This window comes from Arenibacter certesii DSM 19833, assembly GCF_000429545.1.
Lineage (GTDB): Bacteria > Bacteroidota > Bacteroidia > Flavobacteriales > Flavobacteriaceae > Arenibacter > Arenibacter certesii.
Window position 1 is genome coordinate 57672 of the sequence record NZ_AUCB01000017.1, and the last position, 49069, is coordinate 106740.

The following is a 49069-nucleotide window of genomic DNA, read 5'->3' on the forward strand; positions in this document are numbered from 1 at the left end:
CTCCTTTCATTCTACATTTACAGGCCTTTCACGTAATTAGTATTTTTATAATTATAATCTGGCAACACCTGGAACACAGCACTACCTTAAAGAGTGCAACATACTACTTTCCTACCACATATAGAAGCCGCTACTCTACTTAACCCCACGATTTTTAACCAAATTCATAGCTCCTCATTATACTTATATAACAATAATCGTATTTTCCTTCTTCTATTGCAAACTTTAAAATGAGGGCTTATGCAATGTTTGCACGCACTTCCAAACTGTGTCCCCTACCCTTATTTTCCCCATAGAGAAGTCTGATAGTCCTATTGGCTAGATTAATGTTGTAAAATATGGTAAAACACTTCTTATGTAGTATCTTTGTACTCTAATTTAGATTAAATCCAATTAACGATGATTAAAGTATCTGAAACAGCAAAAGAAAGGGTAATGGCCCTTATGAGCGAAGGAGGCTTTGATGCAGGCACCGACTATGTGAGGGTAGGTGTTAAAAGTGGCGGATGCAGCGGCTTATCTTACGAGCTTAATTTTGACAAAACAATTAAGGAGACTGATAAAATGTTTGAAGACAACTCTGTGCGGATAGTAGTAGACAAAAAAAGCTTTTTGTATCTCGTGGGCACCGTACTGGAATATTCTGGTGGACTTAACGGCAAGGGGTTTGTCTTTAATAATCCCAACGCGCAAAGGACTTGTGGCTGTGGCGAAAGTTTCTCGCTATAATGCAACAGGAGATAAAAAGTGATATTGTAACAATGAGCATTTGTTAAATTGCAAAATGCGTTAAAAAGAGAATTGGTTGAGATGAAACTGCTTCCCTTTTTAACTCTTTAACTTATATGAAATGGCATACACAGAAGAAGAACTAAAGAAAGAATTGGAAACCAAAGAGTACGAGTATGGCTTCTATACGGATATTGAGTCGGACACGTTTCCAGTCGGATTGAGCGAGGAGGTAGTGATTGCTATTTCCAAAAAGAAAGAAGAACCGGAATGGATGACTTTATGGAGATTAGAGTCATATAAAATCTGGAAGGAAATGATTGAGCCAGAATGGCCCAATGTAAAATATGAAAAGCCTGATTTTCAGGCCATTTCTTATTATTCTGCTCCCAACTCAAAACCAAAATACGACAGCTTAGATGAAGTAGATCCTGAGTTATTGGATACCTTTAAGAGGCTGGGAATTTCTTTGGATGAACAAAAGAAATTGGCAGGAGTTGCTGTAGATATTGTGATGGACTCTGTTTCTGTAGCCACCACCTTTAAAAAGACTTTAGCGGAAAAAGGAATTATATTTTGCTCTATTTCAGAAGCTATTAGAGAGCATCCAGAATTGGTGAAGAAATATATAGGTAGCGTTGTTCCACAAAAGGACAATTTTTATGCCGCCTTGAATTCGGCTGTATTTTCAGATGGATCCTTCTGTTATATTCCAAAAGGAGTACGCTGTCCTATGGAACTGTCTACCTACTTTAGAATTAACCAAGCAGGAACAGGGCAGTTCGAAAGAACGTTGGTAATTGCGGATGAAGATAGTTATGTTAGTTATTTGGAAGGTTGTACAGCACCCTCTAGAGATGAAAACCAATTACACGCGGCGGTAGTAGAGCTGATAGCTTTAGATGGTGCAGAGATAAAATACTCCACTGTACAAAACTGGTACCCAGGAAACAAAGAAGGAAAAGGTGGTGTTTATAACTTTGTAACCAAGCGAGGAATTTGCGAAAAGAACGCAAAAATTTCTTGGACCCAAGTAGAAACTGGATCGGCTGTTACTTGGAAATATCCCTCGTGTATTCTTAAAGGAGACAATTCCATTGGTGAATTCTATTCCGTTGCAGTGACCAACAATCACCAACAAGCAGATACCGGGACCAAAATGATCCATTTAGGAAAAAATACGAAAAGTACTATTATCTCCAAAGGTATTTCTGCAGGACACTCCCAAAACAGTTACCGAGGATTAGTACAGGTGAGTAGTAGAGCAGAAAATGCCAGAAACTTCTCCCAATGTGACTCATTGTTAATGGGGAACGATTGTGGCGCTCATGCATTCCCTTATATAGAAGTGAAGAATAAGTCCGCGATGATAGAACACGAGGCAACTACCAGTAAAATTGGGGAAGACCAGATTTTCTATTGCAACCAAAGAGGAATAGATACCGAAAAAGCAATTGCTCTTATTGTTAACGGGTTTAGCAAGGAAGTCTTAAACAAATTACCGATGGAATTTGCAGTGGAAGCTCAAAAGTTATTAGAAATAAGCTTGGAGGGCTCTGTAGGGTAAACCTCTTCCAAATAGAGAAAATAGTAATCTGGATTATAAAAATACACTATAACGAGAAAAATAGTTTTAAAATGCTGAAAATTAAAAACTTACACGCCAATATAGATGGCAAGGAAATATTAAACGGGATCAATTTAACCGTAAATGCAGGAGAAGTACATGCTATAATGGGACCAAACGGTTCTGGAAAAAGTACCTTGGCCTCTGTAATTGCAGGAAAAGAAGAGTTTGAAGTTACCGAAGGGGAAATATTAATGGAGAATGAAAGCATAATAGAATCTTCCCCAGAGGAAAGAGCCCATAAGGGTATATTTCTCTCGTTTCAATATCCCGTAGAAATTCCTGGAGTATCGGTAACTAACTTCGTCAAAACCGCTATAAACGAATCTAGGAAAGCCCAAGGCTTGGAAGAAATGGGAGCAAAGGAAATGCTAAAGTTGCTTCGTGAAAAATCGGAATTATTAGGTATCGACAGAAAATTTTTATCCCGTTCTCTAAATGAAGGTTTTTCTGGAGGAGAGAAGAAAAGGAACGAGATATTCCAAATGGCTATGTTAGAGCCTAAACTGGCCATATTGGATGAAACAGATTCTGGTTTGGATATTGATGCCCTAAGAGTAGTAGCGAATGGCGTAAACACCCTAAGGACTAAAGATAACGCTGTTATATTGATCACCCACTACCAGCGCCTATTGGAATATATAGTACCAGATTTTGTACACGTACTTCACAATGGAAAAATTGTAAAGTCGGGCACCAAAGAATTAGCACTAGAACTGGAAGAGAAAGGATACGATTGGCTAAAGCCAGAGTCAGTGGTTTAAATTTACCCCTGATTTCATCACAAGTCCGCATGTAAAAAGTCGATTTATCGTGCTACAAATAATAAGTTGGGTATGTCCAAAATAAATTCAATTGAAGAAATTAACTCTTGGAAAGAGGGTACAGATTTCAAAATTAGATTTACGCAGTATTCAACAACAGAAAGTGTGAGAAGGAATTCGATTTAAAAAAGCAAATGAGAAGAGCTTCCATTTCTATGAGCTCCAATATTGCAGAAGGATTTGAAAGAGAAACAGATAAAGAGCTTATACACCTCCATAAATTTATAGGTGATCTACCAATACGGTAAGGCCTCAGTTAAATCTAGAGATGGATTTTTGGATATTTGGTTAGTAAGGAGTTTATCATCATAAAGGAACAAATAGAAAATATAGCTAAAATGTTAAGTGGTTTAATAAAATATCTTGCAGTATAAATAAGAAACTTTATAACAATTGACATTTAGACATTACAACTTAGAAAAATGGATTTAAAAGAAAAATTAGTCTCCTCTTTTTTAGCGTTTGAAAATAATGTGGACGTGGAGCATTCTGTACACGATATACGCACCGAAGCAATAAAAAAGTTCGAGGAAAAAGGATTTCCATCCCGTAAAGAGGAGGAGTGGAAATATACCTCATTGAATACGTTACAAAAGGTAGATTTCAGCATATTCCCCAAAACTGAAAGCGACTTAGACTACAAGGATGTTAAGCGTTATTTTATGCATGAGATCGACACATACAAAATTGTATTTGTTGATGGCGTGTATAGCTCCTATTTATCGGAAACAACGCATGATGGCGTAGATGTTTGCCTAATGAGCTCTGCACTAAGCAAGCCCATGTACAAGGCGGTTATAGATGTATATTTTAATAAGATTGCTTCAAAGGAGGATTCTTTAACCAATCTAAACACTGCGTTTAGCAGGGAAGGGGCTTATATATATATCCCTAAAAACAAGACCCCTAAAAAACCTATAGAGATACTTCATTTTTCTACCGGTACTGAAGCGGCTTTAATGTCACAGCCACGTAACCTAATTATTGCTGAAGAGAATTCGGAACTACAGGTTATAGAACGACATCAAAGTCTTACCTCTAATGAAGTCTTTACCAATGCGGTAACCGAAATTTATGCTGGAAAAAATGCCATTATAGACTACTATAAAGTTCAGAATGATGGACTTACGGCATCTTTGGTAGACAACACCTATATTGATCAAAAAGATGGTAGCACTGTTGATGTCCATACCTTTTCATTTGGCGGAAAATTAACAAGGAACAATCTTAATTACTATCAAAATGGGGAGCGTGTTAACTCAACGCTAAGAGGCGTAACCATTATTGAAGGAAAGCAGCATGTAGATCATCACACATTGGTACATCATATTCAGCCCAACAATGAGAGCTATCAGGATTACAAAGGTATTTATGATGAGAATGCTACAGCTGTCTTTAATGGGAAAATTATTGTAGATCAAATTGCACAGAAAACCAACGCCTTTCAACAGAACAACAATATCTTGTTAAGCGATAAAGCTACAATAAATACTAAGCCTCAACTAGAGATATTCGCAGATGACGTTAAGTGCTCTCACGGATGTACTATTGGACAGTTGGATGAGGAGGCATTATTTTATCTACAATCTAGAGGTATCCCTAAAAAAGAGGCCAAGGCATTGTTAATGTACGCATTTGCCAACAACGTTTTGTCTACGGTACGTATTCCAGAGCTTAAGGCAAGAATCAATAAAATCATCGCCAAAAAACTGGGGGTTAATATTGGCTTTGACTTGTAATTAGGATAATAAAATCCCCAAAGTCAGTTATTTACCGTTATGATAAACACTGTTTTCGATATTCTTACCATTCGTAAAGATTTTCCAATTTTAAATCGGAAAGTCAACGGCGAAGCTTTAGTGTATTTGGACAATGCTGCCACCTCACAAACACCTAAGATGGTTATCGATGCTATTGTGGATTATTACAGTCGGTACAACTCCAACATACACAGAGGGGTTCATAGCCTTTCCCAAGAAGCGACCGAGATGTATGAGGAGGCAAGACTAAAGATTCAAAAGCATTTTAACGCAAGCAAAAGCCACGAAATTATATTTACACCAGGCACCACCTACGGTATTAATTTGGTGGCTAATGGCTTCAGCGCCTTACTAAATAAAGGGGACGAAATAATTGTATCTGCACTAGAGCACCACTCCAATATTGTACCATGGCAAATGTTGTGCGAACGTACCGGAGCGGTGTTAAAAGTAATTCCCATGGATCTGGATGGTAAGTTAGTAATGGATGAATACCACAACTTACTCAATCCAAAAACAAAATTGGTATTTTGCAATCACGTATCCAATGCCTTAGGCACAATAAATCCAATTAAGGAAATTATTACTGCGGCGCATAAAGTAGGAGCAGCAGTTCTAATAGATGGAGCGCAGGCCGCCCCTCATATCAAAGCAGATGTTCAGCAACTGGATGCCGATTTTTATGTGGTATCTGGTCATAAGATGTGCGGACCCACAGGAGTTGGAATCCTATACGGTAAAGAAGAGTGGTTAAATAAATTACCTCCCTACCAAGGCGGGGGCGAAATGATTGCGGAAGTAACCTTTGAAAAGACAACCTATGCAGACCTTCCACATAAATTTGAGGCCGGCACACCCAATATTTCTGGTGGGATTGCCTTTGGCGCTGCTCTGGATTACATGAATACTATTGGCTTTGATGCCATTGCGCAATACGAAGACGAATTATTAAAGTATGCCACTGATCAGCTTCTAACCATTGAAGGGCTAAAAATATACGGCACATCTAGTGAAAAAACAGCCGTTGTTTCTTTCAATATAGAAGGCATACACCCCTATGATATAGGGAGTATTCTAGATAAATTGGGAATAGCGGTTAGAACTGGACACCATTGCGCTCAACCTATTATGGATTTTTATAAAATTCCTGGAACGGTACGGGCCAGTTTTAGTTTTTACAACACCAAAGAGGAAATAGATGTTTTGGTCGCTGGAGTTAAGCGAGCCAAAGCGATGTTGACATAGTACGCAATCTCATATTTACATGTTTTTGAATGTAAATAGTACTTGTTGTACTTTTGTAAAGAATTTCCAGATTAATTTGGATAAACATACAATATGAGTATAAAAGATATACAGGAAGAGATTATTGACGAATTCTCCATGTTTGATGACTGGATGCAGCGATATGAATATATGATTGAGTTGGGTAAATCCCTTCCTTTAATAGAAGAGCAGTACAAAACCGACGAGAATATCATTAAAGGTTGCCAAAGTAAAGTATGGGTACATGCCGAACTAAATGATGGTAAATTGATCTTTACCGCAGATAGCGATGCCATAATCACTAAAGGCATCATCGCCATTCTAATCAGAACTTTTAGCAATCAAAAGCCAAGTGATATTATTGCTGCGGACACCGAATTTATAGATGAAATTGGTCTAAAAGAACATTTATCCCCAACAAGGGCCAATGGTCTAGTAAGTATGATTAAGCAGCTTAAACTGTATGCAATTGCCTACCAGACCCAATTAAACTAAAAGGCGAAGCGTTACGATGTAGACTAAATGGTTATTCACCATAAAATTTTAACACAATGAGCACAGAAACACCTACAATAGACACCCAAGAACTAGGAGAAAAAATAGTTCGTGTTATTAAAACTATATATGACCCAGAAATTCCTGTGGACATTTATGAGTTGGGATTAATTTATGACGTTCTTGTAAATGAGGATCATGAGGTTAAAATCTTGATGACCCTAACCTCCCCTAACTGCCCTGTTGCAGAGTCTATGCCTATGGAAGTGGAAGAAAAGGTAAAATCTATAGACGAGATAAAAGATGTGGAGGTAGAACTTACTTTTGATCCACCATGGACCCAAGAACTAATGAGCGACGAAGCAAAATTAGAATTAGGAATGCTATAAAGTAGTATTAAGTATTCATACTCACTCGGCCGGACTTGATAACACTAACTTTATTTAACCTAAGTTTGGGGTGGTTTTATAGTAAAGTCACTTAATGGGCGAGACAAAGCTCCTTATCCTCAGAATAATGGACGATTCCGATGATTCGGGACCGAGAACAGGAGCGAAGGAACGTAGCGACGCGAAGTTTCGGTAAATGAGTTTACCTACTTAAGGAGGTAGGCGAAGGCGAAGTCAAAAACTCAACCTAATAAAATCATTTATATGCGGGGCGTACCCCTATTGGGTCTCATTTTCCGCTATAATTTTTTTTTGTCACTCTACAACCATAAGTTTATTTCATTGACACCTTATAACACTACCTACAAGGTTTTCTAAACCATCCAGGATCTGAAATCAATTATTAAATGTTTGTTCAGCGAATTGAGTCTCTCACTAGGGCGCAGCCGAGAAGGCGAACTTCAATTCTAGAATTGATATTAGTATTGAAGTAACATCAAATACATTAGTAAAGGAGAACTTTCTTTTGAACGCAACTCCGACATCAACTCGATGTCGGTTCGTTGTCGAGAACTTTTTTTAAAGGTGCAACAGACTTCTCAGGAAAATGAAAATTCAGTTTAATCACAGCTATTTCGATGCCACTTAAGTTTGCTATTCATTTTTACGAGCTCATAACCAATTAATAGCCCTTTAGCTAATATCATTAGAAAGACGCACCAATCACACTTTAACAACAAGGTCTAATTGGGCCTTGGCAAGCCGTTAGAGGCCACTCATTAAAATGGTTGCGGATTATCAGCCTACAAGTAATATAATGCTTCAAACGGGTCTTAAGTAATAATTGGTTCCTTACTTTTATAAAAAGATACCGTAAACCAATTACACGGCAACAAAGATCTCTTGTAACTTTTTTAAAGCGTGTTCGTATCCTATAGTGTAGGCTTTCTCTATACCCTTCTTATCCAAAATGCCAATTAAGTCTAAATCGTTTGGCTCAAAAAGCAAATCGCATTTTTTAACTTTAATTCTATTATTAGCATACATCATTAAGGAAGTTGTTCTGTTGGCCAATTGGTATGAAGAATTAATCCCCTCTTTACTTAACACTCTAATACCCATGAGATTACTGCCAACTACATAATCTGCATTCTCAGCGACTTGGTAATACGGGAAGTTATTCATGATACCCCCATCGGCGAAAATAGTTCCCTCAATTTCTATAGGACTAAAAACTGGAGGCAAAGCTGCGGAAGCCAATAATGGCCTAATAAGTTCCCCCTCTGAGAAGATTCTTTCCTCCCCTCGTTGCATATCTGTAGCTATAACATATAGTTTTCGCTCTAAGGCTTCAAAAGTATTCTTTGGAAAATATTTTAATAATACATCAAAATATCGCTCCGTATCTAAAAGCCCAGGCTTAACAATGGTCATAAAATGATAACGGAACAATGGGGTCTCTTTAAAAAAGTTAAGCATTTCGGAAACCGTATTCCCGTTGGCATACATAGCCCCAACTAAAGCTCCTACACTGCTACCACTCACTACTTGGGCTTGAATACCAAACTCATTCAAGGCTTGAATCATGCCTATATGAGCCATTCCCTTAACCCCTCCCCCAGACAGCACCAAACCAATTGACTTAGATCTAACTTCTTCCAAATTCATGCTAGTAGTTTATTAAAAAAATCACTTTTTCTATTTTAAACAATGCGTTAAACCTTCTCAAGCTAATCAATTTTCATCAATTTATGAGGCATTTAATAACACAACCCACAGACTGATCGGTCTAAAATCTTCATTTCTTGTTTAGAATTAAAAAAATGACTAGCAATTATTGCTCGTATAGATGGACCTTTGCACACCTACCGCTTTATTACCTTAAGAAGACACTTCTTTAAAACAGACTATATAGTATTATAAAGTCATTCATCTAGTGTAACGTTCATATTGGATTCCACATAAGTATTTCTCCTAGGTGATACTATTATTGTAGTAAAAACACTAAGAATACCGTAGGGATAAAATATATAGCTATCGTCCTAGCTCCATCATAATCCTTAGCAATACGCTGCCCCAACAAAAGCATTAGCAATAGAATACAGGCAAGCACAGCACCTGCCATAGCTATAGTTTTCCCACCTTCAGCGATAAGCATAAACATACCTAAAAGACAAAGAACCCCTGCAGCCAATTCCGTTATAAGTACCGTTATCAACAATAACGGTACCTGGTTTTGAAATAGGGTGTTTTTAAAATGTCCTTTTAACCAGACAACGTTCCCCTTCCAATCCAGCATTTTATCCAATGCACTTTGAACAAAAGTGATTATAAGAAAAAGAAGCAACAATAGCTCCGTAGCATTAGTGATTAGATGATCCATATATAAAGTAAATATTAAGCCGCTTTGGCGTGTAATAAGCGCGTTAGTTTTATGGACAAGTCTATTAGGATCAACTTGGCATTCCCATTTCTTTCAATGTGATAGCTTGCATCTTCCAACTCCTTAACAATTAAAAGAATGTTACCCTCATGCACAAAAGGAGCAAATTTCTCCAATTTAAAACCCTCCACATGGAATCTCATAAAGGCAAGGTCTTTGGCATTATAATTTATTAAGAGCGCCTGCCTCATAACAGAAATACAATAGCTTAGGAATTTCTTCTGCGTCTCTCTTCCCGTCTTAGCTACCAACTCGCTCCATGCAATTAGGTCATGAATAGCCCCTTTATTACCTTTAGCTCTAAAAGCAGATCTAACCCATTGAACAAACCACTTTTCAAACACTAGATCTTCAGAATCGTTATTCATAAAATCCAAGGCCTTATTAAAATTGCCGTTGGCTTCATGAGAAATTCTAATAGCATCTTCCTTACCCATTCCTCTTTCCACCAAAGCCTCTACTATAGCTCCTTCCGCAACCGGCGGAAACCGCAATATTTGACATCGAGATAAAATAGTCTGAATAATCTGCTCTTCATCTTCAGCAATTAAAATCAATATGGTCTTATTGGGTGGTTCCTCTATTAACTTTAACAATTTATTTGCTGTAGCAGTATTCATTTTTTCGGCCATCCAAATAATCATGGCCTTATACCCCCCTTCGTATGATTTAAGGGATAGCTTTTTAACCATTATCTGGGCTTCTTCAACTCCAATCTGTCCCTGTTTATTCTCTATTCCGATCATTTTATACCAATCGAAAAGGTTGCCATACGGCTGCTCCGTTACAAACTGTCGCCATTCTTTCATGTAACTATCACTTACTGCATGACTTTTTACCTTATCTGAATTAGCCACTGGAAAGGCAAAATGAATATCTGGATGGGAAAGGGAGTTACACTTTACATTACAGCTGTTGTCACCGGTACTGTTTTCCCCATCAGTATTACCACATAATAAATATTGGACATAACTAATTGCCATAGGCAGTTTACCACAACCCTCAGGACCGATAAAAAGTTGTGCGTGCGGAATCCGCCCAGCATCTGCACTAGAAGTAAGATGATCTTTAATATGGGTGAGCCCTAAAATATCCTTAAATAACATGCACCAAATATAATGGAATTAAACCAAAAGAAACCCAAATTTCATATCCACATACAACACGATCCATACCCTTAAATCTATCCTAAAAATTATATTTAACTGCCTAGATAGTGGTAATTATTTGAGAAAGTACCTTTTAAACCTCCTTTAAATCTTTACATTTGCTATTCTATAAAACTAGTAATCATATGAGAACCATCAACGACTTTAATTTTAAAAATAAAAAAGCATTAATCAGGGTAGATTTCAACGTACCCTTAGATGCGGATCTAAAAGTAACGGACAACAATAGAATTGTTGCCGCAAAGCCCACCATTCTAAAAATTTTGGAAGACGGTGGTAGCGCAATATTAATGAGTCATTTGGGCAGACCTAACGGACAAGCATCCCCGGAGCTTTCGTTAAAAAATATACTTAAGGAAGTTACCCAAGTAATTGGTGTAGACGTTAAATTTGTAGAAGATTGTGTAGGCCCAGTAGCTGAAAAAGCGGTAGCAGACTTAAAAAGTGGAGAAGTCTTACTTCTAGAAAACCTTAGATTTCATTCTGAAGAAGAGCAAGGAGATGAAGAATTTGCTGAAAAACTTTCCCGTCTAGGAGATATTTATGTAAACGATGCTTTTGGAACTGCACATAGAGCACATGCTTCAACCACTATTGTAGCAAAGTTCTTCCCAAAACAGAAATGTTTCGGTTTTTTATTAGCCAAGGAAATAGAGGCAATAGAAAAAGTAATGCGTACTGGTGAAAAGCCCATTACGGCAATTCTTGGGGGCGCAAAAGTATCCTCAAAAATTACAATTATAGAAAACATCCTAGATAAGGTAGATCACCTGATAATAGGAGGCGGCATGACTTATACATTTGTTAAGGCCCAAGGGGGAAAAGTAGGCGATTCTATCTGCGAGGACGATAAAATGGAGCTAGCATTGGAGATCCTTGCAGAGGCAAAGAAAAAGGGAGTTGAAGTACATATTCCCGTAGACGTTTTGGCAGCTGACGATTTTAGCAAAGATGCCAATACCAAAGTGGTGAATTCGGATGAGATCCCAGATGGATGGCAAGGTTTGGACGCCGGACCACAAACGCTTGAGAACTTTAAAAAGGTTATCCTAGATTCCAAAACAATTTTATGGAACGGCCCTGTTGGAGTGTTCGAAATGGAACCTTTTGCCAAGGGAACTATCGCTGTAGGTAATTTTATAGCAGAAGCTACCAAGAACGGAGCATTCTCACTTGTAGGCGGAGGAGACTCCGTTTCTGCAGTGAAACAATTTGGTTTTGAAGAAAAGGTAAGTTATGTATCTACAGGTGGTGGCGCAATGTTAGAAAGTTTGGAAGGAAAAGACCTTCCAGGAATCGCTGCAATTTTAGAGGAATAAATTCCTCCTTTAAATTCTAAACGAAAATTGCTTTTTTGCCAAACTTTTAAATATATTATAAAGTATGGCAAAAAAGCACGATTTTCGTATGTCCCCATAATAAATAGAAACCTCATGAACACAATCAAGAATTTTCTGTTCGGCATTATAGGGGTGGTCTCCATGACTACCCTTTCTGCACAAAAAACAGATTCCATCCCTAGCAAAACAGACCCTAAAAAGGCATTGAATATGGAGATAGACACCATTGCTATGGATATGGAGGGTATTGAGCAGATGGAAAACATGGAGTCTAAGGCCGAATTAAAAGATAATGTACTGCTGTTGTTGAAAGGCGATAAAAAGTACGACTTGCAAGACCGTAAGGAAGCGGCTAGGTATGACAGCCTATGGCTAAAGGAACTATCCAACAACACCATCCTTTTCGATTCTATTTATGAGGATATTTCCACTATGGAAATAGATACGGTATACCATTATAGTGTGCATACCGATACTTTAAAGGCAAGATTAGAATTACTGAATCAGAAAACGCCCTTTAATATTACTTATAATCCGTCCTTGGAAAATGTGATTAACTCTTTTCTTACCCGAAGAAGGGGCTTAATGAGTAGAATGATGACCGCTAGTCAGTTTTACTTTCCTCTATTTGAGCAAGAATTAGATAATCAGAACATTCCATTGGAACTTAAGTACCTAGCCATTGTGGAGTCGGCCTTAAATCCAAAGGCTCGTTCTCGGGTAGGCGCAACCGGATTATGGCAATTTATGTACGGTACTGGGAAAATGTACGATCTAGATGTAAGTAGTTATGTGGATGAAAGAAGCGACCCCATAAACTCTACGAAAGCGGCTAGTTTGTACCTAAAAAAGTTGTATACTATATTTGATGATTGGGACTTGGCACTCGCTGCATATAATTCCGGACCAGGAAATGTAAACAAAGCTATAAGACGCTCTGGTGGCTATAAGAATTATTGGAACATTAGAAGGAATCTCCCAAGGGAAACAGCAGGGTATGTGCCGGCTTTTCTAGCCACAATGTATATTTTTGAGTTTGCCAAAGAACATGGATTTGAGCAAAACATTGTAGACCGACCTTATTTTGAGACGGATACAGTACATGTTAAAACCATGATTACGTTCGACCAAATTTCTAAATTGGTTGATATTAGCGTAGAGGAATTAGAGGTTTTAAATCCCTCTTATAAACTAAATGTCATTCCGTACGTAAAAGGCAAAGACTATACATTACGTCTACCCATAGACGCCATTGGAAAGTTCGTAAATAATGAAGAGGCTATTTATGCCCATGTAAAAAACGAATTACAAGCTACGGAAAAGCCACTTCAACAAATTGTACAGTCGCAAAATGAGATAAGGTATAAGGTAAAAAGCGGCGATTTTTTAGGAAAAATTGCGGAAAGATATGGAGTTGGGGTCAGCCAGATAAAAGCTTGGAACGGCTTAAGAAGCAATAATCTAAGAATTGGTCAAAGGTTAACAATCTATCCCAAGAAAAATCTTACTACAGCAAAAAGCGCCAATACCTCAACAAATACAGGTACTAGCAACGATTTAAAGGTTCATACGGTTAAGAGCGGTGACACTCTTTGGACCATTGCAAGAAAATATCCGGGAATTAGTATCAATAATTTACGAAAATGGAACGGTATTAGTGGTAACAATATAAAACCAGGCACAAAGCTTAAATTATGCGACTGCTCTTCGTAAAATATAATACCATGAAAAAAATTGGATTTCTCTTTTTAATGATATCGCTATTATTGATATCCTGTAATTCCACTCCTAAAAAAAGCTACCTACCAGAGTCTATTGGAGCTATTAATTCTTTAGCCATAGTTATAGACAATGATTTATGGGAAGGTGCGGTAGGAGACCGAGTAAGACAACATTTTGCAGCGCCAGTACTGGGACTTTCCTGGGAAGAACCTCTTTTCACAATTAACCAAATGCCGGCCAAGGTATTCTCGGGGTCTGTTTTGAGTACCCGTTCCGTGCTATTTATTGCTAAGGACACCCTAAGCTTATCACATATAAAAACGGACATGTACGCTACTCCACAAAAAGTTGGGGTAATTAAAGGCACTACAGAGGAGGAGATAATTAAAAATCTAGATACTAAAGCCGATGAAATGATCAAAGCTTTTAAGGATCTTGAAATTGGTGAGGCTCAAAAACGATTCCTAATATCTTTAAACAAAGAAAAAGCACTAGAAGAAAAATTAGGGATATCTCTTTCTATACCGTCAATTTATAAAGTAGGTAAGGAAGAAGATTCATTTGTATGGATTGACAGGCAGATTCAAAAAGGGAGTATGAATATAATTGCTTATGAGGTTCCTGGAAATCATTTTAAGAGCAATGCCACGTTAGTCGCCGATATTGTAAATATGCGCGATTCTATCGGGAAACAATTTATCCCAGGACCAACGGTGCCAGGGAAAACTACCTATATGATAACAGAAAAGGCCTTTTCTCCCTATGTTTTTCCTGCTGAAATTTCTAATAGAAAAGCCGCAGAAGTTAGAGGAATATGGGAAATAGCAAACTACCCTATGGCAGGTCCGTTTCTGACCTATATTATTAATGACGAAGAAAACGATAGAAAAATAGTAATAGAAGGTTTTGTATTTGCCCCGGCCACAGAAAAAAGAGACTATATGTTTGAATTGGAGGCTATATTAAAGACCATTAAGTTCACTGACAGTCAAAAACCGCTGGAGGCAAGCATAAAATAGCCTTTTCAGGGACATCGTTTATTCTATATCCTATTGGCATAACAGTGAAAGACACTGTTCTTTTACTCGTCGCTAAGGCTATCCTAAGCTGGCCACGAAAGGGTTAAGGATTTAGTATTTGTATTATATTAAAGTCCCTCTTGCCTCAAACAATTATAAACTAGCGTAACAGAATACATTTGAACCCTATTCTGCATTTAGGAATACCATTTTACGTATAAGCGGATACTTCCTTTCACATGTTAGTGAAAATAGGATCCCAACTTTAAAACCAGTACAGAGATTGTTAAAAGACAAACCCGGTTGACACCCTATATAAAAAGGCATAGATAACCACCGCTATAAGAAAAAAACAAAACATTGAAAATGCTTTAAAGTATCTTTTTAGCATAATATATCCCCAGTTTCTAAAAGCTTCCAAATAGATTTCTCTAATGAGTATTACGTGTTTCATATAGTTATAATTAAGTTTCTAGCTCTTACAAATTTTGCAAATGCTAGCCCATTACTACAACTTATTGGATAAAGTGAAGCATAAAAAGGTTGAAGCAATCCCATATTGCAAACGCTCGGCAAACGGCTAAACTATTCGTTGAGCAACACCCTGTTCCTACGTCCCTAAGCTTAGCCAAAGCAATATTTTGAGTTGCTATGTTAGGAAAATACATCGAAATAAATTTATTAGATCTGTTATAGACTGAACTCAAAATAGGTGCTAAAATTTCGACAGCGCAAAATTATTAGTTGTTTTACTTATTAACCGCCTCTCTACCTAGATTAATGCGTATGGCATAGAAATATACTTTATGTCAAGAAATTAAATACGGTTTCAATTTCATTTAAATAAGCATTCGCTATATCCATGATAAATAGAGCACCCAAAATTTTCCTTACTCAATTGGATTTAAGCGAATGGCAAATAAATTTAAAAAGCCCGCTTTCATTCTATGAAAGTGGGCCCTAATGTTGCTTTGTTAACTATGTAAATTACATCTTTACGATAATGAATTCTGACCTCCTATTGAGTTCATGCTGTTGACTAGAGCACCTAACCCCATCATCACACTTGTTAATCAATCGCTCTTCCCCGTAACCTATGGCGCTTTCTATACGCTCTTCAGATATTCCTTTGGAGATAAGATAACTTCGGCTAGATTTAGCCCTTCTGTCAGATAAGTATTTATTGTAAACAGCAGGACCCCTAGAGTCCGTATGAGATTCAATCTTAATAACCATCTCTTTGTACTTCGTCATTACCGCTACCAATTTATCCAATTCATTAGCTGCTTCTCTACTTATATTAAATTTATCAAAATCGAAGAATATTAGATCTGTTTTAAGTTTCCTCACCCCCTCTTCCAAAACAATCAATTCTTTCAATCTTTTCATGGTAACATCTGTATTTACCACTTCATTTTTCTTTGTTTGAGCAAGTAGCTCCGTCTCAAAAAACTCCTCTTTCGTAATTTTTACCACGTATTTTGTATTGGAATCCAAATCCTCAAAAACAAAGGAACCATCCTCTTTGGCCACCATTTCTTTTAACTTTATATTATTTTCATCCAATAAGGTAATCAGGGCGCTCGGAATTACATCACCTGAAATATGCTCTACTACAGTACCTGAAATTGCATTAGGTGCCGTCTCTTCAAGAGTTAATCTCTCAAAACTATAAAGGTCATCATCTCCTTTACCATCTTTTCTATTAGATGCAAAATAACCTTTGTTGGTATTCTCATTTACAATATAGGAGAAGTCGTCCTTTTCACTATTTATGGGAACACCAACGTTAACTGCTTCTAAAAATCCACCTTCTTCTTCCAATTCCGCTTCATACACATCCAAGCCGCCTAACCCCATCCGTCCATCAGAGGAAAAGTAAAGTTTATTATGTGTCACAAACGGGAACATTTCTTTGCGGACTGTATTTATCTTTGGGCCTAAGTTTTTAGGTTCGGAATAAAGTCCATCTCCCAATACATCTACCACGAAAATATCGGTTTCCCCCATACTTCCTGGCATATCGGAAACAAAATAAAGCTTTTTCCCATCTGGACTTAGAGCCGGATGCCCGGTAGAATACGCATCACTATTAAAAGGTAATTCCTTTGCTTCTGTCCACTCCCCTTCTACCTTGCTAGATACAAAGATTTTTAAATGGTTCATTCCATTTTTATCTCTGCGCAATTTTTTACCATAGTTATTACGCGTAAAGTACATAGTAGCATTATCCGCAGAAAAAGTAACTGCTGCCTCGTGGTACTTGGTATTGATTTTATTCGAAAATTTTATGGCATCCTTTACATCCTGTGACTCCTCATTGATTTTTGCCACATACAAATCCAAATAGGGTTGATTGTTCCATCCATACCGTCTGGTATTAAAGAAAGACGTATCTCTTGAGGAAGAAAAAACAATTTCGTCTTCTTTATAGAACATTGGGGAAAATTCTGAATATGTAGAATTTATACTCAAATTCTTCAATTGTGCATTGGGAGCGGAAGTCAGAATCTCATCCAAAACTACTTCGTTTGCATCGGTAGTAAAAATATGATTTCCCTCCTTATCCGTACCAGTCTTATCCCTTAAAGACTTATTATATAGACGCATCATACGTTTTGCCCGGCCATATTTGCCAGACCCTTTTAAAGTGTGAGCGTATTTAAAAAGAAAATCTGGCTGTACATCTGCCTTGTACTTATCGTACAATTTATTGTACCAGAAATAGGCGCGTTCCATATTGGTATTAAAGTAATGTGCATCTCCAGCATTTTGAAGGATATCTACGCCGTATGCATCTGGGTTTTTCTTTAACGCCCTTTCATAGAGGGAAGCCGCTTCTGCATACCGCATTTTATTAAAATAATCGTTGGCTTTATTCAACCAAGAATTCTTACCTATTGGTAATACTGATGTGGTCGTATTCTGGGCATTACTGATAGAATTCAACATTCCATAATCTACTTCCTCCACGGGCATCTTCTCCTCAGCGGCTGTTATTTCCGTTTCATAATTCGAGGTAACAAGCGATTTAGTTTCCGACTCATTAGCCAGTTTAGAAACAATCATCACCCAAATATCTTCGTTATAGGCCTGATTTAGTTTAGTCTTAGATGCTTCCAAGGCTTCCTGCCAAGTATTGAACCTAGAGAGGTACAAATAACTTAGCTGATCTTCCGGATTAAATAAGAAACCCGCGTCAAAACCTTTTTTTCGAAGTTTGTTAAGATTCTTAGCTAAATAAAGGTCGCTTCTATAGATGTTACTAATAAGATAATACCCTGGAGAATGGACAAATATATCATCAAACCGTTTAATGTTTATCTTATTGGCCTTAAAAGCAGCTTCCATCCCATCCTCACTGCTTTTTGGGTCTATACTGAGTTTTTGTTCAGAGTTAAGGGACATTGTAGCAGTTAAAGGCCTCACCTCATCCCTAATAGCATTGCCTACATTCTCATTTTGACCGTGAAAAGCAGTTGTCACAAATAAAAAAACCAAAGCAATTACTTTTTCCATGTTTATAAATTATGGCGCAGTGTACTAGGTTGTATTTATTCAAAATTTAGTACTTGCAAAATTCACATTAAAGTCAACCTAAAAAGGGCAACCTGTACCTTATTCCTAAGGGAACGGTAAATCTAAATGCCTTAGTGTTGAAGAAGAACTTTTTGTTGTGAATCCATACTTTTTCATGGTGTAGAACGTCATTAAAAGGCTTTAAAGAGGGTGTAATTTCTACACATGTGCATTTATAACTATTGAAAAGAAAATTGAAATACAATAAAGCATCCTATATATTACTATTAAATCCTGTTAAAAATGGGATTCAATTGTCTTATTTTAAACCAATCAGTAGCGATATTATTTTAACAAGAAGCTTTTGGTTCTGCTCTTAAATTATATTGTTCAGAAAATAAAGCATGAAAATGTATAGTGTAGTTCTATATATGGCTGGGCAGCTATTAGATTACAAATTAGTAGAAACGCCAATTTTATATAAAATTGAGTAGAATTTAAGACTTAAGGATTAACCGTAAAACTAGGAGAATAGATTTGGCGTTTTTTATTATACTGGATTAGATTTCCTTCGAAAAGGTCTACCTATTCATTGCAAAATGGCAATAAAAAAGAGTGTACCCGTTTCTAAAAGGATATTCTGAGAACAATTAAAACAAAAAAACACCTACAACAGCAGGTGTTTTTTTATATAATATGAAGTGTATATTTAATTTTCTTTTTTCTCTTCCAAGACATCATCATCTTTGGAAGCATCCTTAAATTCTTTAATACCACTACCCAGTCCGCGCATTAGTTCTGGTATTTTCTTTCCTCCGAATAATAGTAAAACCACCACCACAACCAAAATGATTTGAGGTGCGCCAATTGCTAAAAATGTGTTTAAAGTTATCATAGTAAGATGATTTATTAGTAACAAAGGTACTAAAAAAGATATAAGTAACTTGTTAATTTTAAAGACTAAAATATATTTTATTTCTGCCAAACTACAATATAATTTATGAAAAGATACATTTGCATAGAAATTATATTATCCATCCAAAATTAATACTAAAAATAATTAAAGTTAATTTGTAACCTTATCTTTGTTTATTATGACCAAAAAACGAAAAAAAGGAAAGGAAATAAGGAGGAAGCTTTTGCATAAGTACCGTTTGGTCATTCTTAATGAAAGTACTTTTGAAGAAAAGATTTCATTTAAGCTGAACAGAATGAACGTATTTGTTACAGGCTCCCTATTCATCATTGGCCTTATTGGGTTTACCATACTACTTATTGCCTTTACCCCTCTTAGGGAGTATATACCAGGATATTCTTCTACCAAGCTAAAGCGACAGGCTACAGAGCTTACCTATAAAACAGATTCCCTGGTAGTTGTGTTAAATTATACCAATAAGTATTTGGACAATATCCGAAAAGTACTAAAAGGCGATATTGAAAATAACGAAATTAATCGAGACTCTTTGTTTGAACAGTATAAGATAGACCCCTCTACCATAGACTTAAATCCTATAAAGGAGGATTCTATTTTAAGGGCACAAGTAGCTAGAGAGGATAAGTACAATTTGTTTGAAAGAAATATCAATAACCCTGGAAGGGTATTATTCACCCCTTTGAGCGGAACAATATCTCAAGGTTTTAGCACAGAATCCAAACATTATGCAGTAGACATAGTTGCCCCTAAAGATAGTCCTATAAAGGCTGTGGCTAATGGCACCGTGATATTCGCGGAATGGACGGCCGAAACTGGTTATGTCATTATATTAGAGCACTCGGAAGGACTTCTTAGTGTATACAAGCATAACGGCTCCCTTAACAAGGAACAGGGCGATATAGTTCGCGCCGGAGAAGTGGTTGCGTCAGTAGGCAATACAGGGGAATTTACGACTGGTCCGCACTTGCACTTTGAGCTTTGGAGCAACGGTAGCCCTCTTAATCCAATGGATTTTATTGATTTTAAATAACAAATAATGAGTCTAAAATCGTTCGCAGCCAAAATATTTGCTGGAATCGTAGCAAAAAAAACTGCTAAATGGGTAAATAACCCTTTAGGAACGCAGGAAAAAGTATTTACTTCTCTGTTATCGCAAGCAAAGGATACTGTCTTTGGAAAGGATCATAATTTTTCCGAAATACACTCCCACGAAGATTTTGTGAAACATGTCCCTATAAGAGATTATGAAGAGTTAAAAGCATACGTAGAAAGGGTAGTTGCAGGGGAGAGCGATATATTATGGCCTGAAAAACCAGCCTATTTTGCCAAAACATCAGGCACAACCTCCGGAGCAAAATACATTCCTATTACCAAAGAGTCCATCAAATACCAGGTAGAAGCTTCCCGTAACGCAATCCTAAACTACATCCATGAAACGGGTAAAGCAGATTTTGTAGACGGAAAAATGATATTTCTTCAGGGGAGTCCCATAATGAAAGAAAAGAATGGAATTAAAATAGGGAGGCTATCGGGAATATCCGCGCATTATGTACCCAACTACCTGCAAAAAAATAGACTTCCTAGCTGGGAAACCAATTGTTTGGAGGATTGGGATACTAAAGTCAATGAAGTAGTAAAGGAGACCGTAGACCAGGATATGACCATTATTGCAGGTATCCCTTCTTGGGTGCAAACCTACTTTGAAAAATTAAATACTACTACTGGGAAAAAAGTAGGAGATCTGTTCAAAAATTTTGAACTATTTATTTATGGAGGCGTTAACTACGAACCTTACCGTTCCAAGTTTGAGAACCTTATTGGGAGAAGGGTAGCTAGTATAGAATTGTTCCCCGCTAGTGAGGGATTTTTTGCCTATCAAGATTCGCAGACCGAAAAAGGTATGTTATTACTACTCAACTCAGGGATTTTTTATGAGTTTGTAAAGTCCGACGAATTTTTTGTGGACAATCCAAAGCGACTCACTCTTAAAGATGTGGAGTTAGGAGTTAATTACGTAATGATTATCTCCACAAATGCTGGACTATGGGGGTATAACCTAGGAGATACCATTCAGTTTATTTCTGTAAATCCCTATAAAATAATAGTATCAGGAAGGATAAAACATTTTATCTCTGCCTTTGGCGAGCATGTAATTGGCAAGGAAGTGGAAGAAGCCATGAAACAAGCCATAGAAGAAACCGATGCAAGGATTAATGAATTTACCGTTGCTCCACAGATCAATCCAGAAGGTAAGGAGCTCCCCTATCACGAATGGTTTATTGAATTTGAGCAACTACCATCTGATCCTGAAAAATTTAGCCAAATTTTAGACACCTCGCTACAACAACAGAATTCATATTATTTTGATTTAATAAAGGGTAAGATATTACAGCCCCTCAAGATCACTCAAATTAAGAAAGACGGATTTCAAGGTTATATGAAGTCCATCGGAAAATTAGGCGGACAAAATAAGGTACAGCGCTTATCCAACGATCGTAATGTAGCTGACGGTTTAAGGGAGTTTAAAATATGATGGTACATCAACACCGTCTTTCTATGGGAATTTTTAGCTCCTAGCGTTTAATTAACTTCCCCCTTTCCTTACTAATTGGATTTTCGTTCCCGTAGCATTTAAATTATCTTAGCGTTACCATAAAAAAGCAAACAAATTCAACAAGACCACTCCTACTTATTGGAGATAGAAAAATTGCCACTAGAATTAGATACCAATATAAATTGTAGTTTTGCATGAAATATGTCTATGAAAAAATCCACCAACACCACTAGGGCGCAAGAATCTACCAATGCGATTGAGCGGTTATATATTACCATGCGTCATTTATTTAACCGTGGCTTTTATAAGCCATCAGGGGTTTCAGGGGCAGCCCTTAGGCAATCCCTACTACAGCTAAGGCCTGAAATATATGGCTCTATTGCAGAAGAGAAAACTGAGTTACATGGACTTATATATGTGCTAGAGCGCTTGCCTGAGGGTATTGAGCAGTGCCGGTACATTAACCTTACTTCGGACGAAGGCTATTCCAGTTCTCAATTTCAACCTATTATTCCTCCAAAAAGACGAAGAAACTGCTACAGAATAGATGATGAGCAGATGAATATTGAGATAACTAGGGGACGATCGGACATCTATGACATTCTTACCCATCTCACCTTCCTTTTTATTGAAGCTGAAAAAATTAGTAATCGGGTATTAATTGAAGATACCGATAACACTATCCGGGATTGGGTAAAATTGGAAGAAGCAGCTCAACAAGAAGAACTTAGCCTTAAAGAACGTGAAGTGGCACTGACCCATGTGGCCAATATTTTAGGAAGGCCCTTTATAGAAGTTTTGGCGGTACACAAAATACTATCTATCGATAGCGATCCGGAGCGATTTCTAAAGATTATATATTGGTTGGGCAAATTGGCCATTGAAGAAGTAACTACTGGTAATAAACGTGCTATTACATTTAGCCCGATGTTACGGGAGCGCTTGGGCCATCATATCCATGGAGAGCGTTGGGCGAATACCATAAAGGAAAAATTGCGCGAAAATAATTTGTTGGGACGACCTATACACATAATAAGTGCCAATATGCATAGCGTAATGAATTCTTTGTTCGCTAAAAAAGCGTTATCCAAGGAATTTGCAAATAACGATAGTCTTTCCATTTATGAGGCCTTAAGTAATTCGGAGAATTCCATGCTTAGGGATAAGGTGACCGCTTTAGCAATGAAAAACGGAATGATCCCTATAAACGATATTTCGGGAACTAATATAGATGTTCAAATCTTTGACTTGGCCAAATTGGGGACGGGCACATGTGGTTATGAATTACAAAATAAAACTGAAAACGAGACACCTGTCATCTTTGTTATGGATTATGCCTTTGGAGAACAGGCATATGAGACTATAGATGAACTTTTAAAACCGTATAGAACTAAAAAAAACCAAGAGGTATTTTTAAATGTTGCATCTATTTCTATTATGGGTAAAGCAGGGATTCTAGATGGTGGAAAAGGGGATATTATGATTCCGGATGCTCATATATTTGAAGGGAGCGCGGACAACTATCCTTTTAAAAATGAATTAAGCAGGTCCGACTTTGAAGGAAACGGGTTAAAGGTGCTACAAGGAGCTATGGTTACGGTTTTAGGAACTTCCTTGCAGAATAAGGATATCCTAAAATTCTTCCATCAATCTACTTGGAACGTAATTGGGTTGGAGATGGAAGGAGTTCATTATCAAAAGGCCATTCAATCTGCTTCCAAGATACGGAAGAGTATTAGGGAAGATGTTAAGGTAAGGTATGCTTATTACGCTTCAGACAACCCTTTGGAGACGGGAAGCACCCTAGCTTCTGGCGGCTTGGGAACCACTGGGGTAAAACCAACCTATTTGATTACCGACAAAATACTTACACAAATATTTAATTCTTAAGTTTCTATGGCCGATCAATCACAAACACCCAGAAACTCCTCCTCAGAGGAGATAGATTTGGGGCACCTCTTCCAACTAATTGGCAACGTATTCAAAAAAATATTTCTTTTTATAGGGAATGTATTTAAAGGTATATTCCATGTCATTATCTTATTCCTGCTTTTTTTACAAAGGCATTTTCTAAAGTTTGTGATTACGGGGATTATTGGCTTGGCCTTAGGTATCTATTTAGACATGACCAAGGAACCTAGGTATCTTTCTACCATGGTTGTGGAGCCCAATTTTAATAGTGTTCAACAATTGTACAATAATATTAATTTCTACCATGAATTGGCAGAAGCCCAAGATTCACTTGCCTTGTCAGAAGCATTGGATATATCCGTTAAGGAGGCATCCTATATTAAGGAATTTCAAGTTGAATCCTATTCCGACGAAAACCAAAAGGTGCAGTTATTCGACAAATTTGTACGTAGCTTGGATTCTACCACCAAAAAGGCCATAGATATGCAGAACTTTCTGAAGAATTTTAATTCTTTGGATGCTCGGTTCCACACTATATCCGTTATAGCCTCCAATAGTTCCATAGCAAAAAAATTACAGCCTTCCATTATAGGTTCTATCTCCAGAAATGAATATTTTCAGTTGCAGCAGAATATTAGCGATCAAAATATAAATTTACAGGACAGCCTTTATAAGAAGCAATTAATGGAAGTAGACTCCCTACAACAGCTATACAAAAGGGTAATGGTAAAAGAGGCCGAGAAACCTATGCAGGGGACAAACATTAACCTTGGTCAGGGCGAAGGAAAAGAAAATAAGGAACTGGCCTTGATTACCCAAGTAGAGCGACTAAAAGAGAATTTGGTTTTATTGAATGAGGAGCGCGCCAATAAATCTAGTATCCTAAATGTAATCTCTGCTTTTCCACGGAGAGGGGTGGAAGTAAAAGGCGTTTTAAACAGCAACAAATTTTGGATTCCACTTGGGTTTATTGGGATAGCGTTAGTTGTTTTAAGTTTATTGGAATTAAACAGCTATTTAAAGAACTATAAAAAAGAATAGTTATGAATATATTAGTTACCGGTGGGGCCGGCTTCATAGGATCTCATGTAGTAAGAAGATTGGTAAACACCTATCCAAATTACCATATTTATAATTTGGACGCCCTGACCTATGCTGGAAATCTTGAAAATTTAACTGATGTGGAATTGGCTTCAAATTATACCTTTATCAAAGGAGATATTACGGATGCCGATTTTATAGATGCTCTTTTTACAAAACACAAATTCGATGGAGTAATCCATTTGGCGGCGGAATCTCATGTAGATAGGTCCATAACAGACCCCATGTCCTTTGTAAAAACCAATGTGATGGGGACCGTGCATCTCTTAAATGCTTTTAAATCTATTTGGAAAGATAATTTTAATGGAAAGCGGTTTTATCATGTTAGTACAGATGAAGTATATGGTTCTTTGGGTAAAACCGGTTTGTTTACAGAAACCACTTCCTATGACCCCAATTCTCCTTATTCAGCCTCCAAAGCCAGTTCTGATCACTTTGTAAGAGCCTATGGTGAAACCTATGGAATGCCCTATGTAATCAGTAATTGTTCCAACAATTACGGTCCCAATCATTTTCCTGAGAAATTAATTCCACTATTCATAAATAACATTATCCAAAATAAACCCTTGCCGGTCTACGGCGATGGAAATTATACCAGGGATTGGCTGTTTGTGGAAGATCATGCAAGGGCAATAGATCTAGTATTCCATGACGGAAATAATGGGGAAACCTACAACATTGGTGGTTTTAACGAGTGGACCAATCTAAACCTGGTAAAATTGCTGTGTCAACAAATGGATGAAAAGCTGGGGAGACCCACTGGGGAAAGCGAAAAATTGATTACCTACGTAAAGGACAGACCCGGTCACGATTTGCGTTATGCAATTGATTCCACCAAAATTAATAAAGAGCTCGGATGGAAACCTTCCGTTACCTTTGAAGAAGGCCTAGCAAAGACCATTGACTGGTATTTAGCAAATGAGGAGTGGCTCTCCAGTGTTACTTCAGGAGACTATCAAACCTACTATAAGAAACAATACCAATAAATACTCAAAATGAAAGGAATAATATTAGCTGGGGGATCCGGCACTAGGTTACATCCGCTTACCTTAACTGTAAGTAAGCAGCTAATGCCCATTTATGACAAGCCCATGATCTACTATCCGCTTTCAACTTTAATGTATGCGGGTATTACGGAAATATTGATTATTTCTACCCCTAAAGACCTTCCATTATTTAAAGAGCTATTGGGAGATGGAAAAAAATATGGTTGTTCTTTTGAATACGCCGTTCAAGCAGAACCCAATGGATTGGCAGAGGCCTTTTTAATTGGAGAAGACTTCATTGGGAATGATAAAGTAGCCCTAATTTTGGGAGATAATATTTTCTACGGTTCTGGCTTAGCTAAATTATTACAGGCAAATAACAATCCAGATGGGGGAATAATTTATGCTTACCGAGTACATGATCCAGAACGTTATGGGGTGGTGGAATTTAATGCAGATGGAAAAGTAATTAGTATTGAGGAAAAACCGGAAAAACCCAAATCCAACTACGCGGTTCCTGGGATATATTTTTATGACAATGACGTAGTTGAAATTGCTAAAAATATTACTCCAAGCCACAGAGGCGAAATAGAAATTACAGACGTAAACAAAGAATACCTTAAACGGGATAAATTAAGCGTAAGTATATTAGACCGAGGTACTGCTTGGTTAGATACAGGCACCTTTGCCTCGTTAATGCAGGCATCGCAGTTTGTAGAAGTCATAGAAGAGCGTCAGGGGCTTAAAATAGGAGCCATTGAAGGCGCAGCCTATGAAATGGGCTATATTAGCAAGGAACAGTTTGTAGCGCTCGCAGAACCCCTTTTGAAAAGTGGCTATGGAAAAAATTTATTGGGAATATTGAATCAAAATTAATGAACGTTAGAGAGACCCATCTTAAAGGATGTTTTATTATAGAACCAACAGTATTTAAGGACAATAGGGGATATTTTTTTGAAAGTTTTAATACCAAGAACCTAAATGAAGCCCTTAAGAAAAATATAAACTTTGTACAAGACAATCAATCTTATTCATATAGGGGAGTGATAAGGGCAATACATTATCAGACAGGTGAATATGCACAAGCTAAACTAGTACGGGTACTTAGTGGTAAGGTTTTGGATGTAGCGGTAGATTTAAGACAAGATTCTCCCACTTTTGGGCAGTATGTTGCCGTAGAACTATCTGCCGAAAACAAAAAACAACTATTTATCCCTAAGGGGTTTGGACATGGTTTCTCAGTTTTGAGCGAAACCGCCGAGTTCTTTTATAAATGTGACAATTTTTATAACAAAGACTCAGAAGGTGGTGTTATTTATAATGATCCGAGGTTAAATATAGATTGGCAACTACCTTATGATGAAATAAAAGTATCTAAAAAAGACTTAGAATTACCCGTTTTAGAAAATGCACGCCTATAATGGGAGCTGAAAAAAACATACGTTCAAAAATACTGATTACCGGAGCTAATGGACAGTTGGGGAGATCTTTACAAAATGTGGCAAAGCGATATCCTGAATATGATTTCCATTTTAAAACCTCCAAGGAACTAGACATAACCTCGAAGGAGAATATAAACAAACTGTTTGCGCATGAAAAGTTCGACTATTGTATTAATTGCGCGGCTTATACTGCAGTGGATAAGGCAGAAACAGATCAAGAAAACGCTTTTTTAGTGAATGCTGAAGCGGTCAAATATTTGTCAGAAGCTTGCAAGGCGCAGAATGCTGTTTTAATACATATTTCTACCGATTTTGTATTTGACGGATCCAAGACAACGCCTTACACAGAGGAAGATACTCCAAACCCAATAAACGTATATGGGGCTTCCAAATTAAAAGGGGAACAATACGTGCAGGATATCTTGAAAAATTATTTTATCATACGCACATCATGGGTATATTCTGAGTACGGGAATAATTTTGTAAAAACCATGTTGCGTTTGGGTACTGAAAGAGATGAACTTAATGTGGTTAACGATCAGATAGGATCCCCCACATATGCTGGAGATCTAGCCGAAGCAATAATGAAAATCATCAATTTAGAAGCAACCAATTATGGAATCTATCATTATAGCAGTGAAGGAGCTATTAGTTGGTATGATTTTGCAAAGGAAATTTTTGAAACCAAAGGAATGACTATAAAAGTAAATCCAATCCCATCGGAAGCATATCCAACACCTGCGAAGAGGCCCGCTTTTAGTGTAATGGATCTATCGAAATTTAATCGATTTATTGTTATTCCTGGTTGGAAAAAAGGTTTGAAAAATGTCTAATTATATTATGAACCTTAAGAATATAATTGTTTCCGTATTTTCTCTTCTACTCTTATTTTCATGTAATACTCGGAAAAAGAATGCTAGTAAGGATGTTTTTAATATAACCTTAGTAGCCAAGGTTTTAGAAAATGATAAATTTCAAGTCTTTTATATAGACGAGTTAAATAAAGGATATACAGAAGACAAACGGATAGTTGCCAATGTAAAAAAGTCGCCCAATTTTCAGGAAATAACTTTTGAGTTAAACACCATACCTTTAACATTTAGAATAGACCTAGGCGAAAACGGTCATAATTCAATTGTAGAAGTTGATAAAATTATCTTGGATAGTGGAAATAGGAAAATTGAACTAAACAGTGATGTGATGCATCGATTTTTTGATACCAACATTTATACCAGTAAGGTTGGTAATGGGTATCATAGAAGTGCTGTAGAGGGAAGATATGACCCATTTATAAGCGCTACCGCACTGTTAGAAAAGAAACTGGAACTAGAGTTTTAAAATTACATCTAATGTCCCTTAAAAAGAAAACTCTATATGGATTTATATGGATGTCTATAGACGTCCTTTTTCTGCGGGGACTGGCATTTGTAACCTCAATTGTATTAGCGAGAATACTAAACCCAGAAGAGTTTGGTCTAGTGGGTATGATCGCTGTACTTATAGCAATTGGGACAACTTTTGTGGATTCTGGGTTATCAGAATCATTAATAAGAACAAAAAACACGAACGATAAGGATTATTCTTCCATCCTTATCATGAATTTGATTATTGCTATCATCATCTATACGACCCTTTATTTTACTGCTCCATTGGTGTCTAATTTTTATAATCAGCCACTACTCACAAATCTTATTAGGGTCTATGGAATTTGTTTTATACTAACAGCCTTATCCGCTACACAAATTGCTATTTTATTAAAAAAACTAGAGTTCCGTAAGCTTACCTTATTAAATTTACCTGGAGCAATAATTGGATCCATCATTGGTATTGTTCTAGGAATTAAAGGTTTTGGAGTATGGAGCATTATATTTATGTATATAGCCTCCCAAGCGGTTCAAACTATATTTTTATGGATTTTCTCTACGTGGAAACCAAGTTTCACCTTTTCTGTTGAAAAGATTAAGCTCCATTTTAGTTTTGGATATAAGTTATTAATTTCAGGATTGTTAAACTCGGTTTTCAATAATGTCTATAATGTGTTAATAGGGAAATACTTTCCCATTAAATCCCTAGGCTATTACGAAAGGGCAAATGCATTTAGTAATCAACCTGTCTCTATATTGTCTAGTATAATAAGTAAAGTAACCTACCCTATTCTAGCGAATATGCAGGAAGAAAAGGAGAAGATTACTAAAATATATAAACAGATGTTCCAAACTACCTATTTTTTAACCACCCCTTTAATGATTCTATTAGCGGGCAATGCCATGCAGATTTTTCAGCTTATACTAGGAGAAAAATGGTTGGGTGCCGTACCCTATTTCCAAATTCTGTGTGTAGCTGCTATTTTCTATCCGATTAATGCGTTCAACTTAAATATATTAAAGGTTTTTGGAAGAACAGATTTGTTTTTAAGGCTTGAAATAATTAAAAAACTAATTATTATAATCAATGTAACTATTGGTTTCTATTTTGGAATTTACGGATTGTTATGGAGCAGTGTTTTATCATCCTTCCTAGCTGTAATGGTAAACGGTCACTATAGCTCTTTAATAATAAATTATTCCACCAGAAATCAATTATTGGACATGTTACCCATTTCACTAATTTGCACCGCTATGTTTTTAATTATCAATTACTTATCCAACGCATTACCCGTAGATTATGGTTTTATGCGTATAATAATATCTTCTATAATTGGATTGTTATTTTACCTAATTAGCTGTAAACTTTTAAAATTACCGGTAATCGGCTATACCTTAAACTTTATAAATCCAAAATAACCTAAAAATGATACATGTTACCAAGACTTTTCTACCGCCTATATCAGAGTATACCAAGCAGGTTAAAAGAGCGTTTGATGCAGAATGGTTAACGAACCGCGGTTCACTGGTTTTGGAATTAGAGCAAAAAATCACCCACTACCTTGGAACTCACCACGTAATTGTTACCAACAACGGAACCACACCTATACAGATCGCCCTACGCATCTTGGCAGATCAAGGAGAGGTCATTACCACGCCATTTAGTTATGTGGCTACCACAGCGGCAATTTTATGGGATAGAAGCACTCCCGTTTTTGTGGATATTCACCCAGAATATCTTACTATTGACGAGTCCAAAATTGAAGCAGCAATAACAAAAAATACCAAGGCCATATTGGTGACCCATGTATTTGGTAATCCTTGTAATGTAGAGGAAATTGAAAGAATAGCAAAAAAACATAATTTAAGTGTAATCTATGATGCGGCACATTGCTTTGGAGTAAAATACAAGGGGCAGTCCATTTTTAACTACGGTGATGTAAGCACATGTAGCTTTCATGCAACTAAGCTATTCCATACAGGTGAAGGTGGAGCTATGTTTACCCAAGATGACCAACTTAGGCACAAACTTTTTTACAGTCACAATTTTGGACATGATGGACCAGAAAACTTCTTTGGACTTGGGATTAATGCCAAAATTTCAGAACTGCAGGCCGCAATGGGATTAGCAGTTTTTCCTTATATGGATAAAATAATAGAGGAGCGCAAGATTGTCTGTAATTACTATGACAAGCACCTTAATTTTGATACGCTACAGCGTCTAAAAATCAGAGAACATACCGATTGGAACTATAGCTATTATCCCATTATTTTTGAAACTCAAGAGAAACTGCTAGAGATCCAACAAATTTTAAAGGAAAACAATATTTTTCCTAGACGTTATTTCTACCCATCGTTAAATAGAATAGGCTATATTAACGATGATAAAATGAGTGTTTCGGAAAACGTTGCTTCATGTATACTATGTTTGCCATTATATGTTGGACTTAAGGAAACGGAACTTAGTTTAATATGCGAATTAATTAATTCGAAAATATGTTAATCATTGGAGCCAAGGGATTTGCGAAAGAGGTATTGGACACGCTACATCAACAAGAGGAAGAAGATATCGTATTTTATGACGATGTAAATAAAGATGTAGACGCTCTATTATTCGGAAAGTTTAAAATATTGAAATCCATTAATGAGGCGACTAAATATTTTTCAGAAAATCAGAATGAATTTACAATTGGAATAGGAAATCCTCAGTTACGAAAAAGATTATGTAGGAAATTCGAAGATATTGGAGGGGTACTAACTTCCACTATTCATCCTAGTGCCGTTATTGGGCAATATGATGTGTTAATCCACAACGGATGCAATATTTTGGCAGGATCTATAATCTCCAATAGTGTCATATTGGGAAAAGGATGCATCGTATATTATAATGCAGTCATAACTCATGATTGTAGTATTGGCAAATTTGTTGAAATATCACCAGCAGTAACTATCTTAGGGAGGGTAAAAATCGGAGATTTTTCCCACTTGGGATCCAATTCAACTATTTTACCAAATATCACCATTGGTAAAAATGTTGTTGTTGGAGCGGGCGCTGTAGTAACAAAAGATGTACCTGATAATTCTGTGGTAGTAGGAGTCCCCGCAAGAATAGTTAAGACCTTGGACAATTAGGCAACTAAAGAATAAGTATTATGATTGTACATTTGTTTGAGGATGAAAAGTTCGTAGATACAACAATAGAGAAATTTGAAACCATCTCGGAAGGACAAAACAGGTATATTGTATTTTCTAATAGCGAGCACTTAGTGCACCCTAAAAAAACGGATAAAATTGAAATCTATCCCAATAGTTGGCGCAAGCTCAATTTAAACTCAATATTTAATAATTGTAGTTTATTGGTAGTTCATTACTTATCCCCTATTAAATGGTTTATCGTAAAAAATAAACCTAAGCAGCTCAATGTGGTGTGGATGGTGTGGGGAAAGGATGCGTACGATTATTTTGAGAATTATGAACAGTTTGAGCCACGGACAAATTCTTACATTAAAACAGGCTGGAGATCAAAATTAAAAAACACGGTTTTTTATGATTTCTACCACAAATTTAAATATGGAGTTTACACAATTAACAAAGAAAAAGATGTTTCCCTTAAAATCAATTATTTAACTACTGTTTTACCCACCGAGTTTGAATTAATCAAAAGTGAATTTAATCTAAATGCCCACTTTATACCCTTCAATTATGATAGTTTAAATGATTTACTTACAGACGATAAAAATCATAAGCTTGGGGACAACATATTGATTGGCAACTCCGCTACACCGTCAAATAACCATCTAGATGTATTTGAGAAATTAGAAAATATAGAGCAAAAAATTATTGTTCCACTAAATTATGGCGAGGAATACTATAAGCGGCTGATTATACAAAAAGGTCATGAATGGTTTGGGTCTAAATTTCAACCTTTAACCACGTTTATGCCGTTTGAGGATTATCAAGAAATTGTTTTTTCGTGCAATTCAATGGTAATGCATCATATAAGGCAACAGGGCCTTGGAAATATTCTGCTTGCACTTTATGTTGGGATTAGGGTATTTTTAAATAATAAAAGCACCACTTATAGCTATTTTAAAGACATAGGCTTTAAAATCTACGATTTAGAACAAGACATAAGTCTTTTAGGTGCCGAATTAAAACAAGACGAGAAGTTGTTGAATAGATCATTGGTGCAAAAATATTATGGCCTGGAAAAGATTTATGAAGGCACACGTAATATTGTTAATTTAACGAATTGAAATATTTTAAGTCCATATACCAACTAAGTTTCTACCTAGTAACATTGATTACCTTCGTTTTTGGGGGTTCTATTCAATACTTATTTGGCGTTTCCAACACCGTACTAACTTTTTTTATAACTGGTTGCTTGTTTATGGTATATGGCCTATATGCGCTGTTAAAACTACGAGTAGTGGTTAACAGAGTTGTTTTTATTGCAATCGCCTATATACTCTTAATCCTTCTTACGGCAGCTATAAGAAATAGTAGTTTAATATTAACTATTACGTATCTAATTTTCCCTCTTTTACCCTTGGCAGTATATCTATTTAGTTTCATCAACTATAAAGAAGAATACATTTCCTTTCAAAGAATTTTTAGAACCTTCTTCTATATCGCCTTGATTCAACTTCCTGTGCTATTAATACAGAAAAATTTCTATGATGTTTTGATACGTTTTAATAATAGTACTCAAAAAATAGAGTGGTATGATTTTATGTTCGGAACCTTTTTCATTAAATCAGATCACTCCCTAGGCATATTCTTATTGATCGTAATTGCTATAATCTTATTTAAACAAGAAAAAGTAAAGCGCATTATTAAATATCGCTACGCATCAATAGTATATTTAGGGATCACCTTATTTATGACCGAATCCAATATATCAAAACTTATCCTGGTCATAATTTTATCAACGATTATAATTATTCCCTTATATATAAAATATTCCAAAACGCTAAAATTTAAAATTGTTGTGGGTTTATTGGTCCTTGCAATCGTGTCCGCAGGATATTCTGTAAGGAACAAAGATTTTATTCAAAAAAGGCTAGGTGGCTCATTGGAGCAACAATTTTCATTGAAAAATGCTGAAAGATTTTATGAATTAGGAACCGCAAAACGTTTTCATATTGTAATGGTGGCATATAGCAAAATAAAGACGAAGTGGATTGGTGACGGCCCCTATTCTTATTTTGACATCCGCACTGGGAAATTTAAACAGACTATGCACTTTACTCAATTGATTTGGACTTATTACGATTTAGGAATATTTGGACTAATAGTAGTTTTCGGATACATTTTAAGCTTAATTAGATATCTGGATATAGATAGAGGCCTACCGTATATGTTGTTTTTAGGCATTTTTATGATCTATGCATTTTATACAACTATTTTTTCAGATATAGCAATTATATTTGGTGTTTTCACAATTTTCAACAAACCCAATTTCTTGAAAAATCAATCGATAAATTAAAATGATTATTACAAATATGGTTATAGTAGAAAACACCTATAAGTTCGGCTGTATTTACGGTATTGAGCAAACTAATCATATCTGTAATCTTTAATTCAATGTAATTTTGAAGCGGATAAATCAGTTGCAAAATACATACAGTAGAATTTTATGTGGATTATAACTTTTTTTAACCCTTAGGGAGAAAATATATTGATCCTTTTTATTTATGTATTTAACGGATTAAAGTTACCGTAACAATTAGAATAATAAGAATTCCATGAATCTAATAATTATACCATTTCACGATTGGAGAAAAAGTCAAAGTGAAGGTTTTAGGACGAGAGATGTTCATTTTATCAAAAGTTTGTCTACCAGTGATACTGTAGAAAAAATACTCGTTATTAACAGGCCATCTACATGGTTAGAGTTATTATATAAAAGATCCAATAAGAAAATAAAAGGGAAGATAGTATTAAGCAAGGGAAGATTTATACTTACTAAAGTTGATAAGAATATTTATATCGCCGATTATCATTCCTCAGATGTTTTAGGCCAAATTAAGGATAAACATTTATGGTTTATAGAGCGGTATAACGATCTCGCTTATAAAAATTTCATATATACATGTTGTAAGAAATTAAACATAAATGACTATAACCTAATTATTCAAAATGTGTTTTCTTATAAGTTAGGTGTAAGCTTGTTTGCTAAACATAAGCTTTTTGATGCATGGGATAATTTTTTAAAATTCCCAGCTTATAAGCAAATAAGAGCCAATTTAAGGGAAGGCTATAAAGAGCTTTCAAAGAATATTCCTTTATGGATCACAAATTCCGAGGAAAACATATCGTTTTATACGAGTGAGTTTAATGTTAAGTCCATTCATTTAATGAAGAATGGGGTTAAGGTGGATTTTTTAGCAAATAGCAACATAAGCCCCAAAGATTTAAAAAATATTCCTAAACCCATAATCGGTTTTGGTGGTAAAATCTCCTATCTCTTAGACTATAATTTAATTAATTATCTAACAGAAGATAACCCAAGTTCTTCCTTTGTATTTGTTGGTCAAATTTTAGATAAAGAAGTTTACAAGAAAATAATAAAACGAAGCAACGTATTTTTTCTAGGGGATAAAAACTATTCAATATACCCAAATTATGTTATGAATTTCGACATTTGCATCGTTCCATACAATATTAATGAAGGTCAGCATGGAGGAGACTCCATGAAAGCGTATGAGTATCTACTAACAGGAAAAAAAGTAGTGGGAACTATTGGCAATGGTCTTCAAGATTTAGAAGAATATATTTATTTAGCTCAAGATCAACAAGAATTCTCCAATGCTCTTAAGAATGTTACAAATGACAAGCCAAGAATAAATATTAAAAATCATTCATGGGAGTCTAAAAGTATAGAACTACTTAATATTCTAGAGAAGTAATGCTTAAATCACGTTTTAGAAATTTATTCACTAAGTATGGATTTAGCTTGCCCGTTTTTATAATGGCGGCGGCAATACCATTTAATACGAGTATAGGAAACCTTGGAATTATAGGCGGTTTTGTTTATTCCCTATTCGTGCTATATAAACATAGAAATAGGAAATTCCCTTTTGACACCTTTGCATTTGTTTTCCCCATAGTATTTTTTTTAATAATCCTTAGCAGTGCACTTACCAGTAATAACATAAATACGGGACTAAAGCAGGTAGACAAATCCCTACTTATGGTGCTTATTGCAATTCCCATTATTGTTCTATCCAATTTTAATAATAACATTCTACCAAAAACCCTAAAAGTATTTTCCTTTTCAACTGTCCTAGCTTCCAGCATACTAATAGGCTATGGTCTTATAAATGTCATTTTAGGAAGCGCTACCAGCATATTATTTTTCCATAATTTCGCAGCTTTATACGATCAACATCCGGTCTACTATGCTCTCTATTTATCCTTAAGTGCATTTGTAATTACACATTATTATTTTGGTCATAAAATCATTCTAAATAAAAAGAGCACTCTTATACCACTAGTGTCCCTTATGATTTTAATTGGCGGACTAATTTTATCTGCTTCTAAAATTGTGATTTATGTTTTCTTTATCCTTTATTTTTTTCAGCTTTTCCAAATTATAAAAAATACAAAGGCCAAATTAATTGCCGTTATATTGGTGTTTTTCGTTGCTATGCTAACAATAAATGTTCCTATCATTAAAGATAGGTTCACTGAGGGATTGCAATTTGATTTAGAAAAATTTGAGCCTACGAACGATATAGCAAAAGCCAAAGTGTTCTCTAGAGTGGATAAAGAAAATCTAAGTGATTTAGAGCTTAGATATCTTTTTAACAAAATAGGGATCTATCATACTATTCAGGATAATAGAATACTTTTCGGATATGGTATTGGGGATATTCAAGATTATTTGGATTATTATTATTTAACCTATGGTCTTGCACCTAACTGGTATGAAGGATTTAATCTACATAATCAATATCTACAAATTTTCGTAGGCTATGGGGTATTTGTCTTTTTGTTCTTCCTTACTTATATTATATATAGTTTTTACATTGCCCTAAAAAATAAAGACTACATATTCATTTTTCACCTTCTAATAACTTCATCTGTCTTTGTATTTGAATCCTTATTGTCGAGGAACAAAGGAATCGTCTTCTTTATATTTTTCAACACCTTATTTTTAATAAACTCAAAAAACAATGAAAATAGCCCTTCTAGGAACAAGAGGAGTACCTAACAACCATGGAGGTTTTGAGCAATTTGCGGAGTATTTTTCTGTCTATTTGGCCGAAAATAGTCATGAAGTGTACGTCTATAACTCACACGACCACCCCTATAAAGAATCATCGTTTAAGAAGGTTAACATTATTCACTGTTATGACCCTGAATATAAAATAGGTACTGCGGGACAGTTTATTTATGATTTAAATTGTATCCTAGATGCTAGAAAAAGAAATTTTGATATAATCCTTCAGTTAGGGTATACTTCTAGTTCTATTTGGCATTGGTTAATGCCTAGAAAAAGCATAATAGCTACAAATATGGATGGTTTGGAGTGGAAACGCTCTAAGTATAGTCCGAAGGTTAGAACGTTTCTAAAATATGCTGAAAAGCTGGCTGCGAATAATTCTGATTATCTGATTGCAGATTCTGTAGGAATTCAAGAACATTTAAGAAAAGCATATAATAAAAGTTCTGAGTATATAGCGTATGGGGCTACAAATTTCATTGGCCCAAATCCGGCTGCGCTAAAGCAATATGAGTTGAAAGAGTTTGAATATTCAATGATTTTGGCTAGGCTAGAACCAGAAAACAATATTGAGACCATTATTGAGGGATACAAAATGGCAAATACATCCAATCCGCTTATAATCATAGGAGGGATAAATGAATACGGACTTGGTTTAAAAAATAAATATCAAAATGATTCAAGGATAAAATTTGTAGGAGCTAATTATAATCAGGAGAATCTTAATAATTTAAGATACTATTCACGATACTATTTTCATGGACATTCAGTAGGTGGCACCAATCCATCTCTTTTAGAAGCTATGGCCTCTAATGCACTAATAATTGCCAATAATAATATCTTTAATAAAAGTATACTAAATGAAGGGGCCATCTATTTCGATTCCCAAGAACAGATAACCAACATTCTTAATGAGGATAGTTATTTTTCACTCAAGGAAAAAAATGCACTGCTAAATAGAAATAAAATTGATCATGAGTTTAATTGGGAGATTATCAACAGAAGATATGAAGAATTTCTGTCAGGATTGATCAAAACAAAACCCTAAATATTAATAACCCTTCAAAATCACTCATTTAGTTCAGACGACAGGCCTAGGAAAGCAAAGACTGAAAATAATTGTTATAAAGTAGGTTACGTGAATTATTGTTCCTTGGCAGATTATAAAATCGTGCTGTCTGTTCTAAAATTTAAATTTACCTTTATGCCCAGTTGACCATTCAATTATAGGGCACCATAACCATGTTTTTTAAAAGATACCGTTATTCTGGCTTTATTACCCCTATTTCTTATGGGGCAGACTTATTGGTAATCAACCTTTTCGCCTATTTTTTACCCATTAATTTTGAATACCCCATACTTTTTCACTCCTACCTTACCCTAGCCTGGATTATATTGTCGGTAAAAAATCGTTTCTACGAGGTATATCGCTACACCAAAGTCACCAATATTCTTAGGCTTTTATTTAACCAATTTGTATTCTTCTTTTTAATCTTATACGCTTTTATAGGCTTTTTTAAGCAACCCAATATGAGCCGTTTGGCATTGGGAGAATATTTTGTTTTTACTGCAATTGCCATCTTTAGTATCAAGTTCCTCAATTACGTCCTTTTAATGAAATATCGTGAAAAGGTTAAAGGGAACATGAGAAACGTAGTAGTAATCGGAAAAAATAAAAAAACGGATCAGCTGATCGATGTTTTTAAGGAACGTAGGGAGTATGGATATCAATTCATGAAACAGTTTAGTCCCACAGACCCTTCATTCGATATTTATGAAGCTTTTATGTACATCGTTGAGAATAATGTAGACGAGATCTATTGTTCTGTCTCCGAGTTAAAGAATAACCAGTTGACCGAATTCATCAATTTTGCGGACAACAACCTTAAGACGCTAAAGTTTATTCCGGATAACAAGAATATATTCTCCAAAAAACTCACCTTTGAATACTACGATTATATCCCTATACTATCGCTAAGGGATATCCCTCTGCACAATCCATTGAATTCTGCCCTTAAAAGGAGTTTCGACATTGTATTTTCGCTTTTGGTAATCGTGGGAATCCTCTCTTGGTTAGCTCCCATTCTTGCTTTGATAATAAGGTTGGAAAGCAAAGGACCCATCTATTTTAGGCAGAAACGCTCTGGTATAGACAACAAAGACTTTTATTGTTATAAGTTCCGTTCTATGGCTCCCAATGATAATGCAGATAGCCAAATGGCGGTAAAAAATGATATGCGTATTACCAAAGTAGGAAGATTTATAAGAAAGACCAGTATAGATGAACTCCCACAATTCTATAACGTTCTCTTTGGAAATATGTCTGTAGTAGGACCTAGGCCGCATATGGTAAAGCACACCAACGAATTTGCGAATAGGGTAGATAAGTATATGCTACGCCATTTTGTAAAGCCGGGGATTACGGGATTGGCGCAAGTGCGTGGATATAGAGGGGAAATTGAAACGGATATCGATATCCTAAATAGGACTCGATTCGATATCTTTTATATTGAAAACTGGTCGCTTTTTATGGATATAAAAATAATTGTACAGACCGTTGTGAACGCCGTATCGGGAGAGGAAAAAGCGTATTGATTATTTTCTTGAACTTATAAATGACTACTCTCTTTCTAATATGTATTTTGAGTTGCCATATAGCTGCATCACCCTTTACCCCTCAATTTTGGTCATTAAACTATAAATATTTCCTAAACTGGAAAATCGGATTAATTTTGAATAGTACTATCTACTTCAAAATTTATAAGCGATGAAAAAAGTTCTGGTTACGGGTGCTGCAGGTTTTTTGGGATCACATCTTTGTGATAGATTAATCAAGGAAGGGTTCTATGTGATTGCCATGGATAACCTAATTACCGGTGATCTAAAGAATATTGAGCATCTCTTTAAATTAGAGCAATTTGAGTTCCAACACCACGATGTTACCAAATTCGTACATATTCCGGGCAAATTAGATTATATCATGCACTTTGCCTCTCCTGCCAGTCCAATCGACTATTTGAAAATCCCCATTCAGACCTTAAAAGTTGGTGCTTTGGGGACGCATAATCTATTGGGTTTAGCCAAAGAAAAAAATGCCCGAATCCTTATAGCCTCTACTTCCGAAATTTATGGTGACCCCTTAGTCCACCCACAAACTGAAGAGTATTACGGGAATGTAAATACGATAGGCCCTCGTGGCGTATATGACGAAGCCAAAAGATTTCAAGAATCTATTACGATGGCCTACCACAGATTTCATGGGGTAGAAACTAGGATAGTGAGAATCTTTAATACCTATGGCCCTAGAATGAGATTAAACGACGGACGGGTAATTCCGGCTTTTATGGGTCAGGCTTTACGAGGTGAGGACCTCACCGTTTTTGGCGATGGAGCACAAACCCGATCCTTTTGCTTTGTAGATGATGAAATTGAAGGCATCTATAGGCTTTTAATGAGTGATTATACCGGTCCGGTTAATATTGGCAACCCGCATGAAATAACTATCAAGGAATTTGCCGAGGAAATCATTAAGCTAACAGGTACTGACCAAAAAATTATCTATAAGCCCTTACCTCAGGACGATCCTATGCAGCGCCAACCCGATATCACCAAGGCGAAAGAAATTTTAGGATGGGAACCTAAAGTCACTAGACAAGAAGGTATGAAAAGAACATGGGACTACTTTAAAACGCTCTCCGAGGATGAACTGAGAAAAACCGAACATCGGGATTTTTCAGATCGTAATAGGAAGTGATGAATAGTAGTAAGTACAAAGTAGTTCGTATTAAGTATAGATTTAAGTAGTGAGATATCTGTAGTGAGTCCTTAACTCGGGCAGGCCCGAGATCAGGAACTATAGCTAACATAATTTTGGGTGTTTATTGGTAGTATGCTGCTTAAATGATGATGCAAATCTCCTTATCCGCGTAACGCTCTAATTTTAACTTATTTATTAAATACTGAGCGGAATTCCAGTCTAGTACACATTTAGCCTAATATGGAAACCAATTTCCTTTTAAAAGCAAACTTGCCCATCATAAATAGTTTGAAGTTGTTACCATATTTAAAAGACGACTAGTTACTTGCACGTTCTACTTTAATCATTTAACACTAGACGTTTACCTGTTTAACCATACAACTCACTAACCTGGTAACTTCTTAACCTGATAAACATTTAACGGCATAAGACACCATAAGCAAGCGTGTTATTCAATTTTTCCTCCCAAGTAGGTACATTTTCCATTTCAAACCGTATTTTTGAAGAAATTTTTTAAAAATGAACATCCTTATCCTCGGTGCTGGGGGCCGTGAACATACATTGGCCTGGAAATTAAAGCAAAGTGCTAAACTCAAAAATCTTTTTGTAGCTCCTGGAAATGCAGGAACTGCTGCTATTGCCAAGAATATACCGATTGGTGTAAACGATTTTGAGGCGATCAAAAAATGTGTTCTTACCGAAAAAATCGATATGGTAGTCGTAGGTCCCGAAGACCCTTTGGTAAATGGGGTACACGATTTTTTCCTATCGGATGCCGATTTAAAGCACATCCCTGTTATTGGACCACAAATGGCAGCAGCAAAGTTGGAGGGCAGTAAACAGTTCGCCAAGGAGTTTATGATGCGTCATCATATCCCTACTGCCGCCTATGAAAGTTTTACTGTCGCTACTTTGGAAAAAGGATACGCATTTTTGGAATCGCTCAATCCTCCCTATGTTCTTAAAGCCGATGGCTTGGCAGCAGGGAAAGGAGTATTGATATTAAACGACCTTCAGGAAGCCAAGGACGAACTTAAAACTATGCTAGTAGATGCCAAATTTGGTAACGCTAGCACCACCGTGGTCATCGAAGAATTTTTAGACGGAATAGAGCTCAGTTGTTTTGTGCTTACCGATGGTATCAATTTTAAAGTCCTACCCACTGCAAAAGATTACAAAAGGATTGGTGAAGGAGACACTGGATTGAACACAGGTGGTATGGGGGCAATTTCCCCTGTTCCTTTCGCAGATAATGACTTCATGGTAAAAGTACTAGAGCGAATAGTGAAACCTACTGTAGAAGGCTTTAAAAAGGATAATCTGCCATATAAAGGCTTTGTATTTATAGGACTGATAAAAGTGGGGGAGGATCCCAAAGTAATAGAATACAACGTAAGGTTGGGCGACCCTGAGACCGAAGTGGTAATTCCAAGAATAAAAAACGATCTAGTAGAAGTCCTTCAGGCCGTTGCAAATCAGACGCTGAACAAAATAGATCTGGAAATAGATCAGCGCACCGCTACTACCGTAATGGCCGTATCGGGTGGATATCCGGAAGACTATGCCAAAGGAAAAGAAATCACCGGTTTTGATGCTATAGACGATGCGATAGTTTTCCACGCAGGTACCCAATTAAAAGAAGGTAAGGTGCTGACCAATGGAGGACGGGTTTTGGCGGTTACCGCGTATGGTTCCGATTTTAAGGACGCCTTGTCCAGATCCTACAAGAATATAGAGAAACTACAGTTCGATAAAATGTACTACCGTAAGGACCTTGGGTTTGATTTATAGTGCTGAATATTGAGAGGTTAGTATGGAGTAGTGAGATTTGAGAAAATGTTAACTGTTATAAAACAGAGACATCCGGGGATTGAGCGGAGTCGAAATCCCTCCCAAGGGAAATTGAATCTTTAAATACATAGTGTTAAGTACAAAGTATTGAGATGTTAGTAGTGAGTCCCTCCCTAGAGGCAAACCCGAGAATACGGGCTCTAGCTAACATAAATTTGGATAATTATAGTGATATTTTATTTAAATGGCGAGGCAATACCTCTTATTCGCAGAATAATAGACGTAAGCTTCGAGAACAGGAGCGAAGGAACATAGGAACGCGGAGTTCCGTCTATGGTTTTTCGACCTCGGTGTCGAAAAAATTCATTAGGACCGAACGGAAAATGCAACGATCTGCATTTAAAGTGAGGGGCCAGATGGCGCGCTGGCCATCGCTACGGCTGGCTCCTCTAAACCAAGGTACCTGTTCGTTTCTTTTTGGCGAGCAAAAGAAACCGACGAAGGAGGTTCATGAATTCCTTTAAAAAGGAAATAGAAATCAAGGAACTAAATGAAAGCAAGTAGGTTAGAGAGACTGATTAAAAGCGCTAATGATTCAACTACAAAACTTACAACATAATGTATACCCAATATATACTTAGATTGTATCCAAATAAAACTGAAATTATAAATAAAACAAACATCTTAAAGCCAGTTCTTTGTATGTTTAGTTCGATGATAGAAATATCATATTCAATTAATTTATAGATATTAGCAGTTAATTGTGGGTTATTAAACGGAATTATTCTTGCATGACTCATAATATCAACTACTTCATTAAAAAATTGTATCGTGGGATTAGTAAAAGTCAGCAACATTAGGGTCTATGCCCATCATGGCTGTTTAGGGGAAGAAACCATAATTGGAAGTGATTATCGGGTAGACGTAGCGGTAAGCGCAAATTTAAAATCGGCCTCCGTATCCGATCAACTTTCCGAAACAGTAGATTACGTACATATAAATCGGCTTGTTAAAGAAGAAATGGCAATCCCTTCAAAACTCTTGGAACATGTAGCACAACGTATAATAAACCGAATTCTTGATGAAATTGAAATTGTAAAGAGGGTAAAGGTTGGCGTAACAAAGATGAATCCGCCCATTGGAGGAGATGTAGAAGGGGTCACAATAGTACTCAAATCCAAAAGATAGCCATAATTAGTTTTCATGGTTTAAAAAAAGTGTTATCTTTGCACTCTTATAAAAGGGCATTGTGGCCGAGTGGCTAGGCAGAGCTCTGCAAAAGCTTGTACAGCGGTTCGAATCCGCTCGATGCCTCCAAAAAAAACCCTCTAAAATTAGAGGGTTTTTTTATTTCCTGATATTTCCCGTGCTTTTATTTCTTATTATTTTAGACTAAATACGATACACTTTCTATACTGGTTAATACGTACATCTACAATTACTTATACCTTGGAACAGATCTACCCCAATAGTGACCACATGGGTACCTGTACTATAACCCATTATTTCGTTTAATATCACTTGGTAGGAATATCCAAAATAAAAATTACTCTTTTTAAGTCCCGCCAATGGCGCTATATATAAAGGTTTCCCCAATTGATCATTTAAAAATCTATAGGTAAGCCCCACATAGTAATAGTCCTCAAAATCATAAAACCTAAATTTTAAGTTTACATCAGCTTCAGATCTGCCATCACTTTCAAATATTTTATACAAAATTGAAGGCTCTATCTCCATATTACTTGCTCTAGATTTTTTGTAACGATATCCGGAATACAGGTAAAAATTTCGCAATTTATTAGGCTCAAAGATGGGGTCGAAAATATATACATCTTTATTGATCACATTGGAAGCATTTAAACTTAAGTAAAATGCATTTTTTCTATAGAGCACACCCACATCAAAGTTGTGGTTAGAGGTAGAGCGATCGTCAGTAACCCCGGGATCGAAGCCGGCATCAGTAAACTCACCTATATCCAATCTAAATTGGTTAAAGTTATAGGACAGTCCAAAGGAAAGAAACTCGTCTTCATACCGATTCAAGGTTAAATGATGGGCAAAGGATATGCGTGCCCCTTGCTGTTTGGTATACCCGTTGGAATCGTTGTATAAGAATAGTCCAACCCCGGATCTTTCCCCCAAGCGCATATCGGCGGCCAGAGATTGGGTTCTGGGAGCATCTTTAATACCTACCCATTGGGCAAGTCCGTTCAATCTAATCTTTACATGATCCCCAATACCAGCATAGGTGGGGGAAAGTACAAATGGGTTATCTGCTAGGTACTGAGAGAGCTGGGGGGAATTTAATTCCTGCCCCCTAGCTATCACAGTGCCAAATAGCAACATTAGGATTAATATTTTATCGCGCATTGTAATTTAGGTTAAGTTCTTATCTATAAAGGGTAAAATGTCCTACAAATTCTCGATCATCATTTTCGCCATTCAGTGTAATGATGTACCAGTAATCTCCAGTTGGGAGTTCTTTGTTCTTGTATTTTCCGTCCCATTCACTATCGTTGAGGCCCATTCTGTAAATCTCCCTACCATAACGGTCAAAGATGATGGTTAGTATCCTAGGGAATCCTTCCAAATTCTTAGGGGACCAAGAATCGTTCTTGCCATCTCCATTTGGAGTAAAGAAATTTGGAATATCTATGTCCATAAACTCTATGTAGATATTGGCCGTACTTTCACATCCATTTTCATCAACAACTCTTACGCTATACGTTCCTGTTTCCTTGATCTGATAGGTATTCTTAGTCCCATTGTTCACCCCTTCAAAATAGTAAATGTACTCTGCTTGGCCACCCGTGACTACCGCCGTTATTTGATTGATGTTATTTTGTTCCAAGGTAAGTGCCAAGGGTTCAAAATCATCTATGGTAAAGTTGATGGTGTGCACACATCCGTTAGAATGACTTATTGTCAAATAATGGTTTCCTGGAGTCATATTAGTAAAATTGGGCTCCAACATCATATCATTTGGATCTGTAGAATCTAAAGCATAGAGCACCTCTGAAGCCACAGTATTATCTTCTAACTCAACTACAAGCGAGTTGTTAGGGGTATCTCCCGTACATTCATACACAGGAGTAACCGTTGCGTTTAAATTAACTCCAGGGTCTATTACCGCTGCCAAGTTTATTTCACAACCTTGTGCATCCCTAACAAAAATTGCGTAGGTCCCTTCCGCCAGTCCACTAAATTGGGTTCTGTCTTGTACAAAATCTGCATCTGCTGTAGAATTGATACTGGTGCTATACGGCGCAGTACCTCCGGAAATGACTAGGGAAACTGTCCCATCCTCAACTCCAATACATAATTCCGGACTTGTTGTAAGCGTAGCCGTTAAGGACGTAGGTTCTATAATGGTGTAATTCAATTGTTCAAAACATCCATTACTATCCTGCGCAATTACTGTATAATCACCTGGTGTAAGATTGATAAAGGTATTTACGGTATCAAACTTATTTAGGTCTGGGGAAATAGCGTACTGATAACCACCAGATCCTCCAGATAATTGAACAGTAATACTACCATCATTGGCCCCATAACAGGATACATCAGTAAAACTATCTGTCACTATCAAAGGAGTTGGTTCTGTTATATTTGTCACGTTAGACTCCACTACACAGTCTTCGCTAGTAACCCTAACATAGTAACTTCCCGTGGTTAGGTTATTGAACCTACCTGAGGTTTGCGGTCCTGCAACGCTATTGGTAAAGGCGGCATCTGTAAAGAGCTCATACCTGTACTTTCCTAAGCCCCCCTGTGCTTTAGCAATCAAGATTGCAGTATTGTCTCCGTTACAATTGATTATCGCAGCTGAGGTATCCAATGTTACCGAAAGTGGCACAATGGCGGTTTCTGAGATTTCGTTGGATAAAACAGCTCCACATCCAAAGTCGTCCATCACATAATAGCTATAAGAGCCTGCGCTAACATCAAACGTATGCGTATTACCTCCACTCATGGGGAAATAAGTGATACCATCCAAACTGTACTGGTAGGGTCCTGTACCTCCTGATGCTGTCAATAGCAATTCTGCGTCGTTTAGACAGCTCAAGGAGCTAGTTCTCACTAATGAGGCACCCACATCAGTAGGATCCATTATAATTGCCTGTACAGTCTCAAAATCACAATCCCAACCATCCGATACGGTAATGGTATAGATCCCCGCACTTAGGTTATTGAAAACAGGACTAACCTGACCTCCTGAGGTGTAAGCAATTACTGTTCCTGTTGGGTCGTAAACATTCAATTGATATTGATATACTCCTTCCCCTCCAGCAACATTGGTAGCTCTAACAACGCCATCACTATCCCCATAACAGGCCAAAATAGTAGACAGTGGGGTTATATCTCCACTTATTTGTGCTGGTTGCACCAAGGTTACCGTATCGTTTAAAATACAACCATTGGCATCGGTAATCTGCACTGTGTAATCTCCAGCAGAAAGTTCGTCAAATATCATGCTACTAACATCCGTGGCGCTATACAGCTCAGCAGTTGTGGTATTAGTAAGTACAATATTATAAGGTGGGTACCCTCCACTTGGGTCAACCAATATTTCCCCTAGATCATTGGTACAAGTAACACTAGCAATTGGATCTACAATAGCCGTTAGCGCCCTATCCGGAGAAATTATTCTCACCGTATTGGAATCTTCCGCACACATTGGTGCATTAGTCTCAGTAACCTTAACATAATAATTACCTCCAGTAAGTCCCGTTATCGTTAACGGATTAGTAGACGTATTGCCAGTTCCTGTAATTGCCGTTGCAGCACCACCAGCGGTATACACAGTATAATTATAGGGACCAGTGTAACCAGAGACACTAATTTCCAAAGAGCCAGTATTGTCTCCAAAACAAGTCACCGAGCTATGAGCAGTTGCACTGACCTTAATTAGATCATAAGGAACAATATCATAGACATGGGTATCCACATAACATCCCGTGGCGGTGTCAGTCACCCTAAAGGTATAACTACCTACTGCGTTCAGTTCAAAAGTAGCACTATTGTATGTTGGTGTGCCAGTTTGTGTGGCATTGGTATTACCAACAGGCAACAACTGATACGTATAGGTATTCGCCACGTTACCATTGTCGTTTACCGTAATTGTTACTTCCTCTGGTCCTACACAAGAGATAGCAGCGTCAAGAGACAGTGTAGCCGTAAATTTATTGATGGTACTAATGTTTACTATTGTATCATCCGTACAACCGTTAGCATCTTTAACGCTAACTGTAATAGTTCTATCCGATCCATTATCAGTAATATTAAAAGTGTTTGACGTAAAGAAGTTTATACCATCTATACTATAAGAATATGGTGCAATTCCACCAATACCCGCAGCTGTTATTACAGCCTGCCCTGGCTTATTATTAGTATTACAAGCAAAATCGGTTGCAGTTGCACTTACAGCCACCTGTGCTGGCTCATTAATTGTTACCACTCGAGTATCGGAGCAACCTCTATCTGAAGTCACCGTAATTGTATAGGTACCCGCAGCCAAGCCAGTGAATATTTTACTGTTCTGGGTAATTGGCGCATTAACACCGTCATCTATGGTAAAGGTGTATGGCGGATTGTCATTAGAAGCATCTAGGATAACTTCAATAGAACCGTCAGATCCACCATTACAAGACACCTCTTCTTTAGTAGTGGTAAATACAACCGGTGTTGCTGTTTCCAAGGAAACGGGCGCCTGAGCGTCACAACCAGACCCGGAAACATCGTATACCACAGCCTTATAATCTCCAGGTGCAAGTCCGGCGAACACATTAGACGCCTGAGAAACTCCTCCTATTACACTGGTATTGGTATCATCTAATAAATCGTACTCATAAGTACCAGACCCACCGCTAGCGGTGATGGTAATAACACCGTCATCTACCGGACAGGATGGCTGAGTAGTAGCCACTGCCGTTGCAGACAATGGAGCTATGATGTCGATTGTATCTGTTACAGTACATCCGTTAGCATCACTAACCGTTACCATATAGGTGCCAGGAGCAGATACCGTAAAAGTACCGTTGTTCTGGAAACCATTTCCAATACTGTATTTTAAAGGTCCTTTCCCTGTACCTGTAGCAGTAAACGTATAGGAGTTTCCTGTAGAAGTACACTGATCGTCCGCATAGGCTGGTAAGCTTACCGTTGGAAGGGGATCTACATCAATAACCACATCTATCTTATAAGTACAGTCCTTGGCATCTTTCACCCATACGTCCCAATTTAAATTGGTAGCAGGATCAAGAATCGCACTGGCACTTGCAGTATAATCACTTGGATTAGGAGTGGACCCGTCTTGTACAAAAGCATAGGTATAACTACCGTTCCCTCCACTGGCCTTAACCGTTACCTGTGCACCAATAGTACAATTGGCGTTGCTATTTTTAGTAACAACCAAATCTAATGCTGCATCTGGCGACCCTATAGTCACAATATTTGACGTAGCCGGACAGAATGGAGCATCTGTAGCAGTAAGTTCCACATAGAAATTCCCTGCAGAAAGTCCTGCAATGCTTAGCACTCCTGGGGCTACTCCCGTATTTGTTATAGAGGTAGTGGTACCATCACTATGGAACACCTCATAAGAGTAGTTACCAGTATAATCGGTAACATGTATCTCCATCACCCCATCAGAATCTCCAAAACAGGTCACTGGTGTAATGGCCGTGGCCACAACATC

At 36.8% G+C, this 49069-nt stretch carries 40 protein-coding genes and 1 tRNA gene; 33 read left to right on the forward strand and 8 right to left on the reverse strand.

Features of this window, described 5'->3' with window-relative positions:
- Positions 1-399: 399 nt before the first annotated feature.
- From G466_RS0110445 to G466_RS0110475, 8 genes are all read left to right on the forward strand, one after another.
- A complete protein-coding gene (locus G466_RS0110445; RefSeq protein WP_026813618.1) occupies positions 400-729 on the forward strand; it encodes a HesB/IscA family protein in 330 nt (109 codons plus the stop codon).
- Between the two features lie 121 nt (positions 730-850).
- Positions 851-2296, forward strand: coding sequence for a Fe-S cluster assembly protein SufB (gene sufB / locus G466_RS0110450; RefSeq protein WP_026813619.1), 1446 nt, complete (start codon positions 851-853; stop codon positions 2294-2296).
- 71 nt (positions 2297-2367) lie between these two features.
- Positions 2368-3120: a Fe-S cluster assembly ATPase SufC gene (sufC, locus tag G466_RS0110455; protein WP_026813620.1), complete on the forward strand. Its 753-nt coding sequence runs from the start codon at positions 2368-2370 to the stop codon at positions 3118-3120.
- 137 nt (positions 3121-3257) lie between these two features.
- Positions 3258-3428, forward strand: coding sequence for a four helix bundle protein (locus G466_RS23510; RefSeq protein WP_084418795.1), 171 nt, complete (start codon positions 3258-3260; stop codon positions 3426-3428).
- A 174-nt stretch (positions 3429-3602) separates the two neighbouring features.
- Positions 3603-4919: a Fe-S cluster assembly protein SufD gene (sufD, locus tag G466_RS0110460; RefSeq protein WP_026813621.1), complete on the forward strand. Its 1317-nt coding sequence runs from the start codon at positions 3603-3605 to the stop codon at positions 4917-4919.
- Positions 4920-4958: 39 nt separating this feature from the next.
- Positions 4959-6185: an aminotransferase class V-fold PLP-dependent enzyme gene (locus G466_RS0110465; RefSeq protein WP_026813622.1), complete on the forward strand. Its 1227-nt coding sequence runs from the start codon at positions 4959-4961 to the stop codon at positions 6183-6185.
- A gap of 93 nt (positions 6186-6278) precedes the next feature.
- A complete protein-coding gene (locus G466_RS0110470; RefSeq protein ID WP_026813623.1) occupies positions 6279-6701 on the forward strand; it encodes a SufE family protein in 423 nt (140 codons plus the stop codon).
- 56 nt (positions 6702-6757) lie between these two features.
- Positions 6758-7090, forward strand: coding sequence for an SUF system Fe-S cluster assembly protein (locus tag G466_RS0110475; protein WP_026813624.1), 333 nt, complete (start codon positions 6758-6760; stop codon positions 7088-7090).
- Between the two features lie 882 nt (positions 7091-7972).
- On the opposite strand, the gene G466_RS0110480 is transcribed toward G466_RS0110475, so the two are convergent.
- From G466_RS0110480 to G466_RS0110490, 3 genes are all read right to left on the reverse strand, one after another.
- Positions 7973-8758 carry a patatin-like phospholipase family protein gene (locus tag G466_RS0110480; protein ID WP_026813625.1) on the reverse strand — a complete coding sequence of 262 codons (786 nt, stop codon included), beginning with the start codon at positions 8756-8758 and terminating at the stop codon, positions 7973-7975.
- Between the two features lie 319 nt (positions 8759-9077).
- Positions 9078-9473, reverse strand: a complete 396-nt coding sequence (locus tag G466_RS0110485; protein WP_026813626.1) for a hypothetical protein — start codon at positions 9471-9473, stop codon at positions 9078-9080.
- Between the two features lie 14 nt (positions 9474-9487).
- Complete coding sequence (locus tag G466_RS0110490; protein WP_026813627.1) at positions 9488-10639, reverse strand: DNA polymerase III subunit; 1152 nt, start codon at positions 10637-10639, stop codon at positions 9488-9490.
- A 188-nt stretch (positions 10640-10827) separates the two neighbouring features.
- On the opposite strand from G466_RS0110490, the gene G466_RS0110495 reads away from it, so the two are divergent.
- The 3 genes from G466_RS0110495 (at position 10828) to G466_RS0110505 (ending at position 14783) form a co-directional block, all read left to right on the forward strand.
- Positions 10828-12021, forward strand: a complete 1194-nt coding sequence (locus G466_RS0110495) for a phosphoglycerate kinase (RefSeq protein ID WP_026813628.1) — start codon at positions 10828-10830, stop codon at positions 12019-12021.
- Between the two features lie 114 nt (positions 12022-12135).
- A complete protein-coding gene (locus tag G466_RS0110500) occupies positions 12136-13755 on the forward strand; it encodes a LysM peptidoglycan-binding domain-containing protein (protein WP_026813629.1) in 1620 nt (539 codons plus the stop codon).
- Between the two features lie 11 nt (positions 13756-13766).
- Positions 13767-14783 (forward strand): DUF4837 family protein, encoded by a 1017-nt coding sequence (locus G466_RS0110505; protein WP_026813630.1) that lies wholly within the window; start codon positions 13767-13769, stop codon positions 14781-14783.
- Between the two features lie 286 nt (positions 14784-15069).
- Here the strand turns inward: G466_RS0110505 and G466_RS24650 are convergent, their stop codons facing one another.
- The 3 genes from G466_RS24650 to tatA form a co-directional block, all read right to left on the reverse strand.
- Positions 15070-15237, reverse strand: a complete 168-nt coding sequence (locus G466_RS24650; RefSeq protein ID WP_308427535.1) for a DUF6747 family protein — start codon at positions 15235-15237, stop codon at positions 15070-15072.
- 533 nt (positions 15238-15770) lie between these two features.
- Positions 15771-18302, reverse strand: coding sequence for an OmpA family protein (locus tag G466_RS0110515; RefSeq protein ID WP_229797199.1), 2532 nt, complete (start codon positions 18300-18302; stop codon positions 15771-15773).
- 709 nt (positions 18303-19011) lie between these two features.
- Positions 19012-19197 carry a twin-arginine translocase TatA/TatE family subunit gene (tatA, locus tag G466_RS0110520; RefSeq protein ID WP_026813632.1) on the reverse strand — a complete coding sequence of 62 codons (186 nt, stop codon included), beginning with the start codon at positions 19195-19197 and terminating at the stop codon, positions 19012-19014.
- A gap of 199 nt (positions 19198-19396) precedes the next feature.
- On the opposite strand from tatA, the gene G466_RS0110525 reads away from it, so the two are divergent.
- The 22 genes from G466_RS0110525 to G466_RS0110635 all read left to right on the forward strand — a co-directional run bounded on the left by G466_RS0110525 (position 19397) and on the right by G466_RS0110635 (position 43689).
- A complete protein-coding gene (locus tag G466_RS0110525; RefSeq protein WP_026813633.1) occupies positions 19397-20266 on the forward strand; it encodes a M23 family metallopeptidase in 870 nt (289 codons plus the stop codon).
- A 6-nt stretch (positions 20267-20272) separates the two neighbouring features.
- A complete protein-coding gene (locus G466_RS0110530) occupies positions 20273-21769 on the forward strand; it encodes a GH3 auxin-responsive promoter family protein (protein WP_026813634.1) in 1497 nt (498 codons plus the stop codon).
- A 228-nt stretch (positions 21770-21997) separates the two neighbouring features.
- The gene (locus tag G466_RS0110535; protein WP_026813635.1) at positions 21998-23680 is read left to right on the forward strand and encodes a DUF6909 family protein; all 1683 of its coding nucleotides are present in this window, start codon (positions 21998-22000) and stop codon (positions 23678-23680) included.
- A gap of 6 nt (positions 23681-23686) precedes the next feature.
- On the forward strand, positions 23687-24742 hold the full coding sequence (locus G466_RS0110540) for a hypothetical protein (protein WP_026813636.1): 1056 nt from the start codon (positions 23687-23689) through the stop codon (positions 24740-24742).
- A 2-nt stretch (positions 24743-24744) separates the two neighbouring features.
- Positions 24745-25788 (forward strand): dTDP-glucose 4,6-dehydratase, encoded by a 1044-nt coding sequence (rfbB, locus tag G466_RS0110545; RefSeq protein ID WP_026813637.1) that lies wholly within the window; start codon positions 24745-24747, stop codon positions 25786-25788.
- Between the two features lie 9 nt (positions 25789-25797).
- Positions 25798-26664 carry a glucose-1-phosphate thymidylyltransferase RfbA gene (rfbA, locus tag G466_RS0110550; RefSeq protein ID WP_026813638.1) on the forward strand — a complete coding sequence of 289 codons (867 nt, stop codon included), beginning with the start codon at positions 25798-25800 and terminating at the stop codon, positions 26662-26664.
- Positions 26664-27209: a dTDP-4-dehydrorhamnose 3,5-epimerase gene (gene rfbC, locus G466_RS0110555; RefSeq protein ID WP_026813639.1), complete on the forward strand. Its 546-nt coding sequence runs from the start codon at positions 26664-26666 to the stop codon at positions 27207-27209. Before rfbA ends, rfbC begins: the two co-directional genes overlap by 1 nt.
- Positions 27209-28063, forward strand: a complete 855-nt coding sequence (rfbD, locus tag G466_RS0110560; RefSeq protein WP_034235298.1) for a dTDP-4-dehydrorhamnose reductase — start codon at positions 27209-27211, stop codon at positions 28061-28063. The genes rfbC and rfbD overlap by 1 nt, the downstream gene beginning before the upstream one ends.
- The gene (locus G466_RS0110565) at positions 28056-28568 is read left to right on the forward strand and encodes a hypothetical protein (RefSeq protein ID WP_026813641.1); all 513 of its coding nucleotides are present in this window, start codon (positions 28056-28058) and stop codon (positions 28566-28568) included. The genes rfbD and G466_RS0110565 overlap by 8 nt, the downstream gene beginning before the upstream one ends.
- Positions 28569-28579: 11 nt before the next feature.
- The gene (locus G466_RS0110570) at positions 28580-30013 is read left to right on the forward strand and encodes a lipopolysaccharide biosynthesis protein (RefSeq protein WP_026813642.1); all 1434 of its coding nucleotides are present in this window, start codon (positions 28580-28582) and stop codon (positions 30011-30013) included.
- A 7-nt stretch (positions 30014-30020) separates the two neighbouring features.
- Positions 30021-31097: a DegT/DnrJ/EryC1/StrS family aminotransferase gene (locus G466_RS0110575; protein WP_026813643.1), complete on the forward strand. Its 1077-nt coding sequence runs from the start codon at positions 30021-30023 to the stop codon at positions 31095-31097.
- Complete coding sequence (locus G466_RS0110580; protein WP_026813644.1) at positions 31091-31726, forward strand: NeuD/PglB/VioB family sugar acetyltransferase; 636 nt, start codon at positions 31091-31093, stop codon at positions 31724-31726. Before G466_RS0110575 ends, G466_RS0110580 begins: the two co-directional genes overlap by 7 nt.
- A gap of 20 nt (positions 31727-31746) precedes the next feature.
- Positions 31747-32850 (forward strand): TDP-N-acetylfucosamine:lipid II N-acetylfucosaminyltransferase, encoded by a 1104-nt coding sequence (locus G466_RS0110585; RefSeq protein ID WP_026813645.1) that lies wholly within the window; start codon positions 31747-31749, stop codon positions 32848-32850.
- Positions 32847-34082: a hypothetical protein gene (locus G466_RS0110590; protein WP_026813646.1), complete on the forward strand. Its 1236-nt coding sequence runs from the start codon at positions 32847-32849 to the stop codon at positions 34080-34082. Before G466_RS0110585 ends, G466_RS0110590 begins: the two co-directional genes overlap by 4 nt.
- A 259-nt stretch (positions 34083-34341) precedes the next feature.
- A complete protein-coding gene (locus G466_RS0110595) occupies positions 34342-35505 on the forward strand; it encodes a glycosyltransferase family protein (protein WP_026813647.1) in 1164 nt (387 codons plus the stop codon).
- Positions 35505-36812 (forward strand): O-antigen ligase family protein, encoded by a 1308-nt coding sequence (locus G466_RS0110600; protein WP_026813648.1) that lies wholly within the window; start codon positions 35505-35507, stop codon positions 36810-36812. The genes G466_RS0110595 and G466_RS0110600 overlap by 1 nt, the downstream gene beginning before the upstream one ends.
- Entirely contained in the window at positions 36775-37872 is a 1098-nt protein-coding gene (locus tag G466_RS0110605) for a DUF1972 domain-containing protein (protein WP_026813649.1), read from the forward strand. Before G466_RS0110600 ends, G466_RS0110605 begins: the two co-directional genes overlap by 38 nt.
- A 194-nt stretch (positions 37873-38066) precedes the next feature.
- Entirely contained in the window at positions 38067-39419 is a 1353-nt protein-coding gene (locus G466_RS0110610) for an exopolysaccharide biosynthesis polyprenyl glycosylphosphotransferase (RefSeq protein ID WP_026813650.1), read from the forward strand.
- Between the two features lie 172 nt (positions 39420-39591).
- A complete protein-coding gene (locus tag G466_RS0110615; protein WP_026813651.1) occupies positions 39592-40578 on the forward strand; it encodes a UDP-glucuronic acid decarboxylase family protein in 987 nt (328 codons plus the stop codon).
- Between the two features lie 522 nt (positions 40579-41100).
- Positions 41101-42372, forward strand: a complete 1272-nt coding sequence (purD, locus tag G466_RS0110620; RefSeq protein ID WP_026813652.1) for a phosphoribosylamine--glycine ligase — start codon at positions 41101-41103, stop codon at positions 42370-42372.
- A gap of 831 nt (positions 42373-43203) precedes the next feature.
- Positions 43204-43560, forward strand: a complete 357-nt coding sequence (gene folB, locus G466_RS0110630; protein ID WP_026813654.1) for a dihydroneopterin aldolase — start codon at positions 43204-43206, stop codon at positions 43558-43560.
- Positions 43561-43615: 55 nt separating this feature from the next.
- Positions 43616-43689 (forward strand) — tRNA-Cys (locus tag G466_RS0110635).
- A 102-nt stretch (positions 43690-43791) separates the two neighbouring features.
- Here G466_RS0110635 and G466_RS0110640 read toward each other — a convergent pair.
- Both G466_RS0110640 and G466_RS0110645 read right to left on the reverse strand, forming a co-directional pair.
- A complete protein-coding gene (locus G466_RS0110640; RefSeq protein WP_026813655.1) occupies positions 43792-44742 on the reverse strand; it encodes a PorP/SprF family type IX secretion system membrane protein in 951 nt (316 codons plus the stop codon).
- Between the two features lie 19 nt (positions 44743-44761).
- Positions 44762-49069, reverse strand: a 4308-nt coding sequence (locus G466_RS0110645) for a T9SS type B sorting domain-containing protein (RefSeq protein WP_026813656.1), incomplete at its 5' end; no start/stop codon positions are given.

Excerpts from the sequence above, each read along its gene's own strand:
- G466_RS0110445 (WP_026813618.1), top strand. The coding sequence starts at position 400 with ATGATTAAAGTATCTGAAACAGCAAAAGAAAGGGTAATGGCCCTTATG.
- sufB (WP_026813619.1), top strand. The coding sequence starts at position 851 with ATGGCATACACAGAAGAAGAACTAAAGAAAGAATTGGAAACCAAAGAG.
- sufC (WP_026813620.1), top strand. The coding sequence starts at position 2,368 with ATGCTGAAAATTAAAAACTTACACGCCAATATAGATGGCAAGGAAATA.
- sufD (WP_026813621.1), top strand. The coding sequence starts at position 3,603 with ATGGATTTAAAAGAAAAATTAGTCTCCTCTTTTTTAGCGTTTGAAAAT.
- G466_RS0110465 (WP_026813622.1), top strand. The coding sequence starts at position 4,959 with ATGATAAACACTGTTTTCGATATTCTTACCATTCGTAAAGATTTTCCA.
- G466_RS0110470 (WP_026813623.1), top strand. The coding sequence starts at position 6,279 with ATGAGTATAAAAGATATACAGGAAGAGATTATTGACGAATTCTCCATG.
- G466_RS0110475 (WP_026813624.1), top strand. The coding sequence starts at position 6,758 with ATGAGCACAGAAACACCTACAATAGACACCCAAGAACTAGGAGAAAAA.
- G466_RS0110480 (WP_026813625.1), bottom strand. The coding sequence starts at position 8,758 with ATGAATTTGGAAGAAGTTAGATCTAAGTCAATTGGTTTGGTGCTGTCT.
- G466_RS0110485 (WP_026813626.1), bottom strand. The coding sequence starts at position 9,473 with ATGGATCATCTAATCACTAATGCTACGGAGCTATTGTTGCTTCTTTTT.
- G466_RS0110490 (WP_026813627.1), bottom strand. The coding sequence starts at position 10,639 with ATGTTATTTAAGGATATTTTAGGGCTCACCCATATTAAAGATCATCTT.
- G466_RS0110495 (WP_026813628.1), top strand. The coding sequence starts at position 10,828 with ATGAGAACCATCAACGACTTTAATTTTAAAAATAAAAAAGCATTAATC.
- G466_RS0110500 (WP_026813629.1), top strand. The coding sequence starts at position 12,136 with ATGAACACAATCAAGAATTTTCTGTTCGGCATTATAGGGGTGGTCTCC.
- G466_RS0110505 (WP_026813630.1), top strand. The coding sequence starts at position 13,767 with ATGAAAAAAATTGGATTTCTCTTTTTAATGATATCGCTATTATTGATA.
- G466_RS24650 (WP_308427535.1), bottom strand. The coding sequence starts at position 15,237 with ATGAAACACGTAATACTCATTAGAGAAATCTATTTGGAAGCTTTTAGA.
- G466_RS0110515 (WP_229797199.1), bottom strand. The coding sequence starts at position 18,302 with ATGGAAAAAGTAATTGCTTTGGTTTTTTTATTTGTGACAACTGCTTTT.
- tatA (WP_026813632.1), bottom strand. The coding sequence starts at position 19,197 with ATGATAACTTTAAACACATTTTTAGCAATTGGCGCACCTCAAATCATT.
- G466_RS0110525 (WP_026813633.1), top strand. The coding sequence starts at position 19,397 with ATGACCAAAAAACGAAAAAAAGGAAAGGAAATAAGGAGGAAGCTTTTG.
- G466_RS0110530 (WP_026813634.1), top strand. The coding sequence starts at position 20,273 with ATGAGTCTAAAATCGTTCGCAGCCAAAATATTTGCTGGAATCGTAGCA.
- G466_RS0110535 (WP_026813635.1), top strand. The coding sequence starts at position 21,998 with ATGAAAAAATCCACCAACACCACTAGGGCGCAAGAATCTACCAATGCG.
- G466_RS0110540 (WP_026813636.1), top strand. The coding sequence starts at position 23,687 with ATGGCCGATCAATCACAAACACCCAGAAACTCCTCCTCAGAGGAGATA.
- rfbB (WP_026813637.1), top strand. The coding sequence starts at position 24,745 with ATGAATATATTAGTTACCGGTGGGGCCGGCTTCATAGGATCTCATGTA.
- rfbA (WP_026813638.1), top strand. The coding sequence starts at position 25,798 with ATGAAAGGAATAATATTAGCTGGGGGATCCGGCACTAGGTTACATCCG.
- rfbC (WP_026813639.1), top strand. The coding sequence starts at position 26,664 with ATGAACGTTAGAGAGACCCATCTTAAAGGATGTTTTATTATAGAACCA.
- rfbD (WP_034235298.1), top strand. The coding sequence starts at position 27,209 with ATGGGAGCTGAAAAAAACATACGTTCAAAAATACTGATTACCGGAGCT.
- G466_RS0110565 (WP_026813641.1), top strand. The coding sequence starts at position 28,056 with ATGTCTAATTATATTATGAACCTTAAGAATATAATTGTTTCCGTATTT.
- G466_RS0110570 (WP_026813642.1), top strand. The coding sequence starts at position 28,580 with ATGTCCCTTAAAAAGAAAACTCTATATGGATTTATATGGATGTCTATA.
- G466_RS0110575 (WP_026813643.1), top strand. The coding sequence starts at position 30,021 with ATGATACATGTTACCAAGACTTTTCTACCGCCTATATCAGAGTATACC.
- G466_RS0110580 (WP_026813644.1), top strand. The coding sequence starts at position 31,091 with ATGTTAATCATTGGAGCCAAGGGATTTGCGAAAGAGGTATTGGACACG.
- G466_RS0110585 (WP_026813645.1), top strand. The coding sequence starts at position 31,747 with ATGATTGTACATTTGTTTGAGGATGAAAAGTTCGTAGATACAACAATA.
- G466_RS0110595 (WP_026813647.1), top strand. The coding sequence starts at position 34,342 with ATGAATCTAATAATTATACCATTTCACGATTGGAGAAAAAGTCAAAGT.
- G466_RS0110600 (WP_026813648.1), top strand. The coding sequence starts at position 35,505 with ATGCTTAAATCACGTTTTAGAAATTTATTCACTAAGTATGGATTTAGC.
- G466_RS0110605 (WP_026813649.1), top strand. The coding sequence starts at position 36,775 with ATGAAAATAGCCCTTCTAGGAACAAGAGGAGTACCTAACAACCATGGA.
- G466_RS0110610 (WP_026813650.1), top strand. The coding sequence starts at position 38,067 with ATGTTTTTTAAAAGATACCGTTATTCTGGCTTTATTACCCCTATTTCT.
- G466_RS0110615 (WP_026813651.1), top strand. The coding sequence starts at position 39,592 with ATGAAAAAAGTTCTGGTTACGGGTGCTGCAGGTTTTTTGGGATCACAT.
- purD (WP_026813652.1), top strand. The coding sequence starts at position 41,101 with ATGAACATCCTTATCCTCGGTGCTGGGGGCCGTGAACATACATTGGCC.
- G466_RS0110640 (WP_026813655.1), bottom strand. The coding sequence starts at position 44,742 with ATGCGCGATAAAATATTAATCCTAATGTTGCTATTTGGCACTGTGATA.